Here is a 42,432-nt window from a genome sequence, read left to right as displayed (position 1 = left end):
GCCATCGGTGTTGAACGTGCCGCTGCGATAAGGCTGCCGTCGGCCAGTAACGCGGTAAGTCTTTGCCGGTTTGCATCTGATTGGGTGATTGCGTTGAGTAGTTTTCATCCCACCCTCTCGCACCTGCGGTTTTATCCGGTTGCAGAGCGGAGAGCGGGTGATCTGCGGCTTGGCTGCAGGGCCCTTGCCCGCCCACCATCGCGGGACACGCCGCAAGTACGTCCGTGTAGGCTCTTACGCGGCATCCATGCCGCGTAAGGTCCCGCGACGGTGGGCGGGCAAGGACCAGTCGAGATGGTCGGTGTGCATGCTTTTGAACAAGGCAACCTATTAACTCTCTGGTGCGGTGTCCTTACCGATTGCGGGACCGTGTGGCGGCATGGATGCCGCCACCGAGCCTCCAGGGATGGATTCACGGCGTGTCCCGCGAGCGGTGAGGGCACCGCGCGCTCGACCAGCCAAGCTTCTGACCTGAGTTTCCGACTGCAGCTAACAATGCAACCGATTGCACTTCCTGGCACATCACTTGCAGTTGTCTTACATGACAGCGTGGTTCGCCGCCCGTGACAGCGCGCGCGTCAGGCTGCAATCTGTTGGGGTTGTGTTCGGTCGCTGCGGCGTAGTCTGCCGCGCTGTCCTCGTGGGGTGGGGCGAAGACGACAGAAAGCGGCCTTCGCTTCCTTAACGATCGATTCTTTAGGATGAGCCGCGACGTGAAGTTGCAGCCAGGAGAGCTTGTGCATCGGAGTGGTCTTAGAGCTGCCAAACCTGCGACGTGGTCGCACACCGTCGGGCTCGCCCACGACACGGTGCGTGTGGCAACGGCGTTTTATATAGCGGGGATGGATCTCCCGTTTCAGCCCGCGCTGTCGCCTTCGCGCGACGGGCAGCCTTGATGGACGGCATTGTGACTTCTTCTCCCGCACCTACCGAATTTCCCTCCATCTCCGCCCTCGACGCCGGCCAGCCCACGCTGCCGCCCGAAGCGCCGTTGGCGATGCCCGAACAAGACCTGCGCAAAGGCAGCCTGCAGGTGCCGCATCAGCGTACTGCGCCGGTCGGTATCGGCGTGCGGCGTTTCTATCTGATCGGCGGCACCTTCGCCACCACTGCCGTGGCGGTGTGGGTGATGCTCAGCGTGCTGTGGCCCGGCGGCATCAGCGTGCTGGAAGGCTGCCTGCTCGGGCTGTTCATACTGTTGTTTGCCTGGATCGCGATGTCCTTCGCCAGCGCGGTGGCCGGCTTTGTCACCGTGGTGGCGCGCGCCGGACGCAAGCTCGGCATCGACCCGGATGCACCGCTGCCGACGCTGCACACCCGCACCGCGTTGCTGATGCCCACCTACAACGAAGACCCGCGCCGGCTGCTGGCTGGCCTGCAGGCGATCTACGAATCGGTGGCCGAAACCGGCCAGCTGGAACATTTCGACTTCTTCGTGCTCAGCGACACCACCCGCGAACACATCGGCGCTGCCGAAGAACTGGTCTACAACGAGCTATGCGATCGCGTCGACGGGCATGGGCGCATCTTCTACCGCCGCCGCGCCGACAACGCCGCGCGCAAGGCCGGTAACGTAGCCGACTGGGTGCGTCGTTTCGGCGGCAGCTACCCGCAGATGCTGATCCTGGACGCCGACAGCGTGATGACCGGCGACACCATCGTGCGGCTGGTCGCCGGCATGGAAAACAACCCGGATGTGGGGCTGATCCAGACCCTGCCGGCGGTGGTCAATGGGCAGACCCTGTTTGCCCGCATGCAGCAGTTCGGTGGCCGCGTGTACGGGCCCATCATTGCCTTCGGCGTGGCCTGGTGGCATGGCGCCGAGAGCAATTACTGGGGCCACAACGCCATCATCCGCACCCAGGCATTCGCCGATCACGCCGGCCTGCCGGCGCTGCGCGGGCGCAAGCCGTTCGGCGGGCATGTGCTCAGCCACGATTTTGTCGAAGCGGCGCTGATGCGGCGCGGCGGCTGGGCCATGCACATGGTGCCGTACCTGCAGGGCAGCTACGAAGAAGGCCCGCCGACGCTGACCGACCTGCTGATCCGCGACCGTCGCTGGTGCCAGGGCAACCTGCAGCACGCCAAGGTCGTGGGCGCCAAGGGTCTGCACTGGATCAGCCGCATGCACATGATGATCGGCATCGGGCATTACTTCACCGCGCCGATGTGGGGCATGTTGATGCTGATCGGCATCGGCATTCCGCTGGCCGGGGCCGGCATCGACCTGGCCCAGGGCCTGCCGTTCTCGCCGGCGCGCTATTGGCACGGCAGCAGCGAAGGCAACGCGATCTGGATCTTCGCCTGCACCATGTTCGTGCTGCTCGCGCCAAAGCTGCTGGGCTATATCGCACTGCTGCTCAACCCGCGCGAACTGCGTGCCTGCGGCGGTGCGTTTCGCGCCATGCTGAGCATCCTGCTGGAAACCGTGTTGGCGGCCCTGATGGCGCCGGTGGTGATGTATCTGCAGTCGCGCGGGGTGTTCGAAGTGCTGGCCGGCAAGGATTCGGGTTGGGATGCACAGGTGCGCGACGACGGCAAGCTGGCGTGGCCTGCGCTGCTGCGCAGCTACGGCGGGCTGACCATCTTCGGCCTGTTCATGGGCTCGATGGCCTATGTGGTCTCGCCGTCGCTGGCGGCCTGGATGGCGCCGGTGATCATCGGTATGGCCTTGTCCATTCCGGTGGTGGCACTGACCTCGTTGCGCCGCACCGGCCTGGGTCTGCGGCGGGCCGGCATCTTCTGCATTCCCGAAGAACTCGACCCGCCCAAGGTGCTGGTGCGTGCGGCCGAACTGCGCCGAGCCGCCGCGCTGGAGCCCTCGCTGATCTAGCGCGGCACGCTGCGCGCGGCCTGCCGCGCATGAGTTCGTGCCTGGCAAGCCGCCCCAGGCACGCCCGGACCGATCGCCACGCGTGGCTTGCCCGCTGCGTGATCAGGCCGGCCGATGTCGCAAGGCATAATGCCCAGCCCGCAAGCGGAGCTGGACGATGTTGGAAGTGATCGAACGCGAGACCGGACCGAACCCGCAGTGGACCGTGCTGTGGCTGCACGGCCTGGGTGCCGATGGCAGCGACTTCGCCCCGATGGTGCCGGAACTGGTGCGCCCGCAGTGGCCGGCGCTGCGCTTCGTGTTCCCGCACGCGCCAATCCGCCCGATCACCATCAACAACGGCGTGCGCATGCGCGGTTGGTACGACATCGTCGGCATGGATTTCGCACATCGTGCCGACAAGGCCGGCATTGCCGAATCGGTGGCCCAGATCGAGGCATTGATCGCCCATGAGCAGACCCGCGGCATCGCCCCCGAGCGCATCCTGCTGGCCGGCTTTTCGCAGGGCGGTGCAGTGACCCTGGCGGTCGGTCTGCAGCGCAGCGTTGCGCTGGCCGGGCTGATCGCCCTGTCGACCTATCTGCCCGACCCGACGGCCGCCGCCAGCCAGTTGCAGCCGGCTGCCACTCGCCAACCGGTGTTCATGGCGCATGGCAGCGCCGACCCGGTGGTGCCGTTCGGTGTCGGCGATCAGAGCGCACAGACCTTGCGCACGCTCGGCTTTGAACTGCAATGGCACACCTACCCGATGGGCCATCAGGTCTGCCTGGAAGAGATCGAGGCGCTGCGCAACTGGATGCAGGCGCGCTTCACCGCCGCCTGAGTGCATGGCCCCGCGCGCGCCACAGATCGCCTGGATGCCGGACCTGTGCCGGCTGCCACGATTGGGCGCGATGCTGGGGCTGGCCGAACTGGTGGTGCTGGTGGTGACGCTGGTGCCCGATGCCGGCGCGGCGCGCAGCATCACGCTGTCGCGTTTTGTGTCGGCCAGCGGTCTGGCGTTGTGGTTGGCGCTGGCCGTCACCGTGCTGCTATGCGTCTTGCGGCCCAGCCTGTCGCGGCTGCCGCCCAAGCTGGGCGGCTTGACTGCGTTATCGATCGCCGCCGTCGTGGCGATGCTCGGCGCCGGCATCGTGCACGGCCTGTATGCGGTACTCGGGCAGGCGCCATTGGGGCCGTTGGTGGGCTTCTGGCGGTTCACCCTCGGTAGTGCGGCCACGGTGGTGCTGATCACCGCGCTGGCGCTGCGCTATTTCTATGTCAGCGACCGCTGGGAAGCGCAGGTGCAGGCCAATGCGCGCGCGCAGGCCGATGCCTTGCAGGCGCGCATCCGCCCGCATTTCCTGTTCAACAGCATGAATCTGATCGCCAGCCTGTTGCGGCGCGACCCGGTGGTGGCCGAGCAGGCGGTGCTGGATCTGTCGGATCTGTTCCGCGCCGCGCTCGGTGCCGGCGAAGGCCTGTCCACCTTGCGCGCCGAATGCGAACTGGCCGAGCGCTATCTGGCGATCGAATCGCTGCGCCTGGGCGAACGCCTGCAGGTGCGCTGGCATCGCCAGGAACCCTTGCCGTGGGAGTTGCCGATGCCGCGCCTGGTGCTGCAACCGCTGGTGGAAAATGCGGTATTGCACGGGATTTCGCGCCTGCCCGAGGGCGGCACGCTGTACCTGTCGTTGCGCCAGCGCGGCAACCAGTTGCAGATCCGCATCGTCAATCCGGCTCCGCAGCCGGGCACGCAGTTGCCGCTGCTTGCCGGCGCCGGGCACGCCCAGGCCAGCATCTCGCACCGGCTGGCGTTTCAGTTCGGGGCCGGGGCACGGATGGCGGCCAGCTGGGCTGAGGGCTACTATGCCTGTGAGATCACATTGCCGCTGCCGTGAGGGGAAAGTCACGGCAGCGAGGGGGAGTCCATGACGGCCACGCAAGTGCGGGTGCTGATCGCCGATGACGAGCCGCTGGCGCGCGAGCGCCTGCGCATGCTGCTGGGCGAGCATCCGCACGTCGAGGTGATCGGCGAGGCCGAAAACGGCCAGCAGGTGCTGCAGCAATGCCAGCACCTGCATCCGGACCTGGTGCTGCTGGACATCGCCATGCCCGGCGTCGACGGCCTGGAAACCGCGCGCCTGCTGCGCCAAGGCCAGCAACCGCCGGCGGTGGTGTTCTGCACCGCCTACGACCAGCACGCACTGTCGGCCTTCGACGCCGCCGCACTGGATTACCTGATGAAGCCGGTGCGCCCGGAGCGCCTGGCCGCCGCACTGGAAAAGGTGGCGACCTTTCTGGCCGGGCGCGCGCCCAGCGCCACCCCGCCACCGCTACGCACGCATTTGTGTGCCCGTCTGCGCGGCAGTCTGCGGCTGATCGCCATCGGCGACATCCGCTATCTGCAGGCCGAAGAGAAGTACGTCATCGTCCACCACACCCGTGGCGAGGACCTGATCGAAGAGTCGCTCAAATCGCTGGAAGACGAATTCGCCGACCGCCTGGTGCGCATCCATCGCAACTGCCTGGTCGCGCGCGCTGAGCTGGTGGAACTGCGCCGCAGCGGCGATGGCCAGGTGCACGCAGTGCTGCGCAATGTGCCGCACCCCCTGGAAGTGAGCCGCCGCTGCGTGGCCAGCCTGCGCGAGCAATTGCGTTAGCGCGTGTCGTTTGTGTGGGCCAGCTTGCTCAGGTAATTGCATCAACGTGTGCCATGCCGCTTGGGATGAGAGGTGTTGGCCGTCAGCGGCGCGGGTACTGCGTGGGGCCTGCTTGCGCTCCGGATAGGCGTTACGCGTCCGGTCCGGGATAATGGTCCGATGACCACGCTCCGCATCGCCACCCGCAAGAGCCCGCTCGCCCTTTGGCAGAGCGAACACGTCGCCACCGCGCTGCGCCAGCATCATCCCGGGCTGGAGGTCGTGCTGGTGCCGATGAGTACCCGCGGCGACGAAGTGCTGGACCGCTCGCTGGCCGCGATCGGCGGCAAGGGCCTGTTCCTGAAGGAACTGGAGCTGGCGATGCTGCGCGGCGAGGCCGATTGCGCGGTGCATTCGCTCAAGGACGTGCCGATGGAACTGGACGCGCCGTTCGTGCTGCCGGCGATCATGGAGCGTGGCGATGCGGCCGATGCGCTGGTGTCCAACCTCTACGCCACGCTACACGCATTGCCGCTTGGTGCGCGGGTGGGAACGTCGTCGCTGCGGCGCCAGGCGCAGTTGCGCGCCGCGCGCCCGGATCTGGAACTGATCGACCTGCGCGGCAACGTCAACACCCGCCTGGCCAAACTCGATAACGGCGGTTACGACGCCATCGTGCTGGCCTGCGCCGGTTTGCAGCGGCTCGGGTTCGATGCGCGCATCACCGCGCGACTGGACGTGCCGGAGTGGTTGCCGGCACCTGCCCAGGGCGCAGTGGCGGTGGAATGCCGTGGCGACGATGCGCACATCCATGGACTGCTGGCGGTGCTGGATGCCGGCCGCACCCGCGCCTGCGTTGAGGCCGAGCGGGCGATGAACCGCGCGCTGCACGGCAGCTGCCATGTGCCGGTGGCCGCGTTCGCGCGCTGGGACGGCGACGGGTTATTTCTGCAGGGCATGGTCGGCAGCGCCAGCGACGGACGCCTGATCCACGCCGAGGCGCACGGCAGTGCCGAGGACACCGAAGCACTCGGCCGCCTGGTCGCGCAGGGATTGTTCGACAAGGGTGCCGCGCAGTTGTTGGCGGAGCTCTAACGCGGCCGGCAACCTGCGCCGCAAGCGTTGAGCTGTAACGCGGCCTGCATCGACACCTGCGCAGGCTCCAAAGTCGCCACCACGCACGCAATGCCCGCTCTCACGCAACGCCTGCTCCTCGTAGGAGCGGCCTTGGCCGCGAGAGGCTTTACCGGTAAAACCCTCGCGGCCAAGGCCGCTCCTACCTTCGCGGTCGCTTACTTGAACGTGTAGACCAAGTTGACCGTGGTCAGCGTGTCGGTCTTCTTGTCGCCTTCGCTGACCTCGCTGTTGTGGCGCATCTGCCACGCGGCCTTGAGCGCGAAGTGCGAATTCATGCTGACCTGCACGCCGAAATCGTTCTGCGCATAGGTGTTGTATTCGCCCGATTCCACCAGCAGCGTGTTGATCAGATCGGTGTTGTCGGTGACGGTGTATTTGAGATCGAACAGGCCGCGCCCGATCAGGCCGGTCTCGTTGCGATCTTCGTCGCTGTTGTGCGCGCGGCGGATACCCGGGCCCACCTGTGCATCCAGATAGAAACGGTCGGCGTTGATCAGCCGCGTGCCGTAACCGATACCGAAGGTGGCCAGACGGTCGTAGGTGGCGAAGTCGTCGTGTTCGTAACGGCCGGTGGCGGTGAGCTGGCGGTGTTCGCCCAGCTGCAACGCACTGCCCACGCTGCCGGTATAGCGCTCGGCGGTGGTCTGGCGCTCGCGTTCGGTGCTGCCGTCGTCGTTGGTATTGGTGTATTCCGAGCTGGAACGCAGCGCGGTGGCATCCAGGCTGTGGATCCAGTCGCCGTCGGTATAGCGCAAGCGGACCCGGCCATTGAGGCTGTCGGTGGTGCTGTTGCCGTGGGCGGCGGCGTAGCCGAGCTCGCCACTGCTCCCGCTCCACGGCGACGGCATCACAGCGGCAGCGGGGTCCACCGGCGCCGGTGCAACTGCCTGGGCCCAGACGGTAGGCGTGATCAACAACAGCGGCAGCAGGGCAGACAACGGGGCACGGCGGGGCATGGGCAGCTCGCTTTGGAAGGCAGGGGCGAAAGAGGGTGGAAGCGATTTCATGATAACGGACTGGGCGGCTACGTCATGACTAGGTGAACGCCGCGCTTCATTGGCGGTTCGGTCGGTCGTCCCCGACGGCGCCCGATTGGCCTGATCGGGCCAAGCCGGCGCATCCCGATCAGGCGTACGGCGATCGAGCGTGCCACTATCGCGAGTATCACTTGCAGGAGCGATGCAACACCGCAGCAAGGCCGGCCCTGCGCGGGTCTGCGCATGCAGCCGGCCGGCCATTGTCGCTTCTGCCCATCCGCGCTCACCCTGCCGCGCAAAGACTCGGACATAATCCACGCATGGACCGCTACGAACGCATCAACTCGCTGCATCGCTTGCTCAAGTCGGCGCGCTACCCGGTGACGGTGGCGCGGCTGCAGGATGAGCTCAGCTGCTCCCGCGCAACCGTGTATCGCGATCTGGCCTTTCTGCGCGATGCGCTGATGGCGCCGGTGGAAGGCGATGGCGAATCCGGCTTTCGCTATCTGTCCGGCGAAAGCGACCGCTTCGAGTTGCCCGGGCTGTGGCTGAGTTCGGAAGAATTGCACGCGCTGCTGGCCTCGCAGCAGTTGCTCGCGCGCACCGGCGGCGGGGTGTTGTCCTCGATGCTGGCGCCGCTGCAGCAACGCATCGAGGGGTTGCTGGCTGCCCAGGCCGGTGTCTCGCAATGGCCGGTGGATCGGGTGCGGGTGATTCCGCACCGCGGGCGCAAGCTGGACGAGGCGAGCTTCCGCACCGTGGCCTCGGGCGTGCTGGAGCGCAAGCAGCTGAGCTTCGACTACCGCGCACGCTCCACCGACGAATCGACCAAGCGCATCGTCTCCCCGCAGCGCATCACCCATTACCGCGACAACTGGTATCTGGACGCCTGGGATCACGGCCGCGACGGCGTACGCAGTTTTGCGGTGGACCGCATCAATCACGCGCGCCTGCTCGAAACCGTGCCGCGCGATGTGCCCGACAGCGAGCTGGACGAGCAGTTGGCGGCCAGCTACGGCATTTTTTCGGGCGCGCCCAAGGGCTGGGCGACGATCGCCTTCAGTGCCAAGGCCGCGCGCTGGGTCGCCGACGAGCACTGGCATTCCAAGCAGCAGGGGCGCTTTCTGCCCGACGGCCGTTACGAGCTCAAAGTGCCGTACAGCAACTCACGCGAACTGCTGATGGACGTGCTGCATTACGGCTCGGATGCGGAAATCGTTGAGCCGGTGTCGTTGCGCGAGCAGGCCAAGGCGCTGCTGTCGCTGGCGCTGAGCAATTACGACTGAGCGTGGCGCGCAGTACGTAACGCGCACTCGTCAAGCGGCTGTGGACGGTGTGCAGAAACCACCGCCCTACGCGTCAACTCAGCGCTTGTTCGGCACTTCAAAGCCCAGACGGTCCACCTGCTCGCGCAACTGCGGTACGCGTTTGAGCTTGTCGGTGTAGATCGAATAATCGTCGCGCATTTTGTCGACCAGCTTGCGGTACTGGTCGCGGCTCATATCCGGCTTGCGCGCGAAGATCCAGGCCAAATCGCGGCCGGGGTAGGAGATCAGCATCCAGGAACCGTCCGGTGCGATTTCCAGGATGCGTTGCTTGGCCGGGATGACCTTGTAGAACCATACCCGCCAGTCGCGGTTGCCGCTCTCTGCGTCTACCGAGGCGCGTGCGCTGACTTCTTTTTCCGGCTCGCCGAACCCGTCGCGATACAGATAGCGCACCGCCACCTTGCCGTCTTCGACCAGGGTGTACTCGTCGCGGCTGGTGACATGACCGCGTTCCACCGGGTTGGGCATGCGCGCAATCACGTACCAGGTGCCCATGATCTTGGACAGATCGACCGCTGGTTCGTCGGTTGGTGTGTCCTTTGCATGCGCCACGGGCAGGCCGAGGACGAGCAGGAAAGCGAGGGCGATCGAAACGGTCAGGCGCATCGCAACATCACGAAAGGGGCGGTTGGGTCAGCACACTACCTCATGCAGGGGGCAAGTTCGCGTCAACGGTCGTGTCTGGCGTCGGTGGCTGCGTTTTGCCCGCCTGAGCGGGGGGCGCAGGTGCCTGGATTGGTGGCGGCGATCGCAGCCGTCTCCGCCGCGCCGCGCCCAGGTCGCAGTCGGTGAGATGGACGCAGGCAATCCTGCCGGCCTGTTGTGATCCTTACCTGCCACGGAGTGCCGCCATGTCGCATCGTCCTACCGCTCGTTCCGAACGTCCCGACCCGCGCGTGCTGCGCCCGGTCCGGCAGATTGCCCTGGCCGGGCTGGCCCTGGTGCTGGTCTGGCCGGCCGCGCGCGGCCACAGCGAATGGATCGGCTGGCTGCCGCTGTGGCTGGTCGGCATGCCGATGCTGGCCTGGTGGAGCCTGCACCGGTTCGCGTTGCCGACCCTGCGGCGGCCCGGCACGCGACGCGTTGCGCCACGTCGGCGCGGGCCACAGGCACAGCGCCGACGCAACGCTTCGCGAACCGCGCCACAGGTGCGCGCGGCCTGACCTTCGGCAGGGTCGGGCGGGCGGAGGGCTGTGCTACGGTCCGGCCGTCCGCTCGTTCTCCCGGAAAATTCATGTCCAAATTCGCCTCGATCTGCCTGGTTGCCGGCCTGATCACCGCTGGCGCCGTCTCTGCAGAGGAAACCGCCGTGTCCAACGATCCCTACGCCTGGCTGGAAGATGTCACCGGCGCCAAACCGCTGGAGTGGGTGAAGGCGCAAAACGCCAAGACCGAAGCGCGGCTGGCTGCCACGCCCGCGTTCACGCAGATGGAAACCAGCATCCGCGAAGTGCTGGATTCGGATGCCAAGATTCCCGGCGTCCAGAAGATCGGCCCGTACTACTACAACTTCTGGAAGGACAAGCAGCACGAGCGCGGGCTGTGGCGGCGCACCACGCTGGACGAGTACCGCAAGCCGGCGCCCAAGTGGGAGACCGTGCTGGATCTGGATGCGCTCAACAAGGCCGAAGGCGAGAACTGGGTCTGGCACGGTGCCGACTGCCTGCGCCCGGACTACCAGCGCTGCCTGATCGCGCTGTCGCGCGGCGGCGCCGATGCCGATGTCACGCGCGAGTTCGATCTGGCCGGCAAGCAGTGGGTCAAGGACGGCTTCTTCCGTCCGGAAGCCAAGGGTGGCCTGGGCTGGGTCGATAAAGACACCGTCTACGTCTACACCGATTTCGGCCCCGGCGCGCTGACCAGCTCCGGCTACCCGCGCATCGCCAAGCAGTGGAAGCGCGGCACCCCGCTGAGCGCAGCCACGGTGGTATACGAAGGCAAGCCGACTGATATGTACATCGCCGCGATGCACGACGACACGCCCGGATTCGAGCGCGATTTCGTCAGCCGCACGCTGGCCTTCTACAACGAAGAGCTGTATTTCAAGGGTGCCGACGGCAAGCTGGTCAAGGTGGATGCGCCCAACTCGGCCAGTAAGGCGGTCAAGCGCGAATGGCTGACGCTGGAACTGCGCGATCCGTGGACGGTGGGCGGCAAGACCTACAAGGCCGGCTCTTTGCTGGTCACGCGGTTTGACGACTTCATGGCGGGCAAGCGTAATTTCGATGTGCTGTTCGAGCCCACCGACACCACCTCGCTGGCCGGCATCGCCTGGACCAAATCGCACCTGGTGTTGAACGTGCTGGAAGACGTCAAGAATCGCCTGAGCGTGGTCACACCCTCGCAGGATGGCTGGAAGAAGAGCGCCTTCGTCGGTGCGCCAGCGTTCGGTACCGTGGATGTCAGCGCGGTGGACAGCGACGACAGCGACGCGCTGTGGTTGACCGTCACCGATTATCTGACCCCCACCACGTTGTCGTGGGTGGAGGTGGGCAGCGCGCCGCAACCGCTCAAGACCATGCCGGCGTTCTTCGATGCCGGCAAGGACAGCATCGAACAGCACTTTGCCACCAGCAAGGACGGCACCCGCGTGCCGTATTTCCTGGTGCGTCCCAAGGACCTGAAGCTTGACGGCAGTGCACCGACGCTGCTGTACGGCTACGGCGGCTTCGAAATCTCGATGACGCCGAATTATTCCGGCTCAATGGGCCGCGCCTGGCTGGAAAAGGGCGGCGTCTACGTGGTGGCCAACATCCGCGGCGGTGGCGAATACGGCCCGCGCTGGCACCAGGCCGCGCTCAAGCAGAACCGCCACAAGGCCTACGAAGACATGGCTGCGGTGGCCAAGGACCTGGTCACGCGCAAGATCACCTCGACCAAGCATCTGGGCGTGCAGGGCGGCAGCAACGGCGGCCTGATGACCGGCAACATGCTCACCCAGTATCCGGAGCTGTTCGGTGCGGTGGTGGTGCAGGTGCCATTATTGGACATGAAGCGCTATAGCCATCTGCTGGCCGGCGCGTCGTGGATGGCCGAATACGGCAACCCGGATACCGACGACTGGAAGTTCATCCAGACCTTTTCGCCGTATCACCTGTTCGATGCGAAAAAGAGCTATCCGCCGGTGATCTTCCTGACTTCCACCCGCGATGACCGGGTGCATCCGGGCCACGCGCGCAAGATGGCGGCCAAGATGATCGAGGCCGGCAAGGACGTGACCTACTACGAGAACATCGAAGGTGGACACGGCGGTGCGGCCAACAATGCGCAGGCGGCGCACATGGCGGCGCTGGCCTACAGCTTCCTGTGGGAGCGGTTGGCCGATTGAGGCGCCGGCCGGAAGTGGTTCTGTAAGTCGAGTTGCTTTCGTTGTGTCCTGCTCTGAAGAAAGCCCTGGGTCGATTGGCTCAGGGCTTCTTTATGCTTCCTTCTCCCTGCGGGAGAAGGTGCCCGAAGGGCGGATGAGGGTACGGTTTGCACGCGATAGTTGATGCTTGCTCAATGAAGCAACTGCGGAAGTAGAGTTTCGAGCAGAGGCTTGAGGCAAAGCCAAGGCCAAGGCCAAGGCTTCCGCGCCTTGCGGCGCGGGTTACTTTTGTTTCGGCAAAAGTAACCAAAACCATGTCGCCCGACGCGATCCGGTGCGATGGAGCCGCACCGGTGCCCTGCGCTCCTCGCCACACGCGGCACGGCGCCCAAACTCGCTACGCTCAGACAGGGCGCCTCTTCGGCCACGCGTGGCTGCGGTGCTCGGCTCGCTCTAGGGCGAGGGGAGGCACAAGCCAGCAGCCAGAAAGAAAAAGCGCAAAAACAGAAGCGCAAAAGCAAAAGAACAAAAAAGCTCAGAGGCAGAAAAACAGCAGCTATGGCTGTCTATATCGACTGCAATGAGTGTGCTGCTGCGGCTAAATGCAGCTGCAGAGATTGACCGTGCAAATCACGCGTCGCGAAATCAAAGATGCCGCAACCCACGCGCAATCCGCTCTACCGCCTGCTCAAGGCGCGGCAGGCTCTGGGTGTACGCAATACGGACGTGTTGATTGGCGCGATGAAAGCCGAAGTCGATGCCTGGGGTGAAGGCGACATGTTCGGTTTCCAGGAAGTGGGCGCAGAAGGCTTGGGCATCGCCGGAGAATGCGCTGATATCGGCGTACAGATAAAACGCGCCTTGCGGCTCGACGTCGATCTTGAAACCCAATGTGCGCAAGGCAGGCAGTAAATAATCGCGACGTTGCTGAAACTCGGCCCGGCGGGCTTCGAAGATGGCGATGCTTTCTGGCGTAAAACAGGCCAGCGCGGCGTGTTGGGCGATGGTGGAGGCGCTGATGTACAGATTCTGCGCGAGTTTCTCCAGCTCGGGCACCGCCCTGGGTGGGGCGATCAGCCAGCCCAGGCGCCAGCCGGTCATGCCGAAATACTTGGAGAAACTGTTCAATACGAAGGCACCGTCGTCTACTTCCAGCACGCTGTGCGCATCCATGCCATAGGTCAGGCCGTGGTAGATCTCGTCCACCACCAGATGGCCGCCGTGTGCTCGTAGCGCCTGCGACAAGCCGGCCAGTTGTTCGCGCGACAGCACACTGCCGGTGGGGTTCGCCGGCGAGGCGACCAATGCGCCGACGCTATCGGCATTCCAGCAGGCGTCCACCAGGCCGGGCGTCAGTTGGTAATCGGTGTCCGCGCCGACCGGCACCAGTTGTGCGGCGCCTTCGACCAGGCGCAGAAAGTGACGGTTGCACGGATAGCCGGGGTCGGCGAGCAGCCAGTGTTTGTTCGGATCGACCAACAGACTGCTGGCAAGCAGCAAGGCGCCGGAACCGCCGGGCGTGACCAGGATGCGTTCCGGATCGATGTCGCAGCCATAGCGCTGCGCATAAAACCCAGCGATGGCTGCGCGCAGTGCAGGAAGGCCGCGTGCGGCGGTGTAGCGGGTGTGCCCGGCGGCCAATGCGGCCTGTCCGGCGGCAACGATCGGTGCGGCGGTGGTGAAATCCGGTTCGCCGATTTCCAGGTGGATCACATCGTGGCCGGCCTGTTCGAGCGCGTTGGCGCGCGCCAGCAGCGACATCACATGGAACGGCGCGATGTCCTGACTGCGACGGCTATAACCGGAGGAGTGCGGAGGCGTGGTATCCATCGGCAGGATGGTAGACCAGTCATTGCACAGGTTTTGTTACCGCGCGGCAAAGATCACCGCGCGTCCGGGCGTGTGCGTCACCATATGGATAACCATCGGGACCAGGTGCGTGCCCGCCGAATGCGAACGTAGTCCTTACGCGCAGACACGCACGGCCATCGGGTTCTAGCGGTCGCTGCCCGACTTGCCGCAGGCCATACACGATCATCCTGATCCCAGACGTCGCAACTTCGCTATCGCGCGCGGCACCAGACTCCTGGCACATGACGCTGCGCGCCGGTCTCTTCTACACTCGGGCGCTGGGATGGCATTGCGTTCATCCAACGGACCCCAATCTGATGAAGCCTGTCCTGACTCTTCTGATCGCCAGCCTGATGACCACATCTGTTCCCTCCGCCTTTGCAGCTCTCCCGTCGCCGCCGGACGTGGCCAAGCACCCGCATGTGGTCAAGGCCCCGTTCGGTGCAACCCGCAACGACGATTACTACTGGTTGCGCGACGACAAGCGCGAAGACAAGGCGATGCTGGCCTACCTCAACGCCGAGAACGCCTACACCGACACGGTGATGGCGCCGCTGAAGCCGTTGGAAGACACGCTGTATACCGAGATCGTCGGGCGCATCAAGCAGGACGACGCCAGCGTGCCGTATCGCGCACGTGGCTACTGGTATTACACCCGTTTCGAAGCCGGCAAGGATTACCCGATCCAGGCGCGCCGTAAAGGCAGCATGGAGGCACCGGAAGAGATCCTGCTCGACGTCAATCAGATGGCCGCAGGCAAGGGCTATTTCAGTGTCGGCGATGCGGAAGTCAGTCAGGACAATCGCATCCTGGCCTGGGCCGACGATGCCGTGGGCCGTCGCCAGTACACGATCCGTTTCAAGAATCTGGACACCGGCGAGATCTACCCGGACACCGTGGAAGGTGTCGCCGCGAACGTGGTCTGGGCCGACGACAACAAGACCCTGTTCTATATCGAAAACGATCCGGAAACGCTGCTCACCGTGCGCGTGAAGAAGCACGTGCTGGGCACGCCGTCCAAGAGCGACGTGCTGGTCTATGAGGAGAAGGACGACAGCTTCTACATGGGCATCGGCCGCACCCGCGACGACAAGTACATCGTGATCGGCGTGGAAAGCACGGTGTCGTCAGAATCGCGCTACGCACCGGCCGACAAGCCCGAGCGCTTCACCGTGCTGGCCAAGCGCGAGCGCGATGTCGAATATCACCCCGAGCATTTCGACGGCCGCTGGGTGATCCGCACCAATGCCGACGACGCCAAGAACTTCAAACTGGTGACTGCGCCCACCGATGCGACCACGCGCAAGCAGTGGACCGATTGGGTGGCGCACGACGACAACGTCTACATCGAAAATTTTGAGCTGTTCGATGGCTTTACTGCGATCGAAGAGCGCTCCGGTGGGCTGGAACGCGTACGCCTGCTCAAGCGCGATGGCAGTCATGAGTACGTCAAGGCAGATGAGCCGGCGTATTCGATGGGCCTGGCGATCAATGCCGAGCCTGACACGGCCTGGTTGCGTTACAGCTATACCTCGCTGACCACACCGGCAACGACGTACGAGCTCAATACGCAGACCGGCGAGCGCAAGTTGCTCAAGCAGCAGCCGGTGATCGGCTACGACCCCAGCAAGTACGTCACCGAGCGCGTGTGGGTGACTGCGCGCGACGGCGTCAAGGTGCCGGTGTCGCTGGTCTACAAGCAGGGTTTCAAGAAGGACGGCACTGCCGCGCTGTTCCAGTACGCCTATGGCAGCTACGGCATGTCGATGGACCCGGCGTTCAATCTGCCGGCGATCAGCCTGGTGGACCGTGGCGTGGTGTATGCCATCGCGCATATCCGCGGCGGGCAGGAGATGGGCCGGCAGTGGTATGACGACGGCAAGTTGCTGCACAAGAAGAACACCTTCACCGACTTCGTCGATGTCACGCGCGGGTTGGTTGCGCAGGGCTATGCAGCCAAGGATCGCGTCGCCGCATCCGGTGGCAGCGCCGGTGGCCTGCTGATGGGCGCGGTGGCCAACATGGCCCCGCAGGACTACCGCGTGATGGTCGCGCAGGTGCCGTTCGTCGATGTGGTCACCACCATGCTCGACGCCAGCATCCCGCTCACCACCAACGAATACGACGAGTGGGGCAACCCGGAAAACAAGGCCTATTACGACTACATGCTGTCGTACTCCCCGTACGACAACGTGCGCAAACAGGCCTACCCGGCAATGTTCGTCGGTACCGGTCTGTGGGATTCGCAGGTGCAGTATTGGGAACCGGCCAAGTGGGTCGCCAAACTGCGCGACGACAACACCGGCGCCCAGCCGATCGTGTTCCGCACCAACATGGAAGCCGGCCACGGGGGCAAGTCCGGCCGCTTCCGTCGCTACCGCGAGGCGGCCGAATCGTATGCGTTTGTGCTGGATCAGCTTGGGGTCAAGTAGGTGAGGGGCGGGGATTTGGGAATCGGGATTTGGGATTGGTAAGAGCAGGGCTCTCCAGTTCCTGCGTGCAGACGTACCCTCATCCGCCCTTCGGGCACCTTCTCCCGGTGGGAGAAGGGGGGGCGCTGACCACCTCACCCCCCCACTGGTCGTATCATTTACCCATGACGCGACCGACTCGATTCCGCTGGGCCTGGTGGTTGCTGGCCTACGCCAGCCTGGCCACCGGCATCGTCGGTATCTTCGTGCCCGGGTTGCCGACCACCGTCTTCATTCTTATTTCCGCCTGGGCCGCCTCGCATGGCTCCGAGCGTCTGCACAACTGGCTGCTCTCGCATCCGCGCTTCGGCCCTGCCATTGTCGAATGGCAGACCTATCGCGCGGTCAGCCGCAAGGCCAAATGGATGGCCACGCTCACCATGACCGTCTGCGCCGGCATCATGCTGTGGTGCGTGCCGGTGTTCTGGGTCAAATGCCTGTCGATCGGCAGTATGGTGGTGGTGGCGATCTGGCTGTGGCTGCGCCCCGAGCCGCCACCGCGCGCGCTGCCCACCGCGCCCTGAGCGCACGGCAGTCAGGGTGTTCTGGCTATACTTCGGTGCATGAGTATTCTGTCCCGACCATCCGTTCGCCTCGCACTGGTTGGTGCGACCTTTGTCCTGCTTGCCGCTTGCGGTAACAAGGGCCCGCTGGTGATGCCGCAGAAGCCGGTTCCGGTGGAAGCCCAGCCCGTGCCGCAGCCGCCGGATGCGCCGCAACCGCTGGACGAGTCGACGCCGGCGCCTGCGCCGGTGAACACCGACACCCAGCCCGCGTCCACCACCGACCAGCCCGCTAGCCGCGGCAATGAGCGCTGACGGTCGCAGCGAGCGTCTGCGTTTCACCAAAATGCATGGCGCCGGCAACGATTTCGTGGTGCTGGACCTGCGCGACGGCACGCCACCGCCGGATGCCGCGCTGGCCGCACGTCTGGCCGACCGCCACTTCGGCGTGGGCTGCGACCAGATCCTGACCATCGAAGCGCCACGCAGCAGCGAGGCGGTGGCCGCCTACGGCATCTGGAATTCCGACGGCTCGGCCGCGCGCCAATGCGGCAACGGCGCGCGCTGTGTCGCGGCCTGGTTGGTGCGCGATGGCACGGCGCAGGGCGATGAATTCGTCATCGACAGCCCGTTCACCGCGCACCGCGTGCAGCGTCTTGACGCCGGCACCTATGCGGTGGCGATGGGCGTGCCGCACTTCGAGCCCACGCAGATCCCGTTGGCCGGCTTTGCACATGCGCGCGAGGAATACGCGCTGCCGGTGCACGGCGAGACGGTGCGCTTTGGCGCGGTGTCGATGGGCAACCCCCACGCCGTGATCGAGGTGGGTCGCGTGGATGCTGCGCCGGTGGAGCGCGTGGGTGGATTGTTGCAGCAGAATGCCGCGTTTCCCGATTCGGTCAACGTCGGTTTCGTCCAAGTTGTCGAGCCCACGCATGTGCGTCTACGCGTGTTCGAGCGCGGCGTCGGCGAAACCCTGGCCTGCGGCAGTGGCGCGTGCGCGGCGGCGGTGGTGCTGATGCAGCGCGGCCGTGTGGAACGCGATGTGCGCGTGTCCTTGCCCGGTGGCGAGCTGCGCATCCGCTGGGCCGGCGATCAGGAACAAGTGGTGATGTCCGGCCCGGCGGTGTTCGTTTTCGATGGAGAGTGGAACTGATGAGCGAGAGCGTGGATAAATTCAGCGCGCACGAAGTGGCCACGTGGTTGCGGCGCCACCCGACCTTCCTCAAACAGTTCCCGGACCTTGCGGTGAGTTTGCTGGTGCCACGCGACGACGGCCCGACCGCATCGCTGGCCACCTATCAGCTGGAAGTGTTGCGCGACAAGAATCGCGAACTGTCGCGGCGGTTGCACGAACTTGGCCACAATGCGCAGGACAACGAACGCCTGGCGGTGCGCACGCATCAACTGACGCTGGCGCTGATGCGTCAGACCAGCGCGGCCGATACGCTCAAGGCGATGGCGGCCTCGCTGGCAGAAGATTTCAATGGCGAACTGGTGCGACTGGTGTTGCTGACGCCGGTCGCCGGACTGGACGCCGACTGGCTGCAGGTCATCGCCGCCGATGACGCGCGCTTGGAGCCGTTCCGCGATTGTCTGAGCGACGGCGAGCCGATCTGCGGCCGCCTGCAGACCGAAAAACATGCACTGCTGTATGCCGAGCAAGCCGCCGAGGTGCAATCGACTGCGCTGCTGCCGTTGCCCGGCATCGGCCTGATCGCGGTCGGCAGCAGCGATGCCAATCGCTTCTATCCCGGCATGGGAACGCTGTTTCTGCGCATGATGGGCGAATCGTTGAGCGTCGCACTGCAACGCTTCGACGCATGATGCGCACCGCAGGGCGCGCCGATGCGAGCGACCTGCAGTGGATGGTTGCTCCGATGGCGCGGCAGCGAGGAATTTAAAGATGTCTTCGGTCGAAGACTTTCTTTCATATCTTCAGGTCGAACGGCAGGTGTCTGCGCACACGCTGGATGCCTATCGACGCGATCTGGCTGCGTTGGTGAGCTGGGCGGCCGAGCAAAAGAGTGAAGATGGCGCGCCGTTGGATGCTGCGCTGCTGGACAGCGCGCAACTCACCAGCGCGCAGTTGCGCCAGTTCGTCGCTGCCGAGCATCGACGCGGTCTGTCGCCCAAGAGCCTGCAGCGCCGGCTCTCGGCATGCCGTAGCTATTACGCCTGGCTGCTCAAGCATGGCCGCATTGCAGCCAGCCCGGCGGCAGCGATGCGTGCGCCCAAGGCGCCGCGCAAATTGCCGCAGGTATTGGATGCCGATGAAGCGGTGCGCCTGGTCGAAGTGCCGACCGATGCGCCGCTGGGCTTGCGCGACCGCGCCTTGCTGGAGTTGTTCTATTCTTCCGGTCTGCGCTTGAGTGAGCTATGCGCGCTGCGCTGGCGCGATCTGGATCTGGAGAGCGGCCTGGTGATGGTGCTGGGCAAGGGCGAAAAGCAGCGCCTGGTGCCGGTGGGGTCGCATGCGATCACCGCACTGCGCGCGTGGCTACGCGATAGCGGCGGGCGTGCCGAAACGCATGTGTTCCCCGGCCGTGCGGGCGGTGCGATTTCGCAACGTGCGGTACAGATCCGCATCAAGCAACTGGCGGTGCGCCAGGGCATGTTCAAGGACGTGCATCCGCATATGCTGCGGCACAGTTTTGCCAGCCATATTCTTGAATCGTCCGGCGATCTGCGCGGCGTGCAGGAGTTGCTCGGCCACTCGGATATTGCCACCACGCAGATTTATACGCATCTGGATTTCCAGCATCTGGCCAAGGTCTACGACGCCGCGCATCCGCGTGCCAAGCGCAAGAAAGCTGATGAGTGAGTGCGGGCGAAGCGCGCGCACACTGACATGTCCAAGCAGTGCGCTCGCACTCCTGCCGTCTGAGCGCGCTGCATCAGCCGCCCGCAGTACATGCGCGCAGCATGCTTGAACCCGGCAGGGGCGTCCCCACCTCATTGGAAACCCCCGGAGGACCCATGGACCCCAGCCAGAATCCCAACATCGTTCACGCCACCACCATCATTTCGGTTCGGCGTGGTGGGCATGTCGCCGTTGCCGGCGATGGCCAGGTCACGCTTGGCCATACCGTCATGAAGGGCAATGCGCGCAAGGTGCGCCGGCTTGGCCGCGAGGGTCAGGTGTTGGCCGGTTTTGCCGGCGCTGCCGCCGATGCGTTCACCTTGTTCGAGTTGTTCGAAGCCAAGCTCGACAAGCACGGCCAGCTGACTCGCGCAGCGGTGGAATTGGCCAAGGATTGGCGCACCGAGCGCCGCCTTGGCAAGCTCGAAGCCCTGCTTGCGGTCGCCGATAAAGAGACCTCGCTGATCATCAGCGGCACCGGCGATGTAATCGAACCGGAAGACGGCATCATCGCCATCGGCTCGGGTGGTTCGTACGCCTTGTCGGCCGCCCGCGCGCTGTTGGCGCACACCGAACTGGATGCCAAGACCATCGCCACCGAAGCGATCCACATCGCTGGCGATATCTGTATCTATACCAATCGCAATGTGGTGGTCGAAGAGCTGTGAATCGGGAGTGGGGAATCGGGAATCGCAACAGCGGTTTCGTCTCCACTCCAACGATATAGGTTCTTGATTCTTGCCCCACGATTCCCCATTCCCAATTCTCGACTTCCCAATGCCAAATCCCGATACCTCAACCATGACTCCGCGCGAAATCGTGCAGGAGCTCGACCGTCATATCGTTGGCCAGCACGACGCCAAGCGCGCGGTGGCCATTGCGCTGCGCAACCGCTGGCGGCGCATGCAGTTGCCGGAAGAACTGCGCAACGAAGTGATGCCCAAGAACATCCTGATGATCGGCCCCACCGGCGTCGGCAAGACCGAGATCGCGCGGCGTCTGGCCACATTGGCCAATGCGCCCTTCGTCAAGGTGGAAGCCACGCGCTTTACCGAAGTGGGCTACGTCGGCAAGGACGTGGAACAGATCATTCGCGATCTGGCCGATACCTCGGTCAAGCTGTATCGCGAGCAGGCCAAGGTGCGCGTGCGCAACCAGGCCGAAGAACGTGCCGAAGACCGCATCCTGGATGCGTTGCTGCCGCGACGTGCCGTCGGGATTGGTTTCGACCCGGAGGCCGCGCGTCACGAGCCGTCGTCGCAGGACAACGACACCCGCATCAAGTTTCGCCGCATGCTGCGCAATGGCGAGCTGGACGAGCGCGAAATCGAACTGGAAGTCGCGGTCAACGCCAGCATGGACATCATGACCCCGCCGGGCATGGAAGAAATGGGCCAGCAGCTGCGGCAGATGTTTTCCAATCTGGGCAGCGGCAAGTCGCAGAAGCGCAAACTCACCATCAAGGCCGCGCGCCCGCTGCTGATCGAAGAAGAGGCTGGCAAGCTGGTCAACGAAGACGACGTACGTGCTGCAGCGATCGAAGCCTGCGAGCAGCATGGCATCGTGTTCATCGATGAGATCGACAAGGTCGCCAAGCGTGGCGAAGCCGGTTCGACCGGTGGCGATGTAAGTCGCGAAGGTGTGCAGCGCGATCTGCTGCCATTGGTAGAAGGTTCCAACGTGTCGACCAAGTACGGCACGGTCAAGACCGACCATATCCTCTTCATCGCGTCCGGCGCGTTTCATCTGGCCAAGCCCAGCGATCTGATTCCCGAATTGCAGGGCCGTTTCCCGATCCGGGTGGAATTGACCGCACTGACCAAGGCCGATTTCGTGCGCATCCTTACCGAGCCCAAGGCCGCGTTGATCAAGCAGTACGAAGCCTTGTTGCAAACCGAGGGCGTGAACTTGACCTTCGGTGCCGATGCGGTGGACCGGCTGGCCGAGATCGCCGCGCAGGTCAACGAGCGCCAGGAGAATATCGGTGCGCGTCGTCTGCACACGGTGCTGGAGCGCTTGCTGGATACGCTTAGCTACGAAGCCCCGGATCGCGATGGACAGAGCGTCGCCGTGGACGCGGCGTATGTCGATGCGCAGTTGGGTGAGCTGGTGCAGGATCCGGATCTGAGCCGCTACATCCTTTAAGGCATGCAGGGTGTTGCAACGCAAAGGCCCGCCGATTCGGCGGGCCTTTGCGTTGCGTGCATCGCGCATCGAAATCAGCAACGCGTGACATGCCTGATTGCAGCGCGCATGCACAAGGCGGCGCGGCGACTGCGTGCCATCGTTAGCGAGAAGCACCATGGCGCAGATTGGCGCTGTAGCGATGCAGTAACTCCATGTGCACCTGCGCGTAGGCGGTGTCGGTCAGGCTGGTGGCCAGTGGCGAGGTGACTGCAGCCCGCGCCGCTTCCGCGCGCGCCTGGTCCAGATCTTCGCTGCGTGCGGCCAGATCGGCGAGCACGAACACCTTGTCCGGCTGCACTTCCACGTAGCCACCGCAGACATAGATCTGCAACGGCTCGCCGCTGACCGGGTGGATATGCAGCATGCCTTCGGCCAGGATGGTCAGCAGCGGCGTGTGCCGTGCCATCACGCCGAAGCGGCCCTCGCTTCCGGGAAGGCTGACCTCGCGCACTTCGCCGCTCCACAACGCACCGCTCAGGCTGACGATGTCCAGCTGCAGGGAATGCGCAGTGGACGTGTTGGACACCTGTTCGTTGGCCGCTGCCATCAATGATCTACCGGGTAAAACGCGAGCTTAGCGCCCGGCGTGTCAAAAGACCTTGATTGATATCAACTCAGATGAGCGTGCCGAGCGTTGCGCGTGGATGGCACGTGCAACGCGGCGTGCGCTGTGCTTACGCGTGCGGGCAAGCGCTGTCCAGTCTGCTCAAGCGGCGTCAGTCTTCGCCGATGTCTTCGTTCCACACATCGGGGTTGGCGGAAATATAGCCGCCCAGCAAGTCGATGCATTCCTGGCTTTGCAGGTCGATGACGTTGACGCCGTGCTCGCGCAGCCAGGACACGCCGCCCTGGAAGGTGACCGACTCGCCAACCACCACCGTGCCGATATTGAACTGGCGTACCAGCCCGCTGCAGTACCAGCAGGGTGCCAGCGTGGTCACCATGATGGTGTCCTTGTAGCGGCGCTGGCGGCCGGCCTTGCGGAAGGCATCGGTCTCGCCGTGCACGGAGGGATCGTTTTCCTGTACGCGGCGGTTGTGACCGCAACCGAGCAGACGCCCGTCGTTGTGATACAGCGCAGCGCCGATCGGGATGCCGCCTTCGGCCAGGCCTTGGCGGGCTTCGGCGATGGCGGTGTCGAGCAGGGCGCGGTAGTCGGGGGTGGTGATCATGCAGGCTCCTGGGTGGCAGCGTCGGCGCGACGCAGCATGTCGGTGTGGGGAATGCCGTCTTCCAGATACACGGCGGAAGATGGCGTAAAACCGTGTGCGGCATAGAACGCTTGCAGGTGCGATTGCGCACCCAGTTGCACTGCGCTGGCGGGCCAGTGTTGCTGCACCACGCGCAAGCCTTCGCGTAGCAGCGCATGCGCAAAGCCGTGACCACGCTGTGCGGCGGCAATGACCACCCGGCCGATACCGGGTTCGGGATAACTCACGCCGGGCGGCAACACGCGCAGATACGCGGCCAACGCAGCGTCGTCAGTGCTGCCGAGCAGATGCAGCACGCCCGGTAACACATCCTTGCCGTCCAGCTCCGGATACGCGCACTGCTGCTCCACCACAAACACATCCGAGCGCAGCCGCAGCAGCGCATACAGCTGCGTAGTGCTCAGGTGCTCGAAGCGCAGGCATTGCCAGCGCAGCGAGAGCGAATGGGAGGACGAAGACGACATCACCGCATGATAGCGACTACGTTGGCTTAGAGTGGCTAACAAAACGTAGCGAGCGGCTGCGTAGTAGTTTTGTTAGCCGCTCTTAGTCGACTGCGCTGCCGGTGTCGATTGCCACCACCACCGACATGCCCGCGCGCAGGCGCGCTGCCAGCGGCTGGCCGGGATCGATGCTGATGCGCAGCGGTATACGCTGGGCGATCTTGACGAAATTGCCGGTGGCGTTATCGGCCGGCAACACGCTGAACTCCGAGCCGGCGGCCGGGGAAATTTCCTGTACGCGCCCGTGCAGACGTGCATTGTTCAGCGCATCCACGCTGAAGCTGGCGGGCTGGCCGATGCGGATCTTCGCCATCTGGGTTTCCTTGAAATTGGCCACGATCCACAGCGTGTCCGGCACCAGCGACATCAGCTGCGTGCCATTGGTGACGTAGGCGCCCTGGCGCACGCCGAGCTGACCGAGCTGGCCATCGCGCGGGGCAACAATGCGCGTGTTGTCCAGATTGATCTGCGCCAGTTGCACGGCCGCTTGCGCGTTGGCAACCGCCGCTTGCAGCGCGGCGCGATTGACGGTGACGCTGCGTGCATTTTCTTCGGCGGCCTGCACCGCGGCGCGTGCCTGCGCCACGCCGGCATCGGCCTGTGCGCGTGCGGCGAAGGCGGTGTCGCGATCCTGCTCGGAGACCAATTGCTGGCTGGCCAGTTGCTGCGTGCGTGCGTACGCCGAGCGGGTGCGATCGCGCTGCGCCTGATTGCTGCTCAGTGCCGCGCGTTGTTCGGCGATGGTGGCATCGGCGCTATGCCGCTGCTGGTCCCAGTTGGACAGGTTGGCTTGCGCGGTCTGCACCTGCGCCCTGGCCTGTTCGAGTTGCTGGGCATAGATGCGGTCGTCGATTTTGGCCAGCAACTGGCCGTGCTTCACATGCGCGAAATCCTGCACCGGCACGTCGGTGACATAGCCGCTGACCTGTGGTGCGATCACGGTGATCTGCCCGTGCACCATCGCGTTCTCGGTACGCTCGATGGCACTGACGAACGGCGGCAGGCGCCATGCATACAGCACCAGCAACACGCCAATGAGCGCAAGCCCGCCGAAGCCGAGTGCGCCAGCGATGCGGCGACGTCTGCGACGTTGCTGATCGGCAAGAGAAGTTGAATCTGCAGGTGTATTCATGGGCGCGCAGTGGAAACAGGAGAGAGGGGCGACACGGGTGGGCGCACATAACGCCGCCACACCAGCACGGACAGGATCCATAGCCCGGTGGCGATGGCGATGCAGCCGATCAACAGAAACACGTCGTTATAGGCGAGCACATTGGCTTCGCGCGTGGCCACGCTGCCCAGGGCGCGCACGCCCTGGGCCTGGCGCAGGGCAGGGTCGCCGATGCTGCGGCCGTACAGGCTTGCATAGGCTTGCACGCGCGCGGCCACTTGCGGGTCGCTCAACACAAGGTGCTCGACCAGCTGACTGGAATGGTATTTCTCCCGCACCACCTGCACCGTGCCGAGCAGGGCGCTGCCAAGCAGGCCGCCCATGTTCTGCGCCATGCCGAACAGCACCACGAAACTGATCAGATTGCCGGGTTGCGCAATCACCCGGCCCAGCCCCGCGACCATTGCCGGGCCGATGAAGAAGGTGCTGCCGAAGGCCAGCAGGAACTGGCTGACGTACATCTGTTCGGGGCGGGTGAGGCTGGTGGCATCGGCATCCATGAAACAACCGATACAGATCGCGGCAACCGCAATGATCAGATGCTCGGCCACCCGCGCCGGATTGATCAGCCACGCGCTGGCGGCCACGCCGGCCACCGCGCCCAACAGCATCAGCGCGAACAAGGTCTGCAATTGTGTGTTCGCCAGCCCCAGGGTCTGGAAAAAGCCGATCGCGCCAGTGCTTTGTTCGGACAGCACCAGCCGGATCAGCAGGATTGCCAGGCCCAGCCGCAGCATGTCGCCGCTGGCCAGCCAGCGCGTATTGATCATCGGGTTGCGGCGGTTGTGCTCGATCCACGCCGCCGTGCACAGCAGCACGATGGAGGCGGCAAGCACTACGCCCAGCCACGGCGTACTGGTCCACCACAGCAACCGTCCCAGCGAGAGCACCGCCGCCAGACCGGCCGAACCGGCCGCGAACAGGCTGAAGGTGAGGAAATCCAGTGGCTCGAACACCCGATAGCGATCGCTCGGCGGCAGCTTGAGCGCCAGCACGCAGGCCAGCGCAAACACCGCCAGGCCGAATTCGAACAGATACAGGCCCTGCCACTCGCCAAATTCCAGCAGATCGGTGGAAAACACCCGCGCCAACGGCAATGCGAGTTGCGTGACGCCCAGCCCGGTCACCACCGCCTTGAGCCGGTACCTGGCTGGAAACGCCTGGATCACGTAATACAGCCCCAGCGAACTGAGCGCCGCGCCCACCAGCCCGTGCGCAGCACGCACGGTAATGGCAGAGCTCAGGCTGTGCACGAACAGATGCGCGAAGGCGATGGCCGCATACAGCGCCAGGAAGATTTCGGTGAAGCGGCGCAGCCCGAACTGCTGGCGAAACTTCACCAGCAGCAGGTTGGCCGACATGTTGGTCATCACGTAGGCGGCCGGCAGCCAGGCCATTTCAGTGGCGTAGGCGCCCAGCGTGCCTTGCAGATAGGTCAGGTTGGCGGTGACCAGCGCATTGCTCAGCCCACCGGTCAGCGCCACCACCACGCCGACCAGCCCGTACTGGATGCGCCGCCGGGTGGGGTGCAGGGGCGTGGAGGCCGACCCTGGCAGGGTGGGCTTCTCATGGGGCTGCCAGTCGCGCTGGACGTACTTGTCGCGCACCGAATGCTCGCTGGGCCAGTCGCTGAAGAAGACGGCGATTGTGGTCCGGTTGCGGTCATGGCGGCGTCAGCAGTGCGATAATCCACCCATGAGCGAATCTCCCTATACCTCCGGCACCACCCATTTCGGCTTTCGCGATGTCGCTGCCAAGGACAAGCAGAAGCTGGTCGGCGACGTCTTCACCTCGGTCGCGCGCAACTACGACCTGATGAACGATCTGATGAGTCTGGGCGTGCACCGCGCGTGGAAACGCTACTTCGTGGCGACCGCGCAGGTGAAGCCGGGCGACCGCGTGCTGGATCTGGCCGGCGGCACCGGCGACATCGCGGTGCTGCTCAAGGAGCGTGTGGGCAATGAGGGCGCGGTGGTGTTGGGCGACATCAACGCCGGCATGCTCTCGGTGGGCCGCGACCGGCTGACCAACCGTGGCCTGGTGGCCGGCTTCGACTACGTGCAATGCAATGCCGAAGCGCTGCCGTTCCCGGATCAAAGTTTCGATCTGGTGACCATCTCCTTCGGCCTGCGAAACGTCACCGATAAAGACGCTGCGCTGCGCGAGATGTACCGCGTGTTGAAGGTGGGCGGGCAGGCGCGCGTGCTGGAATTTTCCGAAGTCACCGCCGATTGGTTCAAGCCGATCTACGACTTCCACTCGTTCAAGATTTTGCCCAAGCTGGGCCAGCTGTTCGCACGCGATGCCGATAGCTACCAGTACCTGGCCGAGAGCATCCGCAAGCATCCGCCGCAGGAATCGCTCAAGGGCATGATGCGCGAAGCCGGATTTGCGCGTTGCCACTTCAAGAATCTGACCGGCGGCATCGTGGCGATCCACTCCGGCTACAAGATCTGAGCGTGATCCGACGCGGCGTTGGCTGAGCGTCTGGTCCGGCGTGCATCGCGCGCCGGATATCGCGCAAGGACGTTGCGCTTGTGTTCGCTTGCCGCGCCATCACGACTTGCGCGCCTGCGTTTGCCGACAAACTTTTGAGACTCCCGTCGCGTTGGCTCCACCAATGGTCGGCGACACTAGGCCACCTTTCGCTGGAGACGTGCATGCGCTTGTACGCAGGGCTGTCGCGCGTGTTTCCTCGCTCCTTCAGCGCCAAGCTGCTGGCGGTGACGTTTGTCGGCATCCATTTGCCGCTGCTGTTGCTGATCGTCTGGCTGGCATCGCAAAGCGAGTTGGGTGGACGCCCGCTGTGGTCGGTGGTGATCGTGGCATTGCTGGCCACGCTGGCGGGCACCGCGCTGACGCTGTCTGCACTGTATCGCCTGCTCGCGCCACTGCGCATCGCCGCCGACGCGCTGGATGCGTACTACGCCGACCAACGCCTGCCCACGCTGCCCGAACATGGCGACGACGAGTTGGGGCGTTTGCTGCGCGGCATCAATCGCAGCCTGCGCGGTATCGATGCCGGCATGCGCGATCTCAAGAAGCACGCCTTGTTCGATTCGCTGACCGAAGCGTTGAACCGGCGCGGGTGCGAGCAGGCGATGCTGGATTCGGTCACCGCCGCGCAGCGCGAAGGCTGGCCGTTCGTGTTGTTCGTGCTGGACATGGACAACCTCAAGACGATCAACGACCGTTTCGGCCATCTGGCCGGTGACCGCGTGTTGGTGCGGCTGGTGGAATCGGCGTACGGCTGGCTCGGTGCGCAGGACTGGATCGGGCGTTGGGGCGGTGATGAATTTTTGATCGGCGTGCATGCCGGCGAAGACGAGGCCACGCTCAAACTCAATCAATGGCTGTCGATGCTCGAACGCGACGATGCCGACGAAGCGCCGCTGCATGTCAGCGCCGGCAGCGCGGTCTGCGAGCAGGGTCTGGATGCCACCGAGTTGTATCGACGCGCCGATGCGGCGATGTACCGCGCCAAGTTCTCCGGCGGCCGGCGCCTGGTGCGCGACGGGCACGATACCCCGCGCAGTCATCCGGTGACCTGAGCCGCCAGCGATGGCACGGGCAGGCAATGGCCCAGAGCGCTAAAATGCCCGATTCCCCTTGCTGCGGTGCCGTCGATGCGCTTCCCGTTCCTGTCGCTGTCCCTGGCCGTCTCCATCGCGCTGGCCGGCTGTTCCAACGAGTCCACACCGCCGGCCGCGACCAACGCGGCACCGGCCGCCACCGCCAAGGCCCCCGTGAAAGCAGACGCCCGCAACCACGACGAAAGCTCCTACGCCCAGCCGCAGCTGGTGGCCATCAAGGATCTGGCGCTGGACCTGAAGCTGGATTTCGACGCCAAGCAGATCGGCGGCACCGCCACCTACACGCTGGACTGGAAGGACAAGGCCGCCAAGCAGTTGGTGCTGGACACGCGCGAGCTGAGCATTGCGCAGGTGCAGGCCGACGACGGCAAGGGCGCGCTGGCGCCGCTGCAGTTCGCGCTGGCGCCGGCCGACAAGACCTTCGGCAGCAAGCTCACCATCGAGACGCCGACTCAGCCGTCCAAGATCGTGATCACGTATCACACCGCACCGACCGCCTCGGGCCTGCAGTGGCTGGAGCCGTCGATGACCGAAGGCAAGCAGCTGCCTTTCATGTTCAGCCAGTCGCAGGCGATCCACGCGCGCAGCTGGGTGCCGTTGCAGGACACCCCGAGCGTGCGCTTCACCTATAGCGCGCATGTGACCTCGCGCCCGGACGTGATGGTGCTGATGAGCGCCGACAACGACCCCAAGGCCGCGCGCGATGGCGATTACAGCTTCAAGATGCCCGAGCCGATTCCCTCGTATCTGCTGGCGATCGCTGCCGGCGATGTGGTGTTCAAGCCGATTTCCGCACGCTCGGGCGTGTGGGCCGAGCCGGCCATGGCCGACAAGGCCGCCAAGGAATTCGAAGACACCGAAAAGATGATCGGTGCCGCCGAAAAACTCTATGGCCCGTATCGCTGGGGCCGTTACGACATGCTGGTGCTGCCGCCGTCGTTCCCGTTCGGCGGCATGGAAAATCCGCGCCTGACCTTCGCCACGCCCACCGTGATCGTCGGCGACAAGTCGCTGGTGTCGCTGGTCGCGCACGAACTGGCGCATAGCTGGTCGGGCAACCTGGTGACCAATGCCAGCTGGAAGGACATCTGGCTCAATGAAGGCTTCACCACCTACGTGCAGGCGCGCATCACCGAGGCGTTGTACGGCGCGGAGATGGCCGAGATGGAGCGCGAGATCGACCAGGGCGATCTGCTGGCTGAAGTAAAGGACATGGCGCCGGCCGACCAGGCATTGGCATTGCCGCCGTTGGCCGAGCGCGACCCCGACGAAGCCTTGAGCCAGGTGGCCTACGTCAAGGGCGCGTGGCTCCTGCAGTTCCTGGAGCAGCGCTTCGGGCGCGAAGTGTTCGACCCGTTCCTGCGTGGCTGGTTCGACGATCATGCGTTCCAGAGCGCCACCACCGACCAGTTCGTCGATTACCTCAACAAGAACCTGCTGGCCAAGCATCCCAATACCGTGAGCGCGGCCGAAGTGGATGCGTGGTTGAAGCAGCCGGGCATCCCGGCCTTCGCCACCAAGGCCCGCTCGCGCAGCTTCTCGATCGTGGACACCGCACGCATCGCCTGGAGCGGCAGCGGCACGCTACCCAACAAGCAGGTCACCGGCGAATGGGGCACGCAGGAATGGGTGCATTTCCTCAGCGGCATGGGCGCCACCTTGAAGCCGGAACAGCTCAAGCAACTGGATGATGCCTACCACTTCACCGGCACCCCGAACGGCGAAATCGCGATGCGTTGGTACCCGCTGGCGATCCGTAGCGGCTACACCGACGCACAGGCCGCAGCAGGCGAGTTCATCGAACGCGTCGGTCGCCGCAAGCTGGTGCTGCCGATCTATGCCGAACTGTTGAAGACCCCGGACGGCATCGCCTTCGCCGAACAGGCCTTCGAAAAGGCCAAGCCCAGCTATCACCCGATCACCACCGCATCGGTGGCCGAGATGATTGCCAAGGCCAAGGCGGCACCGCCCAAGCAGCCGTAATGGCAGGGGAGGGCGTTGCAGATGCCCTCCCGCCGCTGCATCGTGTCCTGCAATCGCCCTGTAGGAGCGCACCCGGGCGCGATGTGGCATTCCCGATGGAGCCCCATCGCGCCCAGGTGCGCTCCTACGGTGTCCGGCCGTCTGCTGGCAGGCTGTCTGCGTAGGCGGTTGATCAATTCCATCGGGGCAGGCTGGTATCGTTGCCATTGAATTCGCCCCGGAGTCCACGATGAAGTATCTGCTGAGCGCGGCCTTGTGCGTCGCTGCATTGAGTGGCTGTACCGACCGCGAGGCGCAACGCCAGGCGCAGGAAACCGCACAGGCGCAAGCCAAAGAACACGATGCCGATGCGCTCGCCAAGCAATACGACGAGGCAGTGAAAGCGCAGAACTGGGACATGGCACGCGCGCATGGCGCCGCGTTGCTGGAAGGCTACGCCGGCACCGCTGCGGCCACGCGCATCGAGCCCGGTTACGCCGACATCAAGGCCAGGGGCGAGCAGGCGCGCGAACTGCGCCGCATGCAGGCGTTATGGCAATACTCACAGGTGCCGGCCAAGGGCGGCACGCAGCGCTCGGCGATGATCGATGCCAAGGAACGCGTGGACGTGGACGGCAGCGGCCCGAAGCCGGTGAGCCTGGTGTTCCGCGATCACCCGCAGTGGAAGCGCCACAGCTATCTGGTGCTCAAGGCCGGCGACTTCAACTGCTACAGCGGCTGCAAGGTGCAGGTCTCGGCCGACGGCGGTGCAGCGCGCCTGATGGCCGCACATCGCCCCGACACCGATGAAGCGATCGCGATGTTCATCGACGACGACAAGGCGCTGTGGAAATTGGTGCGCAATGCCAAGCGCGTCAGCATCGCGTTTCCGGTGAAAGCCGGCGGCACGCGCACCGCCGAGTTCGAAGTGGGTGGGCTGGATAACACGCAGATGCCGGGCTGGAAGTAGGCATGAGCAATACACGACTGCGCAGCGAACAGGTGCGCGCGGTCGATGCACGGCATCGGTATGTATCGTTCCTCCACTGCGGTTGATTTCGCACAGTCTGCATCTTCCTGACAACTGTTTGCCGTGTTGCATCAGCACTCTTAAATTTTCGCGCGTATGGACTGCATGACACTCACACAAACATCTCCCGCGTTGTCCGACTACCGCCACTGGGTGTTCGACATGGATGGCACGCTGACCGAAGCCGTGCATGATTTCGTGTTGATTCGACGCGCGCTGGACATCCCGCCCGAGGCCGACATCCTGCATCACCTGGCATCGCTACCTGCCGACCAGGCTGCTGCCAAACACGCCTGGTTACTCGAGCACGAGCGTGAACTCGCACGGACCGCACGCGCCGCGCCCGGTGCAGTGGAATTGGTGCGTGCATTGCAGGCGGCCGGATGCCAACTCGGCATGCTTACCCGCAACGCACGCGAACTGGCGCAGGTGACGTTGCAGGCGATCGGCCTGCACGATGCATTTGCCTGGGACACCATCGTCGGCCGTGACGAGGCCGCGCCCAAACCCGCGCCCGATGGCCTGCAGTATTTCGAACGACGCTGGTCGGTCGACGGTGCGGCATTGGTGATGGTCGGCGACCACCACAACGACCTGGCCTGCGGTCGTGCCGTTGGCGCCTGCACGGTGCTGGTCAACACGCCGGGTGACCCTTGGCCCGGCTTTGCCGACTGGCGTCTGCAGGATTGCACGCAGTTGCTTACGCGGTGGAAAGGCTAGCGCGCTGTCTGGCAAGTAGGCGCAAAGTGCGGATTCCGACGCCGGATACGGCGCCGCGCACAGACCAACCCACACACGCAACGTCTGTCAGTCTTGTGCGAATGCTTCGGCTCATGGAGGGCGCTTGCACGCGTACCGGCGTGGGACACGCCGCAAGTACGTCCGTGTAGGCTCTTACGCGGCATCCATGCCGCGTAAGGTCCCACGCCGGTACGCGCGCAAGCACCGCCGATTTCGGTCGATGTCTGAAGGAAAAACGGGGTCTGATGTGCAGGCAGTGTGTTGGAACAAGGCGTGCCAGCAAAAGCTGCGGACGCGACCTGATGCAGCCAGCAGCGAGCAAAACCCCGCAGTCATTGCCATGGCACTTGCTGACTGGAAAAACCGAACCATCTGCACCACCGATGTAACAGCACGCCCGGTGCAAACTGTGCCAAAACCGTGACAGTGCACCTCGCTCAAGCGACTGCCATCACAGCAAAGCCCCGCTGCCCCGACATGGTGCATCGCACCAGTGCACTGGCATGGCGTTTGCTCTCTTCTCCCTCGACGTTTCCGACGTCTGCGACGCAACTGGCTGCAACGGTGCCTGCGCTGCGGATGTTTCAACCGACTGGTTGTTCAATCGAAGGGGTAGACGCATATGCATCAATCTTCCTGTCGCAGCATTCGCAGCGGTGCGCTGCTCATGCTTGCGCTGAGCGCCGCGCTGTCCGGCTGTAAAAAGGACGCGGCCACTGAAACTGCAGCGCCCGCACCGGCAGCCGCGCCCGCCGCTGCGCCGCCGGCCGCCGCCGTGGTCGACACCGATGGCGAATTCACCACCAATGCCAGCAACCCGGATAACTGGGGCGGCATCGGGCGCGACTTCGCACTTACCCGGCATAGCCCGCTGGCCGAAATCAATCGCGACAACGTCAAGAATCTCAAGATGTCGTGGGAGATGAAGACCGATGCCACGCGCGGCCACGAAGGCCAGCCGCTGGTGATCGGCAGCATCATGTACATGGTCAGTGCCTACCCGAACAACGTGTTCGCCATCGACCTGGCGGCGCAGGACGACGGTGGCAAGGTGTTGTGGAAATACACCCCGCAACAGGACGAACGCTCGGTGGCGGTGGCGTGCTGCGATACGGTCAACCGCGGCGCTTCGTATGCCGATGGCAAGCTGGTGTTCGGCAGCCTGAGCGGCGATGTGATCGCACTCGATGCCAAGACCGGCAAGGAAGTGTGGAAGCAGAAACTCGGGCATCCGGACAAGGGCGAAACCATCACCATGGCGCCGATCATTGCCGACGGCAAAGTGATCGCCGGCATCAGCGGCAACGAGTTCGGCGTGCTCGGGCGCGTGGCGGCCTACAGCCTGGCCGATGGCAAGCAGGTGTGGTCCTGCGATGCGGCCGGCACCGACAAGGCGATCTGCCTGGGTGCGGATTTCAATAAGGCCAATCCGCAGCACGGCCAGCTCGGGGATCTGGGCGTCAAGACCTTTCCTAACGACGAATGGAAGCGTGGCGGCGGTGCGGCCTGGGGCTGGTATAGCTACGACCCGAAATTGAAGCTGCTCTATTACGGCACCGGTAATCCCGGCCTGTGGAGCCCGTCGTATCGCTGCGGCAAGACCTCGCAAGAGGAATGCAACAACGGCGAGCATGACAACAAGTGGTCGATGACCCTGTTCGCACGCAAGATCGATACCGGCGAAGCGGTGTGGGGTTATCAGAAGACCCCGTTCGACCAGTGGGATTACGACGGCATCAACGAGCCGATCCTGGTCGATCTGACCATCGACGGCAAGGAAGTTCCGTCCGTGGTGCAGTTCGATCGCAACGGCTTTGCCTACGTGCTTGATCGTCGCGACGGCACCTTGCTGCGCGCGCACAAGTTCGTGCCGGCCAACTGGGCCGAACGCATCGACATGAAGACCGGCCGCCCGGTGAAAGTGGCCGCGCATTCGCCACTGGAACGCGGCAAGAAAGTGCAGGCGTTCCCCTCGGCGATGGGCGGCAAGGATCAGCAGCCGTGCTCGGTGGATCCGGCCAATTCGGCGGTGTTCTTCTGCGGCACCAACAACTGGCATATGGAGCTGGAACCGCAGGAACGCGGCAACACCATGATGGGTCTGCCGTACGTGTTCGCCAACGTGATGATGAAGCCCAACGAGCCGGGTGCGCTGGGCATCGTCAAGGCATTCGATGTGGTGGAAGGCAAGTCCAAGTGGGAGATCAAGGAGAAGTTCCCGGTGTGGAGCGGCACCCTGGTCACCGATGGCGGGCTGGTGTTCTACGGCACGCTGGATGGCTGGTTCCGTGCGGTGGACAAGGACACCGGCAAGAAGCTGTGGGAGATGAAGTTGCCCTCCGGCATCATCGGCAACCCGATCGCCTACAAGGCCAATGGGCACCAGTACGTGGCGGTGTTCTCCGGCATCGGTGGCTGGATCGGCTTGCCGGTCGCCGCAGGTCTGGACCCGGCCGATCCGTATGGCGCGCTGGGCGCAGCCGGTCTGGCATTCGGTGCCGGCTTCGACAAGATCCCGCTCGGCGGCATGGTGCATACCTTCCGTATCGATGGCGCCGGCAAGACTGTGACCGCCAGTGCCACCGCCACTGCGGCCGCAGGTGGCGGCACCGCCAACGCCGCAGCGAAGACCGCACGATGAGATCCAGGCAAGGCGTTGCAAGCGCGCACCGGCAGCTGGCTGCCGGTACGCGTGGCATGAGCCGGCAGCTGCGTCAGCTGCTGGTGCTTTGCAGCCTCGGACTCGTCGCCGCAGGCTGCACACGCGAGCCGTCCTCACCGGCGGCTCGCGCTTCTGATTCCGGTGCGGCGCCCACAGCGGCGCCTGCATCCACTGCAGCGCCAGCCTCCGCGCAAACGCCGGCCAACACGCCGCCACCTGCGCCCGATCCCACTGTGCTGCGCGTCTGCGCCGACCCGGGCAACATGCCGTTATCCAACAAGGCCGGCGAGGGCTTTCAGAACAAGATCGCGCAGGTTGTGGCCGATGCCATGGGCCGGCGCCTGGAATACGAGTGGCGCACCTACTACCAACGCGGGCTGGCACGCAGCACCATCAATGCCGGCCGCTGCGATGTGCTAATGGATCTCAACAGCGATTTCGAGCAGGGTCTGACCACCCGCCCGCTGTATCGCTCGGCCTATATGCTGGTGACGCGCAAAGGTTTAGATCTGGTGCCGACCTCGCTGGACGACCCTGCGCTGAAAAAGCTGCGGCTGGGCGTGTTCCAAAGTTCGCCCGCACGCCAGGCGTTATACGAGCACGGCATCAGTGGCGATGTGCAGTATCTGTTTTACGACTCGGCCACCGCGCCGGAAGAACATCCCGGCAAGCTGGTCGAACGCGTCGCCGCCAATGAACTGGATGCGGCCGAATCCTGGGGCCCGGTGGCCGGGTATTACGCGCAACGCAGCGGGCTGGGCTTGGTGCCGCTCAACACTATCGACGATTCGGTCTTGGAGTACTCGATGGCGTGGGCAGTGTCGCGCAAAGACGCGGACCTGCGCGATGCCTTGAACACGGCCATGCAACAGAGTGCGGTGAAGATCGCCGAGATCCTGCGCAGCTATCACGTGCCGCTGGTGCGGTGTAGCGACTGCGTGGTGGCCGGCGATCTGGCATCGCACGGGCCGTATGCGACGCCGACGCCAGCGTCGAAGGCACCGAGCCCGGCCGCGTCGTCGCAGGAACTGGCGCAGCTGCAACTGCGCATCGCCGACGGTGCCGACCCGAACCAGGAACTGGCGCATGCGCTGGATGCCGGCGATGGCGTGCGTGCGGCGTGGCTGTTGCGGCATGGCGCCGATGCCAATCGTCCCAACCTGCTCGGCGAGCCGCCGCTGCATCAGGCCATCCGCAATCAGGAACCGGATCTGGTCAGCCTGTTGCTCGATGCCGGTGCACGCCTAAATGCGCGCGATAGCAGCGGCTGGACCGCCTTGATGAAGGCGGCCTGGGCCAACGATGCCGACAGTGTGGCCAAGTTGCTGGGTAAGCGTGCACCGGTGGACACCGTCTCCGGCGATGGCTGGAGCGCGCTGGAGTTGGCGGTGTCCTACGCCGATGCCGGCGTGGTGCAGGCATTGCTGGCAGCGGGTGCGAACGTGCGGCGTGCCAATCCCACCGGGTTCACGCCGGTGATGTTTGCGGTAGCACGTGACGACCCGGCGATTCTCGATGCGGTGCTGGCACGCGGGGCCGACGTCGGCCACGCAAACCAGGCTGGCGTCACCGCATTGATGTTGGCCGCAGCGGCCGGGCGCGAATCAGTGGCCAAGCGCTTGTTGGCGGCCGGTGCCGATCCTGCCGCACGTAATCGCGATGGCAAGACCGCCGCCGCATTGGCGCAGGCGCGCGGCGACGCCGCGCTGGCCACGCTGCTCACGCAGACCAGGCGTCCGTCTCGGCAATGACTGTGTCACCTGCCGCGTGCACGGGGTGCGCGGTGTTCCCTCCGATCAGAAAGGTTCGTCCATGCGCAAGTCCACTGTGGGTTGTTTCGATCGTTCCATGCGCGCACCGCTGTGCGCGTTGATGCTCAGCGTGGTGCTGGCCGCGTGCGGCAAGGAGGCGCCGCCGTCAGCGCCTGCATCTGAGGCGGCTGCTCCGCCGGCTGCCAATACGCCTGCGCCGGCCACCGGTACCGCCGCGCCTGCGCCTGCAGCGGCGACTGCCGGGGTGCCCAACCCGGGAGCCGGGCCTGCGCCGGATCCGGCCACGCCGCCCGCCGCGCCTGCCACTGTCGTGCCGATTCCGAAAGGACCCGAGGTCAAGGTCACGCCCGAGCTGATTGCCGAAGGCAAGAAGATCTATTTCTCGGCCGGTTGCAACGCCTGTCACGGCGGCACCGGTGGCGGTGGCATGTGCCCGCCGTTGACCAACGACATCTGGGTGTATGGCAGCGACGACGACACGTTGCGCGCGCTGATCAGCGAAGGCACGGCAGCGATGATCACCCACGGCAAGACCCGCATCGGACATGAAAAAGTGGTCGGGCAGATGCCGCCGTTCGCGCCGGTGCTCAAGCCGGGCGACACCGAAAAACTGCTCGCCTTCATCCACTCGATCAACAAGACCGCGGGCAAGACGCAATGAGGTCAGCGCTGATCAGGTGGCAGCGCGTCTATGTCGCAATGGTGCTGGGCGCGCTGCTCACAGTGGCGGGCTGCCAGCGCGACGCTGCTGCGCCTGCGGCGAGCACCGCACCTGCGGCGGCGGTTGCTGCGACCCCTGCAGCAACTCCTGCAGCAACACCGGCGCCATCAACGCCGCCGGTGTTTGCCTACGTGCCCAATCAGCGCAGCGGCACGGTCTCGGTGATCGATACGCACACCGATACGGTGGTGCGCACGCTCAGTGCGCAAGGCCAGCTCGGCAAGCGCTTGCAGCAGGTGTTGCCGGGCCCGCATGGGCATCTGTATCTGATCGATGCCGAGCATCATCGCTTGATCGAACTCGATACCGAAAAAGATGCGGTGCTGCGCAGCGTGGAGATCGGCGAAAACGCCGAAGGCATCGCGTTGTCGCCGGATGGCAAACAGTTCGCGGTGTGTGTGGAAGGGCAGAATCAGGTGATGTTGATCGATGCCGCGCAGTTCAAGCTGCAGCAGGTGATCGCCACACGCGGGCAGGCGCCGGAGCATTGCGCCTACACGCCGGACGGGCAGTGGCTGCTCACCAGCAACGAGGGCTCCAACGACATGGACATGATCGAACTGGCCACCCGTCAATCGCGCGGTGTGGTCGCCACCAGCGGCCATCCGCGCGGTATGGCGTTCGCACCGGACGGGCACAGCGTGTACATCGCGCAGGAAACCGCCAACGTGGTGGACGTGATCGATCTGAAAACGCGGCAACGCCGCGCCAGTCTGCCGGCCGGTGTGCGCACGGCGGGGGTGGCGTTGTCGGCCGATGGCTCGCGGTTGTACGCATCCAATGGCGGTGCCGGCACGGTCAGCGTGATCGACACCAGAAGCGCGCGCAGTCTTGCCGAAATTGCAGTGGGGCTGCGGCCGTGGAATCCGGCGCTGACACCGGCCGGCGACAAGCTGTATGTCGCCAACGGGCGCTCGAACACGGTGAGCGTGATCGACACCGCGACGTTGCAACAGATCAAACAGATCCCCGTCGGCGAATTGCCGTGGGGCGTGGTGATCGCGCGCTGAGCGGCGGCCATGCCGACGCGCGCCAGGGAGGCCGGATGAAGACACGCGCTGCGGTGGCATGGGGTCCGCACCAGCCGCTAACCATCGAAGAGGTGGACCTGCAGCCGCCGCGGCCGGGCGAGGTGCTGGTGCGCCTGGTCGCCACCGGTATCTGCCATGGCGATGCGCATGCATTGGCGCACGGGCGCGCGAGCAGCTTTCCGGTGATCCTGGGACAGGAGGGCGCCGGAATCGTCGAAGCCGTGGGCATCGGCGTTACCAGCGTGCGTGTCGGCGATCACGTGATCCCGCTGTACATGCCCGAATGCGGTGTGTGCAAGTTCTGTCGCTCCGGTCGCACCAACCTGTGCCAGGCGATCCGCAGCAGCCAGGAGCGCGGGCTGATGCCCGATGGCAGTAGCCGGTTTTCATTGAACGGGCGGCCGATCCTGCATCACATGGGCACCAGCACGTTTTCCGAATACACGGTGTTGCCGGAGATCGCGGTGGCGCGTATCCATCCGGATGCACCGCTGGATCAGGTCTGCCTGCTCGGCTGCACGGTCACCACCGGTGTCGGGGCCGTGCTCAACAGCGCGCATGTGCGGCCCGGCGATTGCGTGGCGGTGTTCGGGCTGGGTGGGATCGGCTTGTCGGTGGTGCAGGGCGCGGTGCTGGCGCAGGCCGGGCGCATCATCGCAGTGGATATCGATCCGGCCAAGTTCGCGCTGGCGCGTGCGTTGGGCGCCACCGATTGCCTGGATCCGCGTGACTACGGCGCACCGATCCAGCAGGTGATTGTGGACCTCACCGACGGCGGCGCCGACCACAGTTTCGAATGCGTGGGCGATGTCGGTGCGATGCGCGCGGCACTGGAGTGCTGCCACAAGGGCTGGGGCGAGAGCGTCATTCTCGGCGTGGCCGACGACGCGCAGGAGATCAGCACGCGCCCGTTTCAACTGGTGACCGGGCGGGTGTGGCGGGGCAGCGCATTCGGCGGAGTAAAAGGGCGCAGCGAGCTGCCCGGCTATGTCGAGCGCTATCTGCAAGGCGACATCCAGCTGGCGCCGTTGATCACGCGCACTCTGGCGTTGGACGACATCAATCAGGCGCTGGCGGATCTGCGTGCAGCGCGCGGCATCAAATCGATCGTGCTTTATTGAGGGAGACGACATGAGGTCGACGCATCACTTACTGGGGTATCGCAGCACAACGCCGCATCGCGCCGCACGCCATGGCCGCGATGCATTGCAACGACATCGGCTTGCCTGCGCCTGCGCAGCGCTGCTGTGCGCTGGCACGATCGGCACTGCAATGGCCGAAGACGCGCCGCAGGTCACCTGGCTGGATCGCATCGAGGTCACCGCCACGCCGATTCCCGGCACCACCATCGACGCGGCGCAGTTGCCGTACATGGTGCAATCGGCCACCAATGGCGAGCTGTCGCGCGGGCGCAGCAACAACCTCAGCGATCTGCTGCAGCGGCGCTTTGTCGGTGTGGACGGCAACGATGTGCAAGGCAGTCCGTTCCAGAACGATCTCACCTTCCACGGCTTTCGCGCGTCTGCCTTGCCGGGCGCCTCGCAAGGCGTGTCGGTGTATCTGGATGGCGTGCGCTTCAACGAACCGTTCGCCGATATCGTCAGCTGGGACATGCTGCCCGAGTCGGCAATCAAGGCAGTGACCTTGATGCCCGGCTCCAATCCCTTGTTCGGGCCGAACACGCTCGGTGGCGCGGTGGTGCTGTCCACGGCCTCCGGTTTGACCGCGCCTGGATTGCAGGGCGAAGTGAGCATCGGCAGCGGCGCACGCAAGCGGCTGGACGCCAGTTACGGCCTCGCCAGTCAGGACGGGTGGCATGGCTTTGTCGCAGTCACCGGCTTCGATGAAAACGGCTGGCGCGATGCCTCCGAAGGTCGCCTTGGCACGCTGTTCGGCAAGGTCGGTAAGCAAGGCGAGCAGACCGATTGGAGCCTGTCGGTGCTGCACGGGCGCAGCCGCTTGATCGGTAATGGCTTGTTGCCGGATACGCGCTACACCGACGATGGCCCCGAGCCCGGCTTGTATCGCGCCGACCGCCGCTCGGTGTACACCTCGCCCGATCTCACCCGCAATCGCAATACGTTGTTCACCGCGCAGCTGGACCATCGTTTCGACGCGGACACCGCACTGCACGCACTGGCCTACTCGCGCGTGGGTCGTCGCGACACCGTCAATGGCGATATCGGCGAAGACTACGAAGAATTCGTCGAAGAATGCGCATCGGGCTATGCCGCCGATGGCAGCGCACTGGATGCCGATTGCGATGTGGCACGCGCCGATGCCGATGCATTGCCCAGCGGCGCGCTCAACACCACCCAGATGCGCCAGGAAGCGCAGGGGCTTGCGCTCAACCTGAGCAAACAATGGGGTGCGCATGCGCTCAGCACCGGCGTCACCTTCGATCGCGGCCATGTGCGTTATCAGCAATTCGCCCGCGATGGTTGGGTGCAGCCAGACCGCTCGGTCGCCGCCGATCCGGATGCCGAGCGCGCGTTCTTTTCCGGCGTGCGCGGCAGCACCAAAACGCTGGGTGTGTTCGTTGCCGACACCTGGGCAGTGGACGCTGCTACTCATCTCACCGCTGCAGTGCGCTGGAACCATGTGGTGGTGGACAATATTCTTTCCACCGCCGAAGACGGCGACCGCCCGCGCGAGCGCTTCGTCTATGCCAAGGCCAATCCGTCCCTGGGTCTGACCCACCGGCTCGATTCCGGGCTGACGGTATACGGCTCGGTCGCGCAAAACAGCCGAGCGCCAACTGCGATCGAATTGGGCTGCGCCGATCCCACCCAGCCGTGCCGCTTGCCGACCGGCCTGCAAGCCGACCCGCGCCTGGAGCAGATCATTTCGCGCACCTATGAACTTGGCGCGCGCTGGACGCCATCGGCCAACACCAATGCCACGGTGTCGGTGTATCGCGCCGACAATCGCGACGATATTTTGTTCTTGCGCGCGCCGGATACGCAGTTGGGTTACTTCGACAATGTCGGCCGCACCCGCTATCAAGGCGCGGATCTGTCGCTACGCCTGCGCAGCGGCGATTGGCAGTGGTCGGCCGGCTACAGCTTTCTGGATGCGACCTATCGCAGCGATGGCGAACTGCTTTCCGGCGAGCGTGTAATCACCTTGCGTCCCGGCCTTCGCATCGCCGCATTGCCGCGCCACAACCTCAAGCTGGGTGTGGAATGGCAGCGCGATGCGCTGACCTTGAGCGCTGGTGTGCGTGCGGTGTCCGGGCGCGTGGCCAGCGGCAATGAAGATGGCCAGGTCGACAACGCCGAAGACGGCGAGCCCGCGCCCGAGCGCATCGACATCGGCACCGCCGGCTACGCGCTGGTGGACCTGCAGGCACGTTGGCAATTCAGTGACCGGCTATCGCTGTTTGCCCGCGTCGACAACGTCTTCAACCGCCGCTACGCGACGTATGCGGCCGTGGCCGAAGACGTGTTTCCCGATGGCGAACTGGCGCGCCCGCAGGATGCACCAGTGGAAACCGGCCCGGCCCGTTTTCTTGCGCCGGGCGTGCCAAGGCAGTATCTGATCGGATTGCGCTGGGCGTTGTGAGTGGGGCGGGGATTGGGGATTCGTGATTAGGGATTCGTAAGTCGTAAGCCATAAGCCATAAGCCGTAAGCCCTTCTCGTCATCTGGATGATCCCAAGCCGCGCTGGTCGGGGGGCGCGGTGTCCTCGCCGCTCGCGGGACACGCCGTGAATCCATCCCTGGAGGCTCGGTGGCGGCATCCATGCCGCCACACGGTCCCGCAATCGGCGAGGCCACCGCACCAGAGAGTTAGTCGGTGGTCGTTTCAAAAGCTGCTTGTTGCTCGGGTGCATCGGGACGATGATCGGCCGCGGCGTTATCAGAACAACGCACGTCATGCATTGCTTGCAACCATGCACACCGACCATCTCGACTGGTCCTTGCCCGCCCACCGTCGCGGGACCTTACGCGGCCT

At 64.8% G+C, this 42,432-nt stretch carries 35 protein-coding genes; 27 read left to right on the top strand and 8 right to left on the bottom strand.

The annotated features are described in order from the left end of the window. The first annotated feature begins 895 nt into the window (after window positions 1-895). The 5 genes from mdoH (at window position 896) to hemC (ending at window position 6,549) form a co-directional block, all read left to right on the top strand. The gene (gene mdoH / locus FFY45_RS11435; RefSeq protein ID WP_023905203.1) at window positions 896-2,833 is read left to right on the top strand and encodes a glucans biosynthesis glucosyltransferase MdoH; all 1,938 of its coding nucleotides are present in this window, start codon (window positions 896-898) and stop codon (window positions 2,831-2,833) included. Window positions 2,834-2,990: 157 nt separating this feature from the next. Then, window positions 2,991-3,656, top strand: a complete 666-nt coding sequence (locus tag FFY45_RS11430; protein ID WP_176340519.1) for an alpha/beta hydrolase — start codon at window positions 2,991-2,993, stop codon at window positions 3,654-3,656. 4 nt (window positions 3,657-3,660) lie between these two features. Beyond that, window positions 3,661-4,713, top strand: coding sequence for a sensor histidine kinase (locus tag FFY45_RS11425; RefSeq protein ID WP_104552244.1), 1,053 nt, complete (start codon window positions 3,661-3,663; stop codon window positions 4,711-4,713). A gap of 30 nt (window positions 4,714-4,743) precedes the next feature. Then, the gene (locus FFY45_RS11420; protein WP_176340518.1) at window positions 4,744-5,475 is read left to right on the top strand and encodes a LytR/AlgR family response regulator transcription factor; all 732 of its coding nucleotides are present in this window, start codon (window positions 4,744-4,746) and stop codon (window positions 5,473-5,475) included. Window positions 5,476-5,634: 159 nt separating this feature from the next. After that, the gene (gene hemC, locus FFY45_RS11415) at window positions 5,635-6,549 is read left to right on the top strand and encodes a hydroxymethylbilane synthase (protein ID WP_176340517.1); all 915 of its coding nucleotides are present in this window, start codon (window positions 5,635-5,637) and stop codon (window positions 6,547-6,549) included. A gap of 197 nt (window positions 6,550-6,746) precedes the next feature. On the opposite strand, the gene FFY45_RS11410 is transcribed toward hemC, so the two are convergent. Then, entirely contained in the window at window positions 6,747-7,547 is an 801-nt protein-coding gene (locus FFY45_RS11410; protein ID WP_006451606.1) for a DUF481 domain-containing protein, read from the bottom strand. Window positions 7,548-7,888: 341 nt separating this feature from the next. On the opposite strand from FFY45_RS11410, the gene FFY45_RS11405 reads away from it, so the two are divergent. Beyond that, a complete protein-coding gene (locus FFY45_RS11405; RefSeq protein ID WP_006451607.1) occupies window positions 7,889-8,854 on the top strand; it encodes a helix-turn-helix transcriptional regulator in 966 nt (321 codons plus the stop codon). A 78-nt stretch (window positions 8,855-8,932) separates the two neighbouring features. Here FFY45_RS11405 and FFY45_RS11400 read toward each other — a convergent pair whose 3' ends face one another. After that, window positions 8,933-9,502 (bottom strand): lipocalin family protein, encoded by a 570-nt coding sequence (locus FFY45_RS11400; protein ID WP_006451608.1) that lies wholly within the window; start codon window positions 9,500-9,502, stop codon window positions 8,933-8,935. 245 nt (window positions 9,503-9,747) lie between these two features. Between FFY45_RS11400 and FFY45_RS11395 the strand changes: the two genes are divergently transcribed. Together FFY45_RS11395 and FFY45_RS11390 are read left to right on the top strand one after the other, a co-directional pair. Then, complete coding sequence (locus FFY45_RS11395; RefSeq protein WP_176340516.1) at window positions 9,748-10,059, top strand: hypothetical protein; 312 nt, start codon at window positions 9,748-9,750, stop codon at window positions 10,057-10,059. Between the two features lie 71 nt (window positions 10,060-10,130). Then, entirely contained in the window at window positions 10,131-12,224 is a 2,094-nt protein-coding gene (locus tag FFY45_RS11390) for a prolyl oligopeptidase family serine peptidase (protein ID WP_176340515.1), read from the top strand. Window positions 12,225-12,848: 624 nt separating this feature from the next. Here the strand turns inward: FFY45_RS11390 and FFY45_RS11385 are convergent. Continuing rightward, entirely contained in the window at window positions 12,849-14,033 is a 1,185-nt protein-coding gene (locus FFY45_RS11385; protein ID WP_176340514.1) for a pyridoxal phosphate-dependent aminotransferase, read from the bottom strand. A gap of 338 nt (window positions 14,034-14,371) precedes the next feature. Between FFY45_RS11385 and FFY45_RS11380 the strand changes: the two genes are divergently transcribed. From FFY45_RS11380 to hslU, 8 genes are all read left to right on the top strand, one after another. After that, window positions 14,372-16,486 (top strand): S9 family peptidase, encoded by a 2,115-nt coding sequence (locus tag FFY45_RS11380; protein ID WP_176340513.1) that lies wholly within the window; start codon window positions 14,372-14,374, stop codon window positions 16,484-16,486. A 164-nt stretch (window positions 16,487-16,650) separates the two neighbouring features. Then, a complete protein-coding gene (locus tag FFY45_RS11375; protein ID WP_176340512.1) occupies window positions 16,651-17,049 on the top strand; it encodes a YbaN family protein in 399 nt (132 codons plus the stop codon). 39 nt (window positions 17,050-17,088) lie between these two features. Next, window positions 17,089-17,343 (top strand): LPS translocon maturation chaperone LptM, encoded by a 255-nt coding sequence (lptM, locus tag FFY45_RS11370; RefSeq protein ID WP_006451314.1) that lies wholly within the window; start codon window positions 17,089-17,091, stop codon window positions 17,341-17,343. Then, window positions 17,333-18,184 carry a diaminopimelate epimerase gene (dapF, locus tag FFY45_RS11365; protein WP_176340511.1) on the top strand — a complete coding sequence of 284 codons (852 nt, stop codon included), beginning with the start codon at window positions 17,333-17,335 and terminating at the stop codon, window positions 18,182-18,184. Before lptM ends, dapF begins: the two co-directional genes overlap by 11 nt. After that, window positions 18,184-18,855, top strand: a complete 672-nt coding sequence (locus FFY45_RS11360) for a DUF484 family protein (RefSeq protein WP_176340510.1) — start codon at window positions 18,184-18,186, stop codon at window positions 18,853-18,855. The genes dapF and FFY45_RS11360 overlap by 1 nt, the downstream gene beginning before the upstream one ends. Before the next feature lie 79 nt (window positions 18,856-18,934). Next, window positions 18,935-19,852, top strand: coding sequence for a tyrosine recombinase XerC (gene xerC / locus FFY45_RS11355; RefSeq protein ID WP_168958671.1), 918 nt, complete (start codon window positions 18,935-18,937; stop codon window positions 19,850-19,852). A gap of 155 nt (window positions 19,853-20,007) precedes the next feature. Beyond that, on the top strand, window positions 20,008-20,559 hold the full coding sequence (gene hslV / locus FFY45_RS11350) for an ATP-dependent protease subunit HslV (protein WP_006451318.1): 552 nt from the start codon (window positions 20,008-20,010) through the stop codon (window positions 20,557-20,559). Window positions 20,560-20,668: 109 nt separating this feature from the next. Continuing rightward, window positions 20,669-22,036, top strand: a complete 1,368-nt coding sequence (gene hslU / locus FFY45_RS11345; RefSeq protein ID WP_176340509.1) for an ATP-dependent protease ATPase subunit HslU — start codon at window positions 20,669-20,671, stop codon at window positions 22,034-22,036. A 142-nt stretch (window positions 22,037-22,178) separates the two neighbouring features. Here the strand turns inward: hslU and atpC are convergent, their stop codons facing one another. The 5 genes from atpC to FFY45_RS11320 all read right to left on the bottom strand — a co-directional run bounded on the left by atpC (window position 22,179) and on the right by FFY45_RS11320 (window position 26,570). Next, the gene (atpC, locus tag FFY45_RS11340; protein WP_006451320.1) at window positions 22,179-22,625 is read right to left on the bottom strand and encodes an ATP synthase F1 subunit epsilon; all 447 of its coding nucleotides are present in this window, start codon (window positions 22,623-22,625) and stop codon (window positions 22,179-22,181) included. A 169-nt stretch (window positions 22,626-22,794) separates the two neighbouring features. After that, window positions 22,795-23,250, bottom strand: coding sequence for a nucleoside deaminase (locus FFY45_RS11335; protein WP_006451321.1), 456 nt, complete (start codon window positions 23,248-23,250; stop codon window positions 22,795-22,797). Further along, window positions 23,247-23,753 carry a GNAT family N-acetyltransferase gene (locus FFY45_RS11330; protein ID WP_176340508.1) on the bottom strand — a complete coding sequence of 169 codons (507 nt, stop codon included), beginning with the start codon at window positions 23,751-23,753 and terminating at the stop codon, window positions 23,247-23,249. Before FFY45_RS11330 ends, FFY45_RS11335 begins: the two co-directional genes overlap by 4 nt. Window positions 23,754-23,835: 82 nt before the next feature. Continuing rightward, window positions 23,836-24,924, bottom strand: a complete 1,089-nt coding sequence (locus FFY45_RS11325) for an HlyD family secretion protein (protein WP_176340507.1) — start codon at window positions 24,922-24,924, stop codon at window positions 23,836-23,838. Continuing rightward, entirely contained in the window at window positions 24,921-26,570 is a 1,650-nt protein-coding gene (locus FFY45_RS11320; RefSeq protein WP_176340506.1) for an efflux MFS transporter permease, read from the bottom strand. The genes FFY45_RS11325 and FFY45_RS11320 overlap by 4 nt, the downstream gene beginning before the upstream one ends. Window positions 26,571-26,658: 88 nt before the next feature. Here FFY45_RS11320 and ubiE point away from each other — a divergent pair, with 88 nt between their 5' ends. The 11 genes from ubiE (at window position 26,659) to FFY45_RS11260 (ending at window position 42,039) form a co-directional block, all read left to right on the top strand. Beyond that, window positions 26,659-27,420 (top strand): bifunctional demethylmenaquinone methyltransferase/2-methoxy-6-polyprenyl-1,4-benzoquinol methylase UbiE, encoded by a 762-nt coding sequence (gene ubiE / locus FFY45_RS11315; protein WP_176340505.1) that lies wholly within the window; start codon window positions 26,659-26,661, stop codon window positions 27,418-27,420. A 203-nt stretch (window positions 27,421-27,623) separates the two neighbouring features. Further along, on the top strand, window positions 27,624-28,514 hold the full coding sequence (locus FFY45_RS11310) for a GGDEF domain-containing protein (RefSeq protein WP_006452547.1): 891 nt from the start codon (window positions 27,624-27,626) through the stop codon (window positions 28,512-28,514). Window positions 28,515-28,589: 75 nt separating this feature from the next. After that, window positions 28,590-30,539 carry a M1 family metallopeptidase gene (locus tag FFY45_RS11305; RefSeq protein WP_176340504.1) on the top strand — a complete coding sequence of 650 codons (1,950 nt, stop codon included), beginning with the start codon at window positions 28,590-28,592 and terminating at the stop codon, window positions 30,537-30,539. A 229-nt stretch (window positions 30,540-30,768) separates the two neighbouring features. Further along, window positions 30,769-31,488 (top strand): hypothetical protein, encoded by a 720-nt coding sequence (locus FFY45_RS11300; RefSeq protein WP_176340503.1) that lies wholly within the window; start codon window positions 30,769-30,771, stop codon window positions 31,486-31,488. 156 nt (window positions 31,489-31,644) lie between these two features. Then, window positions 31,645-32,268 (top strand): HAD family hydrolase, encoded by a 624-nt coding sequence (locus tag FFY45_RS11295; protein ID WP_176340502.1) that lies wholly within the window; start codon window positions 31,645-31,647, stop codon window positions 32,266-32,268. 643 nt (window positions 32,269-32,911) lie between these two features. Beyond that, window positions 32,912-34,930 carry a methanol/ethanol family PQQ-dependent dehydrogenase gene (locus tag FFY45_RS11285; protein ID WP_343204097.1) on the top strand — a complete coding sequence of 673 codons (2,019 nt, stop codon included), beginning with the start codon at window positions 32,912-32,914 and terminating at the stop codon, window positions 34,928-34,930. Next, complete coding sequence (locus tag FFY45_RS11280; RefSeq protein WP_176340499.1) at window positions 34,927-36,702, top strand: quinoprotein dehydrogenase-associated putative ABC transporter substrate-binding protein; 1,776 nt, start codon at window positions 34,927-34,929, stop codon at window positions 36,700-36,702. The genes FFY45_RS11285 and FFY45_RS11280 overlap by 4 nt, the downstream gene beginning before the upstream one ends. Before the next feature lie 25 nt (window positions 36,703-36,727). Further along, window positions 36,728-37,384 (top strand): c-type cytochrome, encoded by a 657-nt coding sequence (locus FFY45_RS11275; RefSeq protein WP_176340498.1) that lies wholly within the window; start codon window positions 36,728-36,730, stop codon window positions 37,382-37,384. Continuing rightward, the gene (locus tag FFY45_RS11270; RefSeq protein ID WP_176340497.1) at window positions 37,381-38,454 is read left to right on the top strand and encodes a beta-propeller fold lactonase family protein; all 1,074 of its coding nucleotides are present in this window, start codon (window positions 37,381-37,383) and stop codon (window positions 38,452-38,454) included. Before FFY45_RS11275 ends, FFY45_RS11270 begins: the two co-directional genes overlap by 4 nt. A gap of 35 nt (window positions 38,455-38,489) precedes the next feature. Next, a complete protein-coding gene (locus FFY45_RS11265) occupies window positions 38,490-39,596 on the top strand; it encodes an S-(hydroxymethyl)glutathione dehydrogenase/class III alcohol dehydrogenase (protein ID WP_176340496.1) in 1,107 nt (368 codons plus the stop codon). Between the two features lie 151 nt (window positions 39,597-39,747). Next, window positions 39,748-42,039, top strand: coding sequence for a TonB-dependent receptor (locus FFY45_RS11260; protein ID WP_176340525.1), 2,292 nt, complete (start codon window positions 39,748-39,750; stop codon window positions 42,037-42,039). The last annotated feature ends 393 nt before the right edge of the window (window positions 42,040-42,432 follow it).

Source organism: Xanthomonas hortorum, assembly GCF_011305375.1.
Lineage (GTDB): Bacteria > Pseudomonadota > Gammaproteobacteria > Xanthomonadales > Xanthomonadaceae > Xanthomonas > Xanthomonas hortorum_E.
This window is presented reverse-complemented; position numbering and strand designations above follow the sequence as displayed.

Bases quoted from the DNA above. Each gene is read 5' to 3' on its own strand.
- FFY45_RS11375 (WP_176340512.1), top strand. From the start codon at position 16,651: ATGACGCGACCGACTCGATTCCGCTGGGCCTGGTGGTTGCTGGCCTAC.
- hemC (WP_176340517.1), top strand. From the start codon at position 5,635: ATGACCACGCTCCGCATCGCCACCCGCAAGAGCCCGCTCGCCCTTTGG.
- FFY45_RS11270 (WP_176340497.1), top strand. From the start codon at position 37,381: ATGAGGTCAGCGCTGATCAGGTGGCAGCGCGTCTATGTCGCAATGGTG.
- dapF (WP_176340511.1), top strand. From the start codon at position 17,333: ATGAGCGCTGACGGTCGCAGCGAGCGTCTGCGTTTCACCAAAATGCAT.
- FFY45_RS11260 (WP_176340525.1), top strand. From the start codon at position 39,748: ATGGCCGAAGACGCGCCGCAGGTCACCTGGCTGGATCGCATCGAGGTC.
- FFY45_RS11280 (WP_176340499.1), top strand. From the start codon at position 34,927: ATGAGATCCAGGCAAGGCGTTGCAAGCGCGCACCGGCAGCTGGCTGCC.
- FFY45_RS11295 (WP_176340502.1), top strand. From the start codon at position 31,645: ATGGACTGCATGACACTCACACAAACATCTCCCGCGTTGTCCGACTAC.
- FFY45_RS11265 (WP_176340496.1), top strand. From the start codon at position 38,490: ATGAAGACACGCGCTGCGGTGGCATGGGGTCCGCACCAGCCGCTAACC.
- FFY45_RS11335 (WP_006451321.1), bottom strand. From the start codon at position 23,250: ATGATCACCACCCCCGACTACCGCGCCCTGCTCGACACCGCCATCGCC.
- FFY45_RS11300 (WP_176340503.1), top strand. From the start codon at position 30,769: ATGAAGTATCTGCTGAGCGCGGCCTTGTGCGTCGCTGCATTGAGTGGC.
- xerC (WP_168958671.1), top strand. From the start codon at position 18,935: ATGTCTTCGGTCGAAGACTTTCTTTCATATCTTCAGGTCGAACGGCAG.
- lptM (WP_006451314.1), top strand. From the start codon at position 17,089: ATGAGTATTCTGTCCCGACCATCCGTTCGCCTCGCACTGGTTGGTGCG.
- hslV (WP_006451318.1), top strand. From the start codon at position 20,008: ATGGACCCCAGCCAGAATCCCAACATCGTTCACGCCACCACCATCATT.
- FFY45_RS11420 (WP_176340518.1), top strand. From the start codon at position 4,744: ATGACGGCCACGCAAGTGCGGGTGCTGATCGCCGATGACGAGCCGCTG.
- FFY45_RS11305 (WP_176340504.1), top strand. From the start codon at position 28,590: ATGCGCTTCCCGTTCCTGTCGCTGTCCCTGGCCGTCTCCATCGCGCTG.
- FFY45_RS11310 (WP_006452547.1), top strand. From the start codon at position 27,624: ATGCGCTTGTACGCAGGGCTGTCGCGCGTGTTTCCTCGCTCCTTCAGC.
- FFY45_RS11410 (WP_006451606.1), bottom strand. From the start codon at position 7,547: ATGCCCCGCCGTGCCCCGTTGTCTGCCCTGCTGCCGCTGTTGTTGATC.
- FFY45_RS11285 (WP_343204097.1), top strand. From the start codon at position 32,912: ATGCATCAATCTTCCTGTCGCAGCATTCGCAGCGGTGCGCTGCTCATG.
- hslU (WP_176340509.1), top strand. From the start codon at position 20,669: ATGCCAAATCCCGATACCTCAACCATGACTCCGCGCGAAATCGTGCAG.
- FFY45_RS11330 (WP_176340508.1), bottom strand. From the start codon at position 23,753: ATGTCGTCTTCGTCCTCCCATTCGCTCTCGCTGCGCTGGCAATGCCTG.
- FFY45_RS11430 (WP_176340519.1), top strand. From the start codon at position 2,991: ATGTTGGAAGTGATCGAACGCGAGACCGGACCGAACCCGCAGTGGACC.
- FFY45_RS11395 (WP_176340516.1), top strand. From the start codon at position 9,748: ATGTCGCATCGTCCTACCGCTCGTTCCGAACGTCCCGACCCGCGCGTG.
- atpC (WP_006451320.1), bottom strand. From the start codon at position 22,625: ATGGCAGCGGCCAACGAACAGGTGTCCAACACGTCCACTGCGCATTCC.
- FFY45_RS11400 (WP_006451608.1), bottom strand. From the start codon at position 9,502: ATGCGCCTGACCGTTTCGATCGCCCTCGCTTTCCTGCTCGTCCTCGGC.
- FFY45_RS11390 (WP_176340515.1), top strand. From the start codon at position 10,131: ATGTCCAAATTCGCCTCGATCTGCCTGGTTGCCGGCCTGATCACCGCT.
- FFY45_RS11380 (WP_176340513.1), top strand. From the start codon at position 14,372: ATGAAGCCTGTCCTGACTCTTCTGATCGCCAGCCTGATGACCACATCT.
- mdoH (WP_023905203.1), top strand. From the start codon at position 896: ATGGACGGCATTGTGACTTCTTCTCCCGCACCTACCGAATTTCCCTCC.
- FFY45_RS11405 (WP_006451607.1), top strand. From the start codon at position 7,889: ATGGACCGCTACGAACGCATCAACTCGCTGCATCGCTTGCTCAAGTCG.
- FFY45_RS11425 (WP_104552244.1), top strand. From the start codon at position 3,661: ATGGCCCCGCGCGCGCCACAGATCGCCTGGATGCCGGACCTGTGCCGG.
- FFY45_RS11385 (WP_176340514.1), bottom strand. From the start codon at position 14,033: ATGGATACCACGCCTCCGCACTCCTCCGGTTATAGCCGTCGCAGTCAG.
- FFY45_RS11360 (WP_176340510.1), top strand. From the start codon at position 18,184: ATGAGCGAGAGCGTGGATAAATTCAGCGCGCACGAAGTGGCCACGTGG.
- ubiE (WP_176340505.1), top strand. From the start codon at position 26,659: ATGAGCGAATCTCCCTATACCTCCGGCACCACCCATTTCGGCTTTCGC.
- FFY45_RS11325 (WP_176340507.1), bottom strand. From the start codon at position 24,924: ATGAATACACCTGCAGATTCAACTTCTCTTGCCGATCAGCAACGTCGC.